This window comes from Pseudomonas sp. MM211 (genome assembly GCF_020386635.1).
Classification (GTDB): Bacteria; Pseudomonadota; Gammaproteobacteria; order Pseudomonadales; family Pseudomonadaceae; genus Aquipseudomonas.
Genome location: NZ_CP081942.1, coordinates 3,267,072 through 3,324,742, shown reverse-complemented (window position 1 = coordinate 3,324,742; position 57,671 = coordinate 3,267,072). Strand labels below are relative to the sequence as shown.

At 56.9% G+C, this 57,671-nt stretch carries 51 protein-coding genes and 6 pseudogenes (2 of these 57 cut by a window edge); 10 read left to right on the top strand and 47 right to left on the bottom strand.

Annotated features, from left to right (window positions below):
- The 6 genes and pseudogenes from mnmC to K5Q02_RS15215 all read left to right on the top strand — a co-directional run.
- On the top strand, positions 1-1,628 hold the 3' portion of the coding sequence (mnmC, locus tag K5Q02_RS15240) for a bifunctional tRNA (5-methylaminomethyl-2-thiouridine)(34)-methyltransferase MnmD/FAD-dependent 5-carboxymethylaminomethyl-2-thiouridine(34) oxidoreductase MnmC (RefSeq protein WP_225831884.1). 331 nt of this gene lie to the left of the window's left edge; 1,628 of the gene's 1,959 nt are visible here — the last part of the coding sequence; its start codon lies off the left edge, out of view; the stop codon is at positions 1,626-1,628.
- Positions 1,629-2,029: 401 nt separating this feature from the next.
- Positions 2,030-3,799 carry an N-acetylglutaminylglutamine amidotransferase gene (locus K5Q02_RS15235; RefSeq protein ID WP_225831883.1) on the top strand — a complete coding sequence of 590 codons (1,770 nt, stop codon included), beginning with the start codon at positions 2,030-2,032 and terminating at the stop codon, positions 3,797-3,799.
- 134 nt (positions 3,800-3,933) lie between these two features.
- A pseudogene (gene ngg / locus K5Q02_RS15230) lies at positions 3,934-5,677 on the top strand (N-acetylglutaminylglutamine synthetase).
- A 273-nt stretch (positions 5,678-5,950) separates the two neighbouring features.
- Positions 5,951-7,141 carry an osmoprotectant NAGGN system M42 family peptidase gene (locus K5Q02_RS15225; RefSeq protein ID WP_225831881.1) on the top strand — a complete coding sequence of 397 codons (1,191 nt, stop codon included), beginning with the start codon at positions 5,951-5,953 and terminating at the stop codon, positions 7,139-7,141.
- A 1,331-nt stretch (positions 7,142-8,472) separates the two neighbouring features.
- Positions 8,473-8,748 (top strand): hypothetical protein, encoded by a 276-nt coding sequence (locus tag K5Q02_RS15220; RefSeq protein WP_225831880.1) that lies wholly within the window; start codon positions 8,473-8,475, stop codon positions 8,746-8,748.
- Positions 8,741-9,013 carry a LasR-specific antiactivator QslA gene (locus K5Q02_RS15215; RefSeq protein WP_225831878.1) on the top strand — a complete coding sequence of 91 codons (273 nt, stop codon included), beginning with the start codon at positions 8,741-8,743 and terminating at the stop codon, positions 9,011-9,013. The genes K5Q02_RS15220 and K5Q02_RS15215 overlap by 8 nt, the downstream gene beginning before the upstream one ends.
- A gap of 81 nt (positions 9,014-9,094) precedes the next feature.
- Here K5Q02_RS15215 and K5Q02_RS15210 read toward each other — a convergent pair whose 3' ends face one another.
- The 25 genes and pseudogenes from K5Q02_RS15210 to ihfB all read right to left on the bottom strand — a co-directional run bounded on the left by K5Q02_RS15210 (position 9,095) and on the right by ihfB (position 36,224).
- On the bottom strand, positions 9,095-11,092 hold the full coding sequence (locus tag K5Q02_RS15210) for a polysaccharide biosynthesis protein (RefSeq protein WP_442964008.1): 1,998 nt from the start codon (positions 11,090-11,092) through the stop codon (positions 9,095-9,097).
- An 89-nt stretch (positions 11,093-11,181) separates the two neighbouring features.
- Positions 11,182-12,363, bottom strand: coding sequence for a DegT/DnrJ/EryC1/StrS family aminotransferase (locus K5Q02_RS15205; protein ID WP_225831875.1), 1,182 nt, complete (start codon positions 12,361-12,363; stop codon positions 11,182-11,184).
- An 8-nt stretch (positions 12,364-12,371) separates the two neighbouring features.
- Positions 12,372-12,992, bottom strand: a complete 621-nt coding sequence (locus K5Q02_RS15200) for an acetyltransferase (protein WP_225831873.1) — start codon at positions 12,990-12,992, stop codon at positions 12,372-12,374.
- Complete coding sequence (locus K5Q02_RS15195) at positions 12,989-13,582, bottom strand: sugar transferase (protein WP_225831871.1); 594 nt, start codon at positions 13,580-13,582, stop codon at positions 12,989-12,991. The genes K5Q02_RS15200 and K5Q02_RS15195 overlap by 4 nt, the downstream gene beginning before the upstream one ends.
- Positions 13,579-14,808, bottom strand: a complete 1,230-nt coding sequence (locus tag K5Q02_RS15190; protein WP_225831870.1) for a glycosyltransferase family 4 protein — start codon at positions 14,806-14,808, stop codon at positions 13,579-13,581. Before K5Q02_RS15190 ends, K5Q02_RS15195 begins: the two co-directional genes overlap by 4 nt.
- Positions 14,809-14,824: 16 nt before the next feature.
- Positions 14,825-16,648 carry a hypothetical protein gene (locus K5Q02_RS15185; protein WP_225831869.1) on the bottom strand — a complete coding sequence of 608 codons (1,824 nt, stop codon included), beginning with the start codon at positions 16,646-16,648 and terminating at the stop codon, positions 14,825-14,827.
- 69 nt (positions 16,649-16,717) lie between these two features.
- On the bottom strand, positions 16,718-17,800 hold the full coding sequence (gene wecB, locus K5Q02_RS15180; protein WP_225831867.1) for a non-hydrolyzing UDP-N-acetylglucosamine 2-epimerase: 1,083 nt from the start codon (positions 17,798-17,800) through the stop codon (positions 16,718-16,720).
- A 10-nt stretch (positions 17,801-17,810) separates the two neighbouring features.
- A complete protein-coding gene (locus tag K5Q02_RS15175; protein WP_225831866.1) occupies positions 17,811-18,938 on the bottom strand; it encodes a glycosyltransferase family 4 protein in 1,128 nt (375 codons plus the stop codon).
- Entirely contained in the window at positions 18,935-19,915 is a 981-nt protein-coding gene (locus K5Q02_RS15170) for a hypothetical protein (RefSeq protein WP_225831864.1), read from the bottom strand. The genes K5Q02_RS15175 and K5Q02_RS15170 overlap by 4 nt, the downstream gene beginning before the upstream one ends.
- A gap of 157 nt (positions 19,916-20,072) precedes the next feature.
- Entirely contained in the window at positions 20,073-20,585 is a 513-nt protein-coding gene (locus tag K5Q02_RS24625) for a hypothetical protein (RefSeq protein WP_442963927.1), read from the bottom strand.
- A gap of 247 nt (positions 20,586-20,832) precedes the next feature.
- The gene (locus K5Q02_RS15160; RefSeq protein WP_230411026.1) at positions 20,833-21,939 is read right to left on the bottom strand and encodes an N-acetyl sugar amidotransferase; all 1,107 of its coding nucleotides are present in this window, start codon (positions 21,937-21,939) and stop codon (positions 20,833-20,835) included.
- A 35-nt stretch (positions 21,940-21,974) separates the two neighbouring features.
- Positions 21,975-22,739, bottom strand: coding sequence for an AglZ/HisF2 family acetamidino modification protein (locus K5Q02_RS15155; protein ID WP_225831860.1), 765 nt, complete (start codon positions 22,737-22,739; stop codon positions 21,975-21,977).
- Positions 22,736-23,392, bottom strand: coding sequence for an imidazole glycerol phosphate synthase subunit HisH (gene hisH, locus K5Q02_RS15150; RefSeq protein ID WP_225831858.1), 657 nt, complete (start codon positions 23,390-23,392; stop codon positions 22,736-22,738). Before hisH ends, K5Q02_RS15155 begins: the two co-directional genes overlap by 4 nt.
- Positions 23,382-24,608, bottom strand: coding sequence for a hypothetical protein (locus K5Q02_RS15145; protein ID WP_225831856.1), 1,227 nt, complete (start codon positions 24,606-24,608; stop codon positions 23,382-23,384). Before K5Q02_RS15145 ends, hisH begins: the two co-directional genes overlap by 11 nt.
- Complete coding sequence (locus K5Q02_RS15140) at positions 24,605-25,093, bottom strand: hypothetical protein (RefSeq protein WP_225831854.1); 489 nt, start codon at positions 25,091-25,093, stop codon at positions 24,605-24,607. Before K5Q02_RS15140 ends, K5Q02_RS15145 begins: the two co-directional genes overlap by 4 nt.
- The gene (locus K5Q02_RS15135; protein ID WP_225831853.1) at positions 25,084-25,833 is read right to left on the bottom strand and encodes a lipopolysaccharide biosynthesis protein; all 750 of its coding nucleotides are present in this window, start codon (positions 25,831-25,833) and stop codon (positions 25,084-25,086) included. The genes K5Q02_RS15140 and K5Q02_RS15135 overlap by 10 nt, the downstream gene beginning before the upstream one ends.
- Positions 25,830-27,695 carry an acyltransferase family protein gene (locus K5Q02_RS15130; RefSeq protein WP_225831851.1) on the bottom strand — a complete coding sequence of 622 codons (1,866 nt, stop codon included), beginning with the start codon at positions 27,693-27,695 and terminating at the stop codon, positions 25,830-25,832. The genes K5Q02_RS15135 and K5Q02_RS15130 overlap by 4 nt, the downstream gene beginning before the upstream one ends.
- 275 nt (positions 27,696-27,970) lie before the next feature.
- Positions 27,971-29,108, bottom strand: a pseudogene (locus tag K5Q02_RS15125) (DegT/DnrJ/EryC1/StrS family aminotransferase).
- A pseudogene (gene wbpD / locus K5Q02_RS15120) lies at positions 29,105-29,688 on the bottom strand (UDP-2-acetamido-3-amino-2,3-dideoxy-D-glucuronate N-acetyltransferase). Before wbpD ends, K5Q02_RS15125 begins: the two co-directional pseudogenes overlap by 4 nt.
- Positions 29,689-29,695: 7 nt before the next feature.
- Positions 29,696-30,646, bottom strand: a complete 951-nt coding sequence (gene wbpB / locus K5Q02_RS15115) for a UDP-N-acetyl-2-amino-2-deoxy-D-glucuronate oxidase (protein ID WP_225831849.1) — start codon at positions 30,644-30,646, stop codon at positions 29,696-29,698.
- Positions 30,647-30,663: 17 nt separating this feature from the next.
- Positions 30,664-31,977: a UDP-N-acetyl-D-glucosamine 6-dehydrogenase gene (gene wbpA, locus K5Q02_RS15110; protein ID WP_225831847.1), complete on the bottom strand. Its 1,314-nt coding sequence runs from the start codon at positions 31,975-31,977 to the stop codon at positions 30,664-30,666.
- 308 nt (positions 31,978-32,285) lie between these two features.
- A complete protein-coding gene (locus tag K5Q02_RS15105; protein ID WP_225831845.1) occupies positions 32,286-33,791 on the bottom strand; it encodes an MBL fold metallo-hydrolase RNA specificity domain-containing protein in 1,506 nt (501 codons plus the stop codon).
- A gap of 256 nt (positions 33,792-34,047) precedes the next feature.
- Positions 34,048-34,647: pseudogene (locus K5Q02_RS24620) on the bottom strand (methyl-accepting chemotaxis protein); the annotation flags it as partial.
- 306 nt (positions 34,648-34,953) lie between these two features.
- Positions 34,954-35,688 (bottom strand): annotated as a pseudogene (locus tag K5Q02_RS24615) (MCP four helix bundle domain-containing protein); the annotation flags it as partial.
- 248 nt (positions 35,689-35,936) lie between these two features.
- Positions 35,937-36,224 (bottom strand): integration host factor subunit beta, encoded by a 288-nt coding sequence (gene ihfB, locus K5Q02_RS15095; protein WP_042553988.1) that lies wholly within the window; start codon positions 36,222-36,224, stop codon positions 35,937-35,939.
- Between the two features lie 318 nt (positions 36,225-36,542).
- Between ihfB and K5Q02_RS15090 the strand changes: the two genes are divergently transcribed.
- Positions 36,543-36,782, top strand: a complete 240-nt coding sequence (locus tag K5Q02_RS15090) for a YheU family protein (protein WP_225831841.1) — start codon at positions 36,543-36,545, stop codon at positions 36,780-36,782.
- Between the two features lie 59 nt (positions 36,783-36,841).
- On the opposite strand, the gene K5Q02_RS15085 is transcribed toward K5Q02_RS15090, so the two are convergent.
- From K5Q02_RS15085 to K5Q02_RS15070, 4 genes are all read right to left on the bottom strand, one after another.
- The gene (locus K5Q02_RS15085; protein ID WP_225831840.1) at positions 36,842-37,270 is read right to left on the bottom strand and encodes a hypothetical protein; all 429 of its coding nucleotides are present in this window, start codon (positions 37,268-37,270) and stop codon (positions 36,842-36,844) included.
- 231 nt (positions 37,271-37,501) lie between these two features.
- Positions 37,502-38,674 (bottom strand): MFS transporter, encoded by a 1,173-nt coding sequence (locus K5Q02_RS15080; protein WP_225831838.1) that lies wholly within the window; start codon positions 38,672-38,674, stop codon positions 37,502-37,504.
- Positions 38,675-38,962: 288 nt separating this feature from the next.
- Positions 38,963-39,775 carry an SDR family oxidoreductase gene (locus K5Q02_RS15075; protein ID WP_225831836.1) on the bottom strand — a complete coding sequence of 271 codons (813 nt, stop codon included), beginning with the start codon at positions 39,773-39,775 and terminating at the stop codon, positions 38,963-38,965.
- Positions 39,776-39,996: 221 nt separating this feature from the next.
- Entirely contained in the window at positions 39,997-40,836 is an 840-nt protein-coding gene (locus K5Q02_RS15070) for an IclR family transcriptional regulator domain-containing protein (RefSeq protein ID WP_225831834.1), read from the bottom strand.
- A 196-nt stretch (positions 40,837-41,032) separates the two neighbouring features.
- On the opposite strand from K5Q02_RS15070, the pseudogene K5Q02_RS15065 reads away from it, so the two are divergent.
- A pseudogene (locus K5Q02_RS15065) lies at positions 41,033-41,758 on the top strand (siderophore-interacting protein).
- A gap of 167 nt (positions 41,759-41,925) precedes the next feature.
- Here K5Q02_RS15065 and K5Q02_RS15060 read toward each other — a convergent pair.
- From K5Q02_RS15060 to ccmA, 10 genes are all read right to left on the bottom strand, one after another.
- Complete coding sequence (locus tag K5Q02_RS15060; protein WP_225831833.1) at positions 41,926-42,270, bottom strand: hypothetical protein; 345 nt, start codon at positions 42,268-42,270, stop codon at positions 41,926-41,928.
- Entirely contained in the window at positions 42,267-43,475 is a 1,209-nt protein-coding gene (gene ccmI / locus K5Q02_RS15055) for a c-type cytochrome biogenesis protein CcmI (protein WP_225831832.1), read from the bottom strand. The genes K5Q02_RS15060 and ccmI overlap by 4 nt, the downstream gene beginning before the upstream one ends.
- Positions 43,472-43,957, bottom strand: a complete 486-nt coding sequence (locus K5Q02_RS15050) for a cytochrome c-type biogenesis protein (protein ID WP_225831831.1) — start codon at positions 43,955-43,957, stop codon at positions 43,472-43,474. The genes ccmI and K5Q02_RS15050 overlap by 4 nt, the downstream gene beginning before the upstream one ends.
- Positions 43,954-44,490 (bottom strand): DsbE family thiol:disulfide interchange protein, encoded by a 537-nt coding sequence (locus K5Q02_RS15045; RefSeq protein WP_225831830.1) that lies wholly within the window; start codon positions 44,488-44,490, stop codon positions 43,954-43,956. The genes K5Q02_RS15050 and K5Q02_RS15045 overlap by 4 nt, the downstream gene beginning before the upstream one ends.
- Positions 44,487-46,460, bottom strand: coding sequence for a heme lyase CcmF/NrfE family subunit (locus K5Q02_RS15040; protein WP_225831829.1), 1,974 nt, complete (start codon positions 46,458-46,460; stop codon positions 44,487-44,489). The genes K5Q02_RS15045 and K5Q02_RS15040 overlap by 4 nt, the downstream gene beginning before the upstream one ends.
- Entirely contained in the window at positions 46,457-46,921 is a 465-nt protein-coding gene (gene ccmE, locus K5Q02_RS15035) for a cytochrome c maturation protein CcmE (RefSeq protein WP_225831828.1), read from the bottom strand. The genes K5Q02_RS15040 and ccmE overlap by 4 nt, the downstream gene beginning before the upstream one ends.
- Complete coding sequence (ccmD, locus tag K5Q02_RS15030; protein WP_225831827.1) at positions 46,918-47,094, bottom strand: heme exporter protein CcmD; 177 nt, start codon at positions 47,092-47,094, stop codon at positions 46,918-46,920. The genes ccmE and ccmD overlap by 4 nt, the downstream gene beginning before the upstream one ends.
- A complete protein-coding gene (locus tag K5Q02_RS15025) occupies positions 47,091-47,849 on the bottom strand; it encodes a heme ABC transporter permease (protein WP_225839699.1) in 759 nt (252 codons plus the stop codon). Before K5Q02_RS15025 ends, ccmD begins: the two co-directional genes overlap by 4 nt.
- Before the next feature lie 69 nt (positions 47,850-47,918).
- Entirely contained in the window at positions 47,919-48,590 is a 672-nt protein-coding gene (gene ccmB / locus K5Q02_RS15020) for a heme exporter protein CcmB (RefSeq protein ID WP_225831826.1), read from the bottom strand.
- Complete coding sequence (gene ccmA / locus K5Q02_RS15015) at positions 48,587-49,198, bottom strand: cytochrome c biogenesis heme-transporting ATPase CcmA (RefSeq protein WP_442964007.1); 612 nt, start codon at positions 49,196-49,198, stop codon at positions 48,587-48,589. Before ccmA ends, ccmB begins: the two co-directional genes overlap by 4 nt.
- 154 nt (positions 49,199-49,352) lie before the next feature.
- Here ccmA and fliK point away from each other — a divergent pair, with 154 nt between their 5' ends.
- Entirely contained in the window at positions 49,353-50,894 is a 1,542-nt protein-coding gene (fliK, locus tag K5Q02_RS15010) for a flagellar hook-length control protein FliK (protein ID WP_225831823.1), read from the top strand.
- A complete protein-coding gene (locus tag K5Q02_RS15005; RefSeq protein WP_225831821.1) occupies positions 50,891-51,232 on the top strand; it encodes an EscU/YscU/HrcU family type III secretion system export apparatus switch protein in 342 nt (113 codons plus the stop codon). The genes fliK and K5Q02_RS15005 overlap by 4 nt, the downstream gene beginning before the upstream one ends.
- Before the next feature lie 123 nt (positions 51,233-51,355).
- Here K5Q02_RS15005 and K5Q02_RS15000 read toward each other — a convergent pair whose 3' ends face one another.
- From K5Q02_RS15000 to K5Q02_RS14965, 8 genes are all read right to left on the bottom strand, one after another.
- On the bottom strand, positions 51,356-51,754 hold the full coding sequence (locus tag K5Q02_RS15000) for a DUF2802 domain-containing protein (RefSeq protein WP_225831819.1): 399 nt from the start codon (positions 51,752-51,754) through the stop codon (positions 51,356-51,358).
- Position 51,755: 1 nt separating this feature from the next.
- On the bottom strand, positions 51,756-52,235 hold the full coding sequence (locus tag K5Q02_RS14995; RefSeq protein ID WP_225831817.1) for a chemotaxis protein CheW: 480 nt from the start codon (positions 52,233-52,235) through the stop codon (positions 51,756-51,758).
- 90 nt (positions 52,236-52,325) lie between these two features.
- Entirely contained in the window at positions 52,326-53,153 is an 828-nt protein-coding gene (locus K5Q02_RS14990) for a CheW domain-containing protein (protein WP_225831814.1), read from the bottom strand.
- Positions 53,154-53,245: 92 nt separating this feature from the next.
- Complete coding sequence (locus K5Q02_RS14985) at positions 53,246-54,034, bottom strand: ParA family protein (RefSeq protein ID WP_225831812.1); 789 nt, start codon at positions 54,032-54,034, stop codon at positions 53,246-53,248.
- A gap of 52 nt (positions 54,035-54,086) precedes the next feature.
- Entirely contained in the window at positions 54,087-54,959 is an 873-nt protein-coding gene (motD, locus tag K5Q02_RS14980) for a flagellar motor protein MotD (RefSeq protein WP_225831809.1), read from the bottom strand.
- 2 nt (positions 54,960-54,961) lie between these two features.
- On the bottom strand, positions 54,962-55,702 hold the full coding sequence (locus K5Q02_RS14975) for a flagellar motor protein (protein WP_225831807.1): 741 nt from the start codon (positions 55,700-55,702) through the stop codon (positions 54,962-54,964).
- Positions 55,702-56,829 (bottom strand): protein-glutamate methylesterase/protein-glutamine glutaminase, encoded by a 1,128-nt coding sequence (locus K5Q02_RS14970; RefSeq protein WP_225831806.1) that lies wholly within the window; start codon positions 56,827-56,829, stop codon positions 55,702-55,704. The genes K5Q02_RS14975 and K5Q02_RS14970 overlap by 1 nt, the downstream gene beginning before the upstream one ends.
- A 42-nt stretch (positions 56,830-56,871) precedes the next feature.
- Positions 56,872-57,671, bottom strand: partial view of a chemotaxis protein CheA gene (locus K5Q02_RS14965; RefSeq protein ID WP_225831804.1) — the 3' portion only. Its footprint extends 1,420 nt past the window's final position; only the last 800 of its 2,220 coding nucleotides appear in the window; its start codon lies beyond the right edge, outside the window; its stop codon occupies positions 56,872-56,874.

Genomic DNA, 57,671 nt, shown 5'->3' with positions numbered 1-57,671 from the left:
CGTCATTACAGAGCTATAACGAGCAATTGCTGGCGAGCTATGTCGGTGTCAACGCAGGCTTCCAGCGCCTGGTTTTCGACGCTGGCCGCGTGGTGCTGACACTGATGATCGGTGACGCCTTGAGCATGCTGCCGCAGCTTAATGCGCGTATCGACGCCTGGTTTCTCGATGGCTTCGCTCCCGCCAAGAACCCCGAGATGTGGACGCCCGAGCTATTTGCCCAACTGGCCCGGCTCAGCACGCCGGACACCACGCTTGGCACCTTCACCTCCACCGGCTACGTTCGCCGAGCGCTTAAGGAAGCTGGGTTTCAGATCAAGCGCGTACCGGGCCTGGGCAAGAAGTGGGAAGTCATGCGCGGCACCTTTGGCGGTACAGCCAGCACCTTGAGCAAGCCCTGGTTCGCGCGCCCTGCGTATCGCCCCAGCGAGCGTCGTGCCCTGGTGATCGGCGCGGGGCTCGCTGGTTGCGCCACCGCAGCCAGCCTCTCCGCACGCGGCTGGCAGGTGGAAGTGCTGGAGCGTCACGCAGCCATCGCCCAGGAAGCCTCGGGGAACCCGCAGGGCGTGCTGTACCTCAAGCTTTCCGCTCACGGCACAGCGCTGTCGCGATTGATCGTCGATGGCTTCGGTTACACACGCCGCCTGCTTGAGAGCCTGCACAAAGGGCAGGACTGGGACAATTGCGGTGTGCTGCAACTGGCCTTCGACGACCGTGAAGCGCAGCGTCAAGCCAAGCTCGCTGCTGCCTTTCCCGAAACATTGCTGACCCAGGTGAGTCGTGACGAGGCCGAACGCCAGGCAGGCATCGGGCTGGCGAGCGGCGGGCTGTTCTATCCCGACGCCGGCTGGGTGCACCCGCCGGCCCTCTGCCAACTCCTGATCGATCATCCCAACGTGAGCCTGCATGTCTTTCAACACGCCTTGCAGCTCAAGCGCGTGAACGGTGAATGGCAAGCCTGGAGCGGTGAGCAAATGATCGCCAGTGCAGCGGTGGTCGTGCTCTGTGGGGCAGCAGATATCACCCACTTCGAGCAAACCGCGCAACTGCCGCTCAAACGCATCCGCGGGCAGATCAGCCGGCTGCCTGCATCGCCCGCAAGCACCATGCTGCGCACGGTCGTATGTGCGGAAGGTTATGTGGCGCCGGTTCGCCATGGCGAGCACACCCTGGGGGCCAGCTTCAACTTCGATAGCGATGACCTGACGCCGAGTAGCGCCGAACACGCCAGCAATCTGGATCTGCTCAGAGAGATATCCAGCGACCTGGCCGAACGCCTGCAGGTCGACACGCTCGAGCCGGATACGCTGCAAGGTCGCGCGGCCTTTCGCTGCACCAGCCCGGATTATCTGCCTATCGTCGGACCGCTGGCAGATGCCAGTGCCTTTGCCGAGGCTTACGCCGTATTGGCGCGCGATGCTCGCCAGGTGCCGCAACCCCCCTGCCCGTGGCATGAGGGTTTGTACATTAATAGTGGCCACGGCTCGCGCGGGCTGATCACAGCGCCCTTATCCGGTGAGTTGATCGCCGCCTGGCTGAATGACGAACCGCTGCCAGTCCCACAAGATGTAGCCGAAGCCTGCCACCCCAACCGCTTCATGCTTCGGCAACTGATCCGCAAGGGCTGACCCCTGCCACCCCAGTGATGCGTGACGATCCAGACCAGTAGGAGCCCGCTTGCGGGCGATGCGATTGCAGCCATCACGATAATCAGTGTCCTGCCCAAGATTCGCCCGCAAGCGGGCTCCTACAGCACCGAGGCGTCTACAAGCGGGACGTTCGACGCCAAACCGGTATGAGCGCTCCTGCCCAACACGCCATCGCCCCGTCATTTTATTGAACATTCCTACGCCGAGGTGACTCGAAAAAGCTCGGGACTGCTGTGCTGCCGTAGGCGTACATCAGTCTCAGATGCTCGATTGTCTCCGGTGCGCTCTGGAGCGTGCTGGAACTCAGAACCGGTACACAACTGGTACGGACTGACGTTAAGGAGGAACAGAGCCCAGGAAATACGCGGGCTTTATAGACTATGTGCGGAATAGCAGGCGAACTACGCTTCGATAACCAACCAGCCGACCTGGCTGCCGTTGAACGCATCACTCACCACCTCGCCCCACGTGGCCCCGACGCCCATGGCTTCCATAGCCGCGGCCCCGTCGCCTTCGGCCACCGCCGACTGAAGATCATGGATCTCGCCGAAGCCTCGGGCCAGCCGATGATCGATAACGATCTCGGCCTGTCGATGGTCTTCAACGGCGCCATCTACAACTACCCGGAACTGCGCGGCGAGCTGGAACAGCTTGGCTACCGCTTCTTTTCGGGCGGCGATACCGAAGTGTTGCTCAAGGGCTATCACGCCTGGGGCGAAAAACTGCTGCCCAAGCTCAACGGCATGTTCGCCTTCGCCATCTGGGAACGCGACAGCCAGCAGCTGTTCATCGCCCGTGATCGCCTCGGCGTGAAGCCGCTGTACCTCTCCAAGACCAAGGATCGCCTGCGTTTCGCCTCCAGCCTGCCAGCGCTGCTGAAAGGTGGCGATATCGGCAAGACCCTCGACCCCATCGCGCTCAACCACTACCTGAATTTCCACGCTGTGGTACCGGCTCCGCGCACCATTCTTGCCGGTGTCGAGAAGCTGCCACCCGCTACCTGGATGCGCGTTGACGTCAATGGCAAGGTCGAGCAGAAAGTCTGGTGGACGCTGAACTACGGCCCTAGCGCCGAAGAAGCCAACTACGGTTTCGACGAGTGGCGCGATGCAGTACTCGACGGCATGCGCGAGGCGGTTTCGATCCGTCAGCGTGCCGCAGTCGATGTCGGTGTGCTGCTCTCCGGCGGTGTCGACTCCAGCATGCTGGTCGGCCTGCTACGTGAGGCGGGCGTCGAGAACCTGTTGACCTTCTCCATCGGTTTCCAGGATGCCGGCGGCGAGCGCGGCGACGAGTTCCAGTACTCGGATCTGATCGCCAAACGCTTCGAAACCCAGCATCACCAGCTGCGCATCGGCGAGAACGAAATTCTCGATCAGTTGCCAGCGGCCTTCCGCGCCATGAGCGAGCCGATGGTCAGCCATGACTGCATCGCCTTTTACCTGCTCTCGCGGGAAGTGGCCAAGCACTGCAAGGTGGTGCAAAGCGGCCAGGGCGCTGACGAGCTGTTCGCCGGCTACCACTGGTATCCGCTGGTCGATGGTGCCGAAGACGCCTTTAGCGCCTATCGCAAAGCCTTCTTCGACCGTGAGCACGACGAATATGCAGCCTGCGTGCAACCCGCCTGGCTGACCGATGACGTGGCCGGTGAGTTCGTTCGCCAGCACTTCGCCCAGCCGGGTGCCGATGCCGCCGTGGACAAAGCGCTGCGTCTGGACAGCACGGTGATGCTGGTCGACGACCCGGTCAAGCGTGTCGACAACATGACCATGGCCTGGGGCCTCGAAGCCCGTACGCCGTTCTTGGATTACCGCCTGGCCGAATTGTCCGCGCGCATCCCGGGTCAGTACAAACTGCCCGAAGGCGGCAAGTACGTGCTCAAGGAAGCCGCGCGCAAGGTTATCCCTTCCGAGGTCATCGACCGCAAGAAGGGCTACTTTCCGGTTCCAGGCCTCAAGCACCTGGAAGGCGCGACGCTCGGTTGGGTTCGCGATCTGCTGGTCGACCCGGCTCATGACCGCGGCATCTTCAACCCACAGATGCTCGACCGCCTGCTGACCGACCCGCAAGGCCAACTGACGCCACTGCGCGGCTCGAAGCTATGGCAGATGGCAGCACTCAACCTGTGGTTAAGCGAACAGGGACTGTAACGACGAACCGGGGGAGCCATACGCTCCCCCGTCACTCAACAGGAATGGCCGAATCCGCCTCGATGCGGATCAGCAGACAGGTCAACCGATAGCCGGCACATGCCGGACATGCGAAAGCAAAGGAACACTCTCCAATGCGAGCCACTGCCCACAATCAACGCCTCCTCCGAGGCCAATCCCCCCTCCTACGAGCGCTTGCAGGCACGTTTTGCCGAGGAGCACGGTGATGGCATCAGCCAGCCGCAGATCGTGCATTGCGGATGGGGTCGACTGCTGATCGGGCACACCTTTCCGGATGCCTCGGTACTGGCCGAAGAGCTGCTCAGCGAGCAGCCCGGCGAGCGCGACATCGCCCTTTATGTAGCAGCACCGCAGCAGGTGTTGTCGTATGCGCCCCAACAACTGTTTCTCGACCCGTCAGACACGCTGCGCCTCTGGTTCAGTGACTACCGCCAGGCCCGCCGCGGTTTTCGTGGCTTCCGCGTGCGGCGCGCGCAGACGCCAGCCGACTGGCAGGCGATCAACTGCCTGTACCAGACCCGCGGCATGCTGCCCATCGACACGGAAAAACTGACCCCTCGTCACCAGGGTGGCCCGGTTTACTGGCTGGCCGAAGATGAAGACAGCGGCGCGGTAATCGGCAGCGTGATGGGCCTCAATCACCAGAAGGCCTACCACGACCCGGAACTCGGCAGCAGCCTGTGGTGCCTGGCGGTCGACCCTGCCTGCAGCCGCCCAGGCGTTGGCGAAGTACTGGTGCGCCATCTCGTCGAACACTTCATGAGCCGTGGCCTGAGCCACCTCGACCTGTCCGTGCTGCACGACAACGGCCAGGCCAAGAAGCTGTATGCCAAGCTGGGTTTCCGCGAACTGCAGACCTTCAGCGTCAAACGCAAGAACGGCATCAACCAGACGCTGTTCCTCGGCCCAGGCCCGGACGACAACCTCAACCCTTATGCGCGCATCATCGTCGACGAAGCACGGCGCCGCGGCATCGATGCCCATATCGATGACGCCGAAGCCGGTCTCTTCACCCTCAGCCAGGGTGGACGCCGCATCCGCTGCCGTGAATCGCTGACCGACCTGACCAGCGCCGTGACCATGACCCTGTGCCAGGACAAGCGCCTGACCCACCGCACCCTCAGCCGTGCCGGTCTGAGTCTGCCAGCACAGCGCCTGGCAGGCAGCGCGGAAGACAATGCGGCGTTTCTCGCCGAGCACGGCAGCCTGGTGGTCAAGCCGGTAGACGGCGAACAAGGCCAGGGCGTGGCCGTCGACCTGCGCACACCAGCCGACGTACAAGCCGCCATCGAACGCGCCCGCCCCTTCGACGAGCGTGTGCTGCTGGAGAGCTATCACGAAGGTTTCGACCTGCGCATCGTGGTGATCGGCTTCGAAGTGGTCGCCGCCGCGATTCGCCGCCCGGCAGAAGTGCTGGGCGATGGCCGCCACACCATCGGTGAGCTGATCGACGCACAAAGTCGTCGCCGTCAGGCCGCCACCGGTGGCGAAAGCCGCATTCCCAAGGACGCCGAAACCCTACGCACCCTTCATGCCGCTGGCTTCGACTACGACAGCGTGCTGCCCCAGGGCAAACGCATGGCCGTGCGCAAGACCGCCAACCTGCACACCGGCGGGATTCTCGAGGACGTCACCGGCATTCTCCATCCAACGCTAGCCGAAGCAGCGGTCAAGGCTGCCCGCGCGCTGGACATTCCGGTGGTGGGTCTCGACCTGCTGGTACCGGCAGCGGATCAGCCCGAACACGTGTTCATCGAGGCCAACGAGCGCGCAGGCCTCGCCAACCATGAGCCCCAGCCGACCGCCGAACGCTTCATAGACCTGCTGTTCCCACTGAGCCATGGCGTAGGTGATTGAGTCTTCTCATTACACGGATTGATGGGTTTCACCTGCGCGGCCCGATTCATCCTACGGAGCTGTACCGTGGATCACGCGGACGTAGGATGGGTCGAGGAGCGAAGCGACGATACCCATCAATCGACCCAACGCTAGCCCGGCAGGAAACCCTCATCGCCATCGCAGGTCAGCATGTAACACAGACCTGATTTTACCGTCCGTCGACAGGCGTCAAAGCATTCACCCAAGACTGACGCCGCTCGGCGGCCCATCCCCGTCATAGATGGAGATCCCATGTCGCAAATTCCTGAACCAGACCTCGAGTACATGCAGAAAGTACTGCTGGAAATGCTCGCCATTCCCAGCCCAACCGGCTTCACCGACACCATCGTGCGCTATGTCGCCGAGCGCCTGACGGAAATCGGTATTCCTTTCGAAATGACCCGACGCGGCACCATCCGCGGCACACTCAAAGGCCGCCGTTACAGCCCCGATCGTGCGGTGTCTGTACACCTCGACACCATCGGCGCCATGGTGCGCGAGATCAAGGACAACGGCCGCCTGTGCCTGACCGCCATTGGCTGCTGGTCGAGCCGCTTCGCCGAAGGCAGCCGTGTCAGCGTGTTCAGTGACCATGGTGTACTGCGCGGCAGCGTGCTGCCCCTGCTGGCCTCCGGGCACGCCTTCAACACCGAAGTGGATCAGATGCCAATCTCATGGGATCACGTCGAACTGCGCCTGGACGCTCTGGTCGCCAGCCGTGCCGACTGCGAAAGCCTAGGCGTATCCGTCGGCGACTTCGTGGCCTTCGACCCACTGCCCGAGTTCACCGAGAGCGGCCACATCAGCGCCCGCCACCTGGACGATAAAGCTGGCGTCGCAGCGCTGCTCGCCGCGCTCAAGGCGGTGGTGGAAAGCGGCCAGGAGCCGCATATCGACTGTCACCCGCTATTCACCATCACCGAAGAAGTCGGCTCTGGCGCCGCCGCAGCCTTGCCGTGGGACGTCAGCGAATTCGTCGGCATCGACATCGCCCCGGTCGCCGCGGGCCAACGCTCTACCGAGCACACCGTCAGCGTCGCCATGCACGACTCCGGTGGTCCCTACGACTATCACCTGTCCCGGCAACTGCTGCGTTTGGCGAGCGAGAACGAAATCCCGGTGCGCCGCGATCTGTTCCGCTACTACCACAGCGACGCGCAATCAGCGGTCACCGCGGGCCACGATATTCGTACCGCGCTGATCGCCTTCGGCTGCGACGCGACCCACGGCTACGAACGCACCCATATCGACAGTCTCGCCGCCCTCTCCCGCTTGCTCGGTGCCTACCTGCTAAGCCCACCGGTATTCGCCAGCGACGCCCAACCGGAAAACGGTTCTCTGGAGCGCTTCAGCCACCAACTGGAGCATGATGCACAGATGGAGCCGGACACCCGCGTGCCGACCGTCGATAGCCTGGTGGGTAATAGAGATAGAGAGAGCTAGCCCCGTTATAGGAGGCACGCACTTGCGGCGAATGAGATGGGCAACGCGATAATCGCGCCGAGGGCGACGCTCCTACAGAGGTGCTGCGACCACCTCTGTAGGAGCCGGCTTGCCGGCGAATGGCAACCATGCCGCTATTATGCAGACCGCCCACGATCGCATCGCCCGCAAGCGGGCTCCTACAGTAGTGAGGTGCTTGCGAGATGAGGGTTCAACGCCAATCCGGTAGGAGCGTCGACCCGGCGCGAATGCGGTAGTGGCCATTCTGAATATCTGCGGAGTGGCCAGCATTCGCCGCGGGGTCGCGGCTCCTACAATTCGATTGTGGCCATTGCGAAGACACGTGTCGTGCCTCTGATTCGCGCACAAGCGAGGCCTACTACAACCCTAAGCAAGGGGCCTCGTTGACATAGAATCTCCTACACGGTTTCTGGCATCTACGCGATCCTGTAGGAGCCGGCTTGCCGGCGATCCTCGTTCAGCCGAAGCCCCATAGCAGACCGAGGCTTACGGTTCCCGCAAGCACCTGCCACACGCTCAAGCCCATTACGCCAATAGCCAAACACGGTAACCTGCCTCTACGTTTCTAACGACAAATAGCTCACCTCCTCAAACAGGCATTCGGGCTGGGACAGCGTTTTCTTCGCGAATCGGGATCTACGGCGAACCGAAAACCAGCGCAACGACACTCGCTTTCACCGCCACATGAACTTCCCAGGTGGCCACGTGCGAGCTGACACATCCACCCTGCCCTTGGACATGGAAATCGGCTTGATTACGGAAGACGTTGCAGGTGCATACCAGAAAGCAATCGCCGCGGCTGCGACAGAACTGTCTGCACCCATTCAAAAAACCTGGGGCAAACCGTCGCCTATGTGCGCGCTCCGGGCGGCACGCTGATTGAGCTCTGCTCACCGTGGGGATCTAAGCCACACCATCACATCGCTTAACAATCACCCCTCTATCTGGCGACTCAACGGTTGCCATCACTTACCTTGCGAGCTAGAGTGCGGCGGTCACGGCTAATGCGGTGGCCGGGTGTAGCAACCTGAATGTTCGAGACGCGGTGCGTCCAAATTGCGTAGTCGGTGTTTATACCGTGCTACTGCATTTCTATGGCGGGCCGTACGGGGCAGGCTTCGGCCTGGCCGGTTCCCTCGGACGCCGGTTTGCTACCCCCGTATGGTCCGTCACCATAACCGCGTAGCAACGGCGGTGGCGGCTCCTTAATTGTTCGAGGAGCATAAGGAAAATGCGCTATCCAGCTTTTACGCAAGGGCACCACCTAGCCCATCAAGCAGTTTCAATAACCTCCACAAAGGAGGTGCGCCATGGCTAATTCACAAGGTCGAGTTTTGCCGTTTCCTCGGCGCCCAAGCCCCATTCCCCTCACCAATTACCAACCTCGCACCGCTCAGGCAGATGCCGAACTGCGTGCCGCAATGCTGAAAGAACTGCTCGATGATCTCACCATCCGAGCCGAACACAGTACTGATCGGCTGCGAATACGTTTGGTAACACTGGCAGCCAACGACCTGTTGGACGAATTGGTGGTGCTTTACCGCCGGGCGCTGTGCCAACTTCCGGGAGGAGACCGCCATGAATAAAGGCGTTATCACTGCACTGCCCAGCAACGACGGCCATCCAGGATTGAGCATCGTCTGGAGCCAAGACTGCCGCCCAGCGTTCAACCAAGGCGTGCGCGCAGCACAGACCTGGCTCAGCGGTAGGCGTTCTAACTGGTTATGGGCAGCATTGATTTTTGAACGAGAAGAGATGCCTGCCGAGATACACCGCCGAGCCTTCGAGGTGGGGTTCCTGAGCCGCTTGCATCAAGGCGTAAGCACGCCGCCAAACAACCCATTAGGATAGGTAGGCCGAGTAAAGCGACGATTTCTATCGATGCCGAACAGCACACCGATATAGTCGTCGCTCTCACTGAGCGAAGACGCCCTACTCCAGCGGTCGCTTGGCCGCACGGCGCAGATGCATCCAATCAACGATCTCGCCTTCCGGCGTATAGCCACACACGGTGTCACGCAGCAACTGGCGTACACGATCGTAATCGTCCTGCTCCACAGCCTTTATCAAGTCTGCCATGACCACCTTAAAGGCCTCCCAAGGCAGATGCTCTTCATTGGCGCGCATGATCATTGGGTGATCGGTGGGGCTCACGTTGTCGCCAATCAGCAACTCTTCATAGAGCTTCTCACCGGGACGCAGCCCAGTGAACTCGATGGCGATATCGCCAGCGGGGTTCTCATCCGACGCCACGCAGAGGCCGCTGAGGTGAATCATCTTCTCGGCCAGCTCAGCGATTTTCACTGGTTGCCCCATATCCAACACAAACACGTCACCGCCCTTACCCATGGAGCCCGCCTGGATCACCAGCTGTGCTGCCTCCGGAATGGTCATGAAGTAACGGGTGATATTGGGGTGCGTAACCGTCACCGGCCCACCCTTGCGGATCTGCTCATAGAAACGGGGAATAACCGAGCCCGACGAGCCCAGCACGTTACCGAAGCGCACCATGGTGAAACGAGTCTTGTTGACCTGGTGCAGCCTGTCCTTGTCGCCAAACAGTACCGGAGCCGTTTCCTGGCTCAGCGCCTGAAGCACCATCTCGGCCAAGCGCTTGGTACTGCCCATCACATTGGTGGGGCGCACCGCCTTGTCAGTCGAAATCAGCACGAAGTGCTCGACGCCAGCGCGTAACGCAGCCTGCGCCGTACACAGCGATCCAAACACGTTGTTCAGAACGCCCTCAGCTATGTTGTGCTCTACCATCGGCACGTGCTTGTAGGCTGCAGCGTGGTAAACCGTGTTCACATCCCAGGCACGCATTAGCTCGACCTGACGCTCCTGATTACGCACCGAGCCAAGAATGGGCATCAGGCGGACGGGCAAAGACTCACGGCGGATTCGCTGCTCGAGCTCGCTATGAATGGCGTACAGATTGAATTCGCTATGTTCAAGCAGCAGCAAGGTTCTCGGCCCAGAACCAAGGATCTGTCGGCACAGTTCAGAGCCAATCGAGCCACCAGCTCCAGTCACCATCACCACTTGGCCGCGGATACAGCGCTCGAACAATTCCCTTTGTGGCGGTACCGCGTCACGCCCCAACAGGTCGGCAATGTCCACTTCCTGGACATCCTCGACCTTCACCCGACCACTGGCCAGATCCATAAAGCCCGGCACAGAACGGACATGCAGAGGGTATTGCTCCAGCAACTGCAACACCGTTCGCCGGCGCGAGCGAGATACGGATGGCAGTGCAAGCAGGATCTCGACAACACCGGTATCCTCGATCATCTGCTGGATGTGTCTGGGTGAATACACTCGCAGGCCCGCGATAACGCGGTTGGCGATATTCGGTTCGTCATCAATGAATGCCACTGGCCTCATCGCGCGTCCCATACGCAAGGCTGCGGCCAATTGATTGCCTGCCGAACCCGCACCGTAGATAGCAACTGCCGGCAAGCCCGCTTCACGACTACTCAATTTGTAGGGTTGGTCAGCAGAAAACCAGTCGCCCATGAAAAATTGCCGCATGGCCAAGCGCAAGCCACCGATCAGCATGATACTCAGCCACCAGTAGTTGAACACCATAGAGCGTGGGATCACTGCACCGGTATCGTCACGCCAATAAATAACCAGGGCCAGAATCAGCGCGGAAAGCGAAACGGCCTTAGTGATAGCAATCAGCGCTTCGTTACCGAAGTAACGCAGCACGGCGCGGTACATGCCAAAGCGAATGAACAACGGAATGGAAACAAGCGGAGCCAGCGCAAAGAGCCACAGGTGACCGTCCAGCGGCTGGATCTGACGGAAGTCGCCCAACCGCACCACAAACGCAAGCCACAATGCGATCCAAACTAGCACAACATCGACGGTGACTTGAATCAACCGTTTCTGACGACGCTGCAACCGTACCAGTCGGGCTCGGAGCAACTCTGCAAACCTCAACACAACAACACCTCGTATACCTGCAACTGGATTTACATACGTGGGTAATGTACCCCTAAAAGTCTCTGAATCGGCTAAAGAGCCAGTGACGCCTCACGCAAAACGTTTTCAAACACCAGACAGGTCTTAGATATCTCATCGTTGGTAAGCGTCGGATGTACCAGAAACATCAAGCTGGTTTCGCCAAGCTCACGTGCAACATCCAATGGGAGCTCAGGTCTCCAACCTGTGTGATCGAATGCCTTCTCTAAGTAAACCTCTGAGCAGGATCCCGAGTAACACGGCACGCCGCCAGCATTCAATTCGTCGAGGATACGATCACGGCTCCAGCCTGATTTGAGCTTTGTTGGCTCAACAAATACATAACACTTGTAGGCAGCGTGATTGATATCGGCAGGTATCAGGGGAACACGCAAAGCAGGCAAAGTACTTGCAACATCCCATATACACCTGGCATTGGCCTGACGAGCGGCAGTCCAAGTGCTCATGCGACTCAGTTGGATTCGGCCAATAGCACCCTGAACCTCCGTCATCCGCCAGTTCGTGCCAAAGCTCTCGTGCACCCATCGGAAACCCGGTGCGTGTTGACGTTCGTAAACGGCCTCCCACGACTTGCCGTGGTCTTTGAAAGACCACATCTTCGACCATAGGTCTCGATCATTGGTAGTGACCATCCCACCCTCGCCCCCGGTGGTCATGATCTTGTCCTGGCAGAAAGACCAAGCCCCAATATGACCGATCGACCCAACCGCACGCCCCTTGTAACGCGCACCGTGGGCTTGGGCACAGTCTTCGATAACCTTGAACCCATGCTCTTCGGCCAACGCCATGATGGGATCCATATCGCAGGGCCAGCCAGCGAGGTGCACACAGATCACGCCACGGGTGCGAGGACTAATTACGGCGCGGATGGATTCTGCAGTTATATTCTGCGTATCGCGATCCACCTCAGCGAATACCGGAATAGCACCCGCATTAACGATGCTAGAAACGGATGCTAAAAAAGTACGAGGCGTGACGATTACTTCATCGCCGACACCTATCTCCAAAGCCTGCAACGCGAGGTCAAGTGCGACAGTGCCATTGGTCAATGCGATCGCGTACTCGACCCCAACCCACGCGGCAAACTCGCTTTCGAACTGGCGACATTCCTGCCCGGTCCAGTAGTTGACCTTATTGGACAGCACTACGGCACGAACAGCATCAGCCTCCTGCTCAGTGAAGCTAGGCCAGGGGGAAAAAGGCGTATTGAGCATCGAAACCTCTATTTGATTCTCTTGGCTGGCACGCCAGCTACAACGAAACCATCGGGCACATCGCCAACAACAGCCGCACCAGCTCCAACAATAACGTTTTCACCAAGGGTGACAAGCTGCCGGACGCTGGCTCCGATACCAACCCAACTACAGCTTCCGACTTTAACGCCCCCAGCCAAGTGGGCGCCTGGGCTAATATGGACGGCGTCTGCCAGCAGACAGTCGTGGTCAACGCTGCAGCCAGTATTGATGATGGCACCGACCCCGACCGAAGCACCTGCGTTAATCTGTGCCCCAGAAAACACAACCGTCCCCTCGGCAATCTGCGCATGGCGACTCACTACAGCGCTTGGGTGCACCAACGTGACGAGGTTCGCGCCCACGGCACGCAACTCGTCCAGCTTCAACTGTCGGATCCTGTTATTGCCGATAGCCACGACGATGGCGTTGTAATCGTCAAGACGTGCAAGTAATTCGGTCGTAGCACCGATCACCGACCAGCAGCCATTGATGGTCATATCAGGCCAAGCGTCGTCGAAAAAATCGATCTGCTGCCAACCACAACACTCTGCTGTGTCAGCTACGACCTTGCCGTGCCCACTCGCACCTAGAATGGCCAAGCGCTTCACTTCTTGCTGCCTGTGAATTTGGACATAGTCACCTCGCCTTCGGCGCTTATACCGTCACGCCAAAGCACCTTCTTGACCGTCAAAAACAGAATTTTCATATCCAGTCGAAACGAGCGATTGTCCACATACCAAACATCAAGCTCAAACTTCTTTTCCCAGTTCAATGCATTTCGTCCGTTGATCTGAGCCCAACCAGTAATACCAGGCCTTACTTCATGGCGGCGATACTGGCATGAGTCGTAAAGTGACAGGTACTCCATAAGCAGCGGCCGAGGCCCCACTAGGCTCATGTCGCCCTTGAGGACATTCCACAACTCAGGCAACTCATCCAGACTGCTAGACCGCAAGAAACTACCGAAGCGAGTCATTCGTTGAGAATCCGGTAATAGCTTTCCATCAGTATCGAATGCGTCAAGCATGGTACGGAACTTCACCATCTTGAACGGCCTGCCGCCCAACCCCGGACGAATTTGAGAAAAAAAGATCGGAGCGCCTAACCTCCGACGAATGCTTATGGCAACAAGCAAAATGACAGGTGAGAGCGCGATTAAACCAATCAGCGCGAGTGCAATGTCAACGAGTCGCTTCAACTGACATCATCCTCAAACAGGATCGACAGATAATCGCTGGCCAGCTTGGAATAACTTCGGTTTTGGAGTAACCATTCACGTCCGCGTGCGCCCATAAGAGCACGCTGCTCCACGCCTCTCGACTTCATATCAAGGATCGCAGCCACCACGGCGCCCACATCATTCGCGGGTACAAACAGACCACAGCCCGATTCATTGATCATGGAAGGGTAGCCGTTATAGGAAGCTACAACAGGTTTGGCAGCCAGCATGTAGTCGATGACCTTGTTCAATGACTGACCATAATCCCAGACCTTCGAATCATGTACAGAGAAGTACAGGAGATCTCCTTCAGCGAGCACCGTCTGCACCATATTGCGTGGAACCTTTGGCGCGAAGACGAGGTTGGGAAGGCCGCCATATCGGCTCTCATAACTCTGCTTCAGTGCACCGTCACCGACGATTATGAATTCGATATCTGTATTTTCACGCATGGTTTCGGCTGCAGCGAAAAACACATCCAGAGCATTAGTGATACCGATGGTACCGGCGTGCACCACCTTAAACTTGCCGCTGGAGAGATAGCGCTCTGCATACCCCCCAGGAAGATCCGCAACATCACTTAGGTGCTCTTGGCTAACCCCCATTGGGATGCAATGAACTGGTCGGTCATACCCTAGCTCTGCACGTACGTGCGCCGCTAGATTAGGCATGGTTCCAACAATCGCATTCGACTTCCTGTAGGCGAGCCGTTCCAGCCATGCCAACCCTTTGACAAACAGGTTTTTTTCGCTGAACCCGCCCTCCTCGACGATGGTGAGCGGCCAAATGTCCCGAACCTCAAACACGAGGCGGCAACCGTACTTACGTCGCAGTACCAGCCCATTGACGATAGTTAGCAACGACAAGCTCGAAACGATCACGACGTCAGGCCGCTCGATCGTGCTCTTGTTGAGCCAAAACAGGTTCCATTCGAAATGGAACCAGCTCAGAACCCTGCGCAGTGACTTGGCGACCGAGTACTTCATCGTTTTCAGCCAAACGATTTTCACCCCGTCGTTTTCCAATACGGTGACGCTGTCCCGCAGGACAGGAAGATCCACCAAATTATTGGAATCCGAACTAACAACAACGACTCGATGGCCTGCGCGGTTCATCTCATCTACCAAGAACCAGCCCCGCCCTCCTGGGCTGCTGCTAGTTTTAGGTGAAAAGTATTTGGTGACGTACCAGATCGTCTTGTTCATCTTGTCAGACTTACCGTCAATCTTTATAGAGCCGTGGAATGGCATTCACGACTTTGATCACCTCGGTGAAGTCCATCCCGAGTGCGTCCAAATACCAGCGAATATTCTGATAGCGCGGGCGATTTTCCTCGCGCACCAACTCAAGCGCACGTTCGCGAGTGATCTCACCCTCGCGCACCTGATTGCTGCGGAAAGTATCGTGTTCAGAGAAGCCGGCAACGAGGTAATAGATGTAGTTGTACAGCCCCGCAGTACCATCACCAATCCGCCAAGTGGTGCTGGTGTCAGGCGCTAGCTCCCAACCGTAATCATTGATCAGCGTGTCATCAATGGCCTTCTCATCCCAGCGCCAGTAATCGAAGATATGGTAGTAGTCCGTTTTCTCCGTGAAGCTGCGGTAGTACTCGCCTGATAGAGTGTCCCACAAGGAACTATTGAAATAGCCAGGGCTTTTCAACATGGCCTTGAAGCGCAGACTCTGATATTCCATCTGTTTGCGCCAGCCATGCATATATACGCGCTTCTCTTCAAAAGCTGGAGGCACACCTAAAAATCCTGCTTTGAAGTGTGTTACCTCTAGAGGGTTCACACCCCACAGGTTCAGACTTACGCCGGTTTGCTGTTTGACCGTTTCGATATGCCGAAAAAAGTGCTTATCCCCAGCAGTCAGGATACTGATCATCCCCAAGTGCGGGGCTTTAAGCCAAGCCCGGAGGTTAACGTTGATGTTCTGGCGTTTCTTGGCGATATCATCAGCGATGATAATATTTTCCACGCCCAACGCGGCACTCATTCGACTGATATTACGTCGCCCAAGATCGGTCACCATGCCCCAGTCGTAGGTATAAGTGACCGGATTCATTTTCAACTCTTTAGCAACCAAGTGTAAGCCGTAGCAGCTATCACGGCCACCGGAGAACGGCACGATACAATCAGTCATACCAGCGCGGCGATATCCCTCTACAAGGTTAAAGAGCTCTTCCTTGGGCTTGGGAATATTGCGAGGTGTATAGGCGTGACAGTAGTTGCACACCCCATCCGTATCAAACTCGATGAACGGCATTGTCTCTGGAAGAATGCATTTAGTGCAGCGACGCAGGTTCGGCTGAGGATAAAGCAATTGCTTTTCTTCAGATGAGATAAACTGAAAGGGTGGAATCAGGTTGTGAACACGTTGATTGTTGTCGGAAACATTGATTTCTGTAGCAACAGGGAGATCCAAGATAAAGGCATCCTGCTTTACCTGCTTGATATCAGAACAGCCGATCTGACTAAGCGGATGCATTTCTGAGGAGAAGCAAACTCCATTCTCAGCCAAACCTATATACAGGCTGCCGTTATTAGAGAACAGCAGCGCCTTGCCCAGGCGAGGTATCACGATGGCACATGCAATGACCCCTACGCAGAGCTCGAGTATCTTCTGTGCTAACCCGTCAAGCTGTCCCCCAAATTCCTCCAAATGTTGCTCGGTGATGGCTGCAATGACCTCGCTATCTATCTCGAGATTACGAGTAGGCTTGATTTCATTCCATACATCATCGTCATTCACGATGATGCCGTTGTGAATGACACAAACTCCATTGCGAACGACCGGCTGATTGTCGGAAAGGCCATTGGTGATTAAACGGCTGTGCCCGAAGACAAAGGCAGAATCAAAAGGCTTGACCTGAGATATCAGTTTTTTGATGTCATAGTCGGCCCGCTTAACCTGATAGCCCGAGCGATCTGCATAAATAAGCCCACTGGAATCACGCCCACGCTGCCTGGCGTGCAAGGCCAGCGTCATCAGTTTTTCTTGGTTAACCATTCCCTTGGCGATGAAGCCAAAAATTCCACACATAAGATAGCTCTTTTAAGTTGGCAGCCACACCGCCTAAACAGTGAAATTTTGCTCTGATAATAAAACCAGCTAAGAGATTGACGCAGCAACCCGTAGCGCTGCGTCCCCTGTGCCATAAGGCCGCACATCTTGACCCCGACTACCCAGCGCAGCATTAATAGCCGACTGTACTGCCTCGGAATCTACCGGCGGCGCCAGCCGGTTCCATCCTGCCTCTACAAGCTCTACCCATTCGGTTTCATCACGAAGGGTTACACAAGGCACTTGGTAGAAAAACGCTTCTTTTTGTACACCACCGCTGTCGGTGGCAATCAGGGACGCAAATTTTTCCAACTGCACCATGTCCAGATAGCCCAGTGGGCCTATCAGTTTGACGTGCTTTGCCAAGGTATCCAGCAGCCCGGCCTTTTGCAGTTCGGCGCGAGTGCGTGGGTGCAGGGGCCAGACTACAGGCAGTGTGTGGGCGGTAGCAGTAAGTGCTCGCACAATAGTAGCCAGGCGCTCAGGGTGGTCAGTGTTTTCCTGCCGGTGGATCGTGGCCAGCACATAGCCCTTTTCCTCCAAACCTAGCGCGGCCATCAAACCAGTGCCCGCCTGCACGCGACCGCCGTGGTGCAGGGCGACGTCATACATCACGTCGCCCACCTCGGTTATACTGCTCTGCCGGTAGCCTTCACGCAGCAAGTTCGCGCTAGCAGTACGAGTGGGGGTGAATAGCCAGTGGGAGATGCGATCCGTGAGAATGCGATTGATCTCTTCGGGCATCTTCATGTTGAAGCTGCGCAGCCCAGCCTCAACATGCGCCACCGGGATGTCTAACTTAGCAGCGGCCAAAGCGCCGGCCAATGTAGAGTTGGTATCTCCATACACCAGCACGACGTCAGGTCGCTCTCGCAGTAACACCTTTTCCACCATTTCCAGCATACGCCCGGTCATAGCACCGTGAGTACCGCCATGAATGTCGAGGAAGTGATCCGGTTTTCTCATGCCTAGCTCGGCGAAGAACACTTCAGACATATTGGCATCATAGTGCTGGCCAGTATGAAGCATTACCTCAGCCAAACCCGGCATACTGGCAATGGCATGACTGACTACGCTGGCCTTGATGAACTGTGGGCGCGCACCTAAAACAGTAAAAATTTTTTTCACCACGACAGACCTCTCATGCTTCGCTTACCGGCGCAACATTTGAGGTCAAAATTCCCTGATAAAGCTGAATCAGTTTTTTTTCCTCATTTGACCAGTTGTACTGTTCCAGAACTGCTCTACGGCCATTTTCCCCCATCCGTCTGCATGCTTCCGGATCGTTTATCATCTGCGAAATTGCTTGGCGGATATCCTCAGGACTGGACGGATCCACACAGATTCCACATTGGGCACCATCGACAATATCTCGCCAGAGCGGGAAATCAGAAGCAACTACAGGCAGTCCGGCCGCCATATACTCAAACAACTTATTAGGAAAAGCGTTCACGTGGTTAGGTTCGGGCAAATAACAAATCATACCCACCATCGACTCCCTCATAGCCTCAACAGCAGCCTTACGCTCAATGTTTCCCTTGTAGTCAACATTGCGCCATCCTTGGAGCTGCGTTAACTCCTCTCTTGTCTCATCACTGTCAAAAGGGCCCGCTAGCACCATTCTCGTCTGTAGCGGCCCCAAGGCCATGATGATCTCACGCACTCCACGCACACGACTGATACCTCCCAGGAAACAGATAACTGGCATCGGGCGTCTAGAAGCCGATACATCAGCAATCTCAGATGCAAGAGGGAAGTTATTGATAGCGATTGCCCGACACCCTACATCAGAAAATCTCTTGGCGATGAAAGGAGTTGCGCCAACCACATAAGCTATTCGACGAGCAACAAAATTCTCGAAAAACTCAAAGCACATAGAAACGATACGACGTACCGGAAATGGAATCCAATCGCGGCTCATAATAGATCTAGGTACATCTTCGTGGCTATCATAGATAACCTTGGCACCGCTTTTCTTCAGTGCAATCGCTATTGTCAACAACTCTGGATCATGGAAGTGATAGATACTCGCATTTATCTGTCTGGCTCGACGCAGCAAACGCCATGGAAAAACCAACATACGCTGAAATCGTCCGTGCGGAACGCCGACATCTAGAACTTGGACACCACCAATCTTTGCATCTCCCCCACCATCAGCCACAATAAAGTTAACAGAATAGCCGGCAGCTGCAAGGCTATTACACTGCTTAAGATGAACGCGCAACTCGTTCCTGTGGTGACCAGAACTAATATGAACAACCTTAATCAAATTAACTCCTTAACTTCAATCTTTTCCTTCAGCCCCATGTAATACAGTGAGCCAAAGACTTCATATCCTGCCGCTTGATGTTGACTTGGGTGCGAGAGATAGCCGATTGTGTCATTCGTACATGAAACGATAAAATTAGCCGTATCGAGACTGGGCATTTCGAGGTGGTAAAGATGTGAAACCTCGAATGGAAAAAAATGAAATCCAATAGCATCAAATAAATTAATAGAAAAAGTGTCTACCGCCTCTCCACTCAAAATTTTCAATTTCCGGATATTGAAACCAACCTTCCCTCCCTCCAAAGAAACGTCCTGGTATTTAACCGCCCCCATAACCGCGTCGAAGTATTTTTCATTAAGCCGGAGAACACTATCGACCTTTGGGAGCCAGTTAAACTTCCAATTCAATCGAAAGCGAGGGAGCCAAGAAACTCGCTTTCTTGCTAAATTAGGGCGAATGTCTCCCGCACAACCCTGCAAAAAAACCACAACATTAACAGCAAAGCGCTTTCTTACAGCTTGCCGAATCGCTCCAATGTAGTCAGAAGATAGTTCACAGCTAACACCGCGACTTGTCGGGTGACAAGCATGATAAACCATAACAAAATGGGCACGATGCTCATCACCAAATTCAAAGAGATAAATCGACTTATCAATGACTTTAGCTTCATTCGGATAAAATCCGAAGCGGCTAGATAAAAACCGATTCAAGCTATTATCTGGATAGTCAAATCTACGATATATAGGAACATCAACTTCGGCCCGATAGAGCCGGCATAGCGTTGAATCGACCTCCTCGAATTCTGACTGTTTCAAAGCACTAACATATGCTTCAAAACCAGCAGAGCTAAATTGACCAATATGAGGTTTTCGGTCATCAAGCATCGGAGCGTAATGAGTATGAGTAGCCGCAAAAATATGACTTACTTCACTATTTTTGAAATACTCAACTAGGCGCCCCGCATAGAGAGCATCCACAGAGCATACTCGATAAGCACAACCGTCTTCAGCTACAAGCTCAAATCCATTCCACTCAAGCGTCTCATTTGATTCTAACGACAGCCGCGTTGGATCACTCCCCCCAAAGGTTCTCCTGCCGACACGTCAATTTTAGATGAAAATACTTTCACTCTCATCAGTACAGCCTCAAGCTACAAGTGGGGCACAACGTTTTCCCACACTTAACGAACCGCGGCTTTTGCCCAAGAATAGATAAATCCACCTGCAGTGCTTTTAGGGCCGATGGAACAAATATCCATGGCACCCCCGCCCACTCACCCCGAAGTAAATTATCATCCTGCTCATAGTACCGATAAAACTTATCAAAGGATGCGCTGCATCCAGGCGCCTCTGGCGCTATTTTCGAGATAATCCTTCCATCGCATATTGCATCCCAACGGAGGATATAGCGAATTAAATGGCGTTGACTCAGGCCTAATATATTTTGCGCAACATGAACAGTTGAAAACCCCGGACTTTCGTCCAAGCATCCAACAAGTAGCATCGAGAAATCATATTGCTCAGCTAACTCCCTTATCGGCAAAAAACAAGGAGAATCCGCCGTATGATGATCTAAAACCCGGGTAACACGATCGCCGTACCCAGTAAAAGCGTGGCTCGGGTGACTACTAATAATTGCACCTGGCATACCTGAAACTAATCGACCTAGTGCTCCTGAGTTGGTCTTATGCTCCCCCCTATATCTGCAGGGGATCTCCAGAACGGTCGAGCCCCCTGAAAATATGGAACCAGGAGTTCATCGAATTCTAATTTTTTATGCAAAAAATTTAATACTCCCTTATCTGCGCGAATCTGTCTCGCAAGGGGCGCCAAGCCAGCACGAACATAAACAATTCCTGACTTGCAAATCATCATCTCAATTACCTACACGAATGTTAGGAGTATACATTCATGCGCTTCCGCAACACTCGTTCGACCACAGCTTGTGCTTTTTTGAGAAGCCTATAGCGCCCATCCCAATTAGGGAATTTTGTATAATGATTATTTGGCTCAAGCATAATCGCATTAAACTCTGCGCGCGATATACGTAGTTTTTTGCACAAATATGTAATATCAACCTCAAGTTCCTGCAAGTCATAGAGTGGCTCAGCCAAGCTCTCAAGCGCTTCATTGCGAGTCATCTGCCCTGAAACAATCAGACTTGAAAGATGAGGCCGCCGCTTATCCATACCAAATTTTTTAGGCAAGTAATAATTTTGAAAAAGCTTTGTAAAAACAGACTCGCCATGTTTACGAGGGTATGGTTTGTAACCAACCGTTTGCTGCAACTCTTTCAAGGCTTCCGCCTTGTCATAGACCATATAATTCAAGGGACGAACTGTTCGCATTTTTTTAACAAATGGATACCATAGATAGTAATCTAGAAAACTAATAGTTTTGTAGTTTTTCAGTTTTACCGAACCATATTTTCGATGTATGGCTTTCAGGTTGATAGCATCCATTGCGCTTCCATGCCAAGCAGATGGAGACACTCCCTCTGTCGCCAGGTTGCCACCTGAAAGGATATAACGGATATTATTCTTTGTCGCAAAATGGTAAAGGCTGGCGAAGAAGATATGATCTTGCGGTACATCTTGATTAGACACTGCTGCGCGTAAATAAGCCAGTTGCAGATCCCGCATTTCCTCCCAGTCGACAACATGGGTATGCAGGTCGTAGCCGCAGTGTTTAATAATAGATTCGATATTTGCCACCGCCAGCTCACTGTTCCAACCGGCATCGACATGCATGACCAAAGGGCGTAGACCCCACTCCTGAATCTTAATCGCCAGGTAGGAGCTGTCCACACCGCCGCTCAGCCCCAGAATACAGTCATACTCCTGCCCCTCACCACTGGCCTTGATCTGCTGCACCAAAGCTTCCCAACGTCGGCGGCCTTCTTCGTTAGGAAACCATTCCCGGCATGCTCGCTCATCGAACTGGTGGCAATGGTTGCAAATACCCTGCTCGTCAAAGTTGATTTCCGGGTCACTCGTATCCATGACACACCGGGTACAGCATTGATAATTCATCACTATTATGCCTTTTTAAAAATCGCTTCCAGTTCAACGGCCTTGGGGTAATTGATCAGCACCGCACGGTGCTTTCCGTGGAACAAAAACATACTACCCGCTGCAACGGCAGATACACCCCCTTCGTGCACGGCTTGACGTAAATGCTCTTTCGAACCAGCGCCACCACAGATAACTACAGGCACAGGAGCCTGAGCGACACTGCGCACCAAAGCCATGTCGTAGCCCAGCATAGTGCCATCTCGCTCCACATCGTTGATAAATAATTCACCTACTCCAGCCTGCACCAAGCTTTGGATGTGCTGTTGCAAATTTAGTTTTGTTTCCACTGTGGCAGATTTAGCCATTACCGCATATCCACCGAACAGCTTACGTCGCACATCCACTGCACCTACTATGGCTTGACTTCCAAACACCTCAACCGCGGCGCGAATAGTGTCAGTAGACTCGGTAGCCATCGTATTAATAACGACCTTTTCCACACCAGAGCGAATCAAACGCCGAATTTGTTCCAGCGTTCGCACCCCGCCCCCATAAGCTACGGGCATGAACGCTTCGCCCGCGATCTCGGCAATCAGCTCGTATTGCGGTTCGCGACCTTCACGTGACGCCTCGATATCAAGAATGACAATCTCGTCCGCTTCTTTATCACTGAGGATGCGAACGGCGTTTACCGGATCACCGACATACACAGCATCTTTGAATTTTTTAGTTTTGACTAAGCCACTGCCGCGTAGCAGCAGGCAGGGGATCACGCGCGCCTGAATCATGGCTCCCACCTCGAGAATGAAGTCAGCAAATTCTTGCCAAAGCGGTGGCTCTTCTCTGGGTGAAATTGCACGCCAGCGATATTGCCACGTACCACCCCGGCGGCAAAACGCATGCCATATTCAGCCTCTAATAGCACATCGGCTGATTCCTGTGGCACCATGCAATAGCTATGCACAAAATAAAATCGCGTCTCAGCTGTCATACCCTGAAGCAGCGGATGATCTGGCTGCGTCGGGCGCACATGATTCCAGCCCATATGCGGGATGCGCAAATCCGGCAAATTCGGAAGGCGTTCTACCTGCATATCAATCCAGCCCAGACCGCACTCACTCCCTTCCGCACTACTATGGCCTAGCATCTGCGCCCCCACGCAAATTCCAAGTAGCGGCACACCGCATTGTACAACCTGCTGTTCCAGAACGGGAATTAGGCCAGTTTCCCGCAAGTTCCGCATGCAGGCATCAAATGAGCCGTTGCCAGGTAGAATAATGCGCTCAGCCTGTAACACCTCCTCCGGTCGCGCCACCACTTTGCAAGGCACACCAAGGCGTTGCAGCATGTTGACGACTGCAAAAACATTACCAATGTCATAATCAATAATTGCAATCATTTTTAAATAGCCGCCAAAAAATTCAATTCGATTATTTTTCAAATTTTTGAGTAAAACAGAAAAGCACTAATAAAGCACCAATACCGGAAGATACCAACACAGTCGTCGCCGACTGCTCAAGAACAAGAACGCCAAACATTAAGGAAATAAATAAAAAAACCTCACTCCTGTGAGACAAGACATTTAGAAAAACCAACACCATACCGACAAGCATGATAGCAAATAGATATCCAAACACTCCATACTGAAGAAACAAATACAAAAATGTATTTGTATTGGCATTTAACCCCGGCTGCCCCAAAAACTCTTCTCCAGCATATATACTCGCAGGCGTCGAAACCAGAAGCCCGCCCATAAAATAAAAATCTTCGCTACTCAGCATCTGAAGATAAGCACCAACCAAATAGCTACCAACATAAAAAACCCGCCTAATTATATAATCCTCAACGTAAGAATAATCTAATAGCAAAAACTCCACCCACGCCAAAAAAAACATTGAAAAAAACATATAGTAAATAGCATTAAAGAATTTGGCCGCCCCCCCATGCCAGTTCAGACAACAAGCGAAGCCCCCAGCAAAAAACATATACATCACAGGAGCTTTAACTCCGTAAATATAATAAATGCAAATATAGAGAAATGCTGACACAACGACAAAGCCAGCTCGACCTCGCAACACCCCCCAAAAAACCATAAGGGGCAGCATAGCGTTCGTAACAATAGACGACACATAGGCGATAAAAGTCCTAGTCCCATAGAGAGTCCTACTTTCCAATCGTCTAATGTGACTATCTACAAGAGAAAATGACGCACTGACAGGAGGATTTAAGAACAAAAGGAAAACAGCAAGCACAGAAAATAGCAGAAGAATTTCCACCAAAACTTTCTCTGGCATTACAGCCACTGGAGAAAGCTTCAAACTTAATCGACATAAAAACATGATACAAAAAAATGGCATCACAACTACGGTAAGCGTTACCGCCGAAAGCCCTCCCCAAATATCATGTAAAAGCGCATATGGAATTACAACGATCATCCCATAAAGCAGCAAAAAATAATCAGACGGCTTTTCGTATGCTTTATGAAATAAATACGCACCAAACGCAACGGCAGAGAAAATCATCAAAACATATACAGCACTCAAATGAACCTGGCCATATCCGTAACGCTCATTATGCGAATATCCATAAAAATAATAAGTAGCCGAAATCATTAACACATACACAAACGACTTCAATAATGACCAAGCTGCACTCACTTTTGACCACCACTAAGTCGATAAGATATAGATATATATATAATATACATTACTGCATAACCCACCCCATATCCGATCAAGGTGGATTTAGATGATGAGAACCCATAAAGAGCCAAGATCGCTACAATCATCAAACTCACTTGCCACAGCAAGTCGACATATTGCTTCTCCACAAGATAAACGATATAACTTAAGGGGCTAGCAATCAAACCCAAAGCAAACATAGGTAGCAGCCAAATAGCCATGACCCCCGACTGAGTCCAGTTAGGCCCAAATGCTGTTTGGAATATATCTTCTGCCAGGAAAACAGTGCAAGCAACCATGACAGTTGACGCAAGCATGAGCACCACAAAAGTTTTTACGTATATATCGCGGCAGTTTCCAACCTCCCTAATGCTTTTCATCGCATGACGTTTGAAAACATCCAGAACAGCTTTTCCCACAAGCCCAGCTGGAGCCCCAAGGACACGCATAGTCAGTGCCAAATACCCCGCTGCTTCGCCACCAAATCGGTGATACACAACAAACACCGGTAATTGCGCCACAGCTGTATTGATGGAATCAGCAGGCAATGCATACAGAGGAAACTTTTTATATCTAACAAAAAAATCCCGAAACCCATCAAGATAAAAAAAAAATTATGAAAAAATCGAGGCATCAGCATCACGGCTGACACGAAGGAAATACCGCTGGCCAGCACAAAACCTAAGACTAGGCTGGCAGCCGTTGGATATTTCAAACCAGCACCGATTTGAATCAACACTATCACCAGCGCTTGAGCCAGTCGCATGACGTTAAGCTTCCCATAGGCTCCATCAACCGCTGCCCAGGTTTGCCAAACTTGATTCAATGCCACTAATAAAGCTGCCGGAACAATGAGCACCATCAAGATCGCCTGCTCAGGCAGATAATTCCTGGGTATGCTGAAAGAACTCAGAATATAGAGAAGCATTGCAAGGATAAAAGCCACCAACAACGTTGTAACCAGTACAATGCAAACCGCATGCGTCCTAGCTCTTCCATCCTCCACAATGGCCAGCACTGTTTCTAACCTCAAAGTAACGGCAACGGCCAAAAACGAAACTAGCGCAAGCCACGTCGAAAACTCACCGAATTCACTGGGAGCAAAAATTCTTGTGATGGCTAAAGACCCGATGATTGGTATCGATTGCGCAAGCAGGCTACCAGTAAAAACCGATGATACGTTTTTCCAAAATGTGCTCATCTAGCAATCTCGGATTGTATCTTCTGCTCCAACAAGGACTTAAATACTCCCTTCGCCTGCCTCGCATATTCGGAAATACCTTTTTCGTTCATATGGTTCTCATCGTAATACGTCAAAGACCCGTCATAAACCGGAGCGGTATCGAACAATCGGAGATGATTTAGCTTGACATAAGTCACCCCGCTGTATTTTTTAGCAATATCTTCTAAAATATAATTTGCCAACAAATAGCTTTCATCATGCTCGGCAGTATGGTTCAAGCTCATAGCATCGAGACGGCGGCCTCGCATTGGATTTCGATTTAGCAAAGGAACCTGGCTCAGGATATATTTCTTCGCATGCGGCGCACCGCTGCTCAAAAAACTCTCAATTGAGCTCTGGAATTTTTCGCCTTGAAACTGCCAGCTCCACATTCCGGCAATATATATTATTTCCGCTTGACCAATATAACTACTTGCCTCTTTTATCTGGTGGCGACAATCAGCTTGCGCCCATTCCGCAATACGCTGATAGTCAAACCCTGGAATAGTCACGCAACTGCTAGCAGTGATGATACGGGCTTTGAAACCCAGCTCCTTACCCAGTTGATCAAAGAACAGGTTGAGCATGGCAGCGTGAGAGTCGCCCAGCACGAGTACTTCTTTATCACTGTTTAGATCACCTTTCAGGCAGTCATCTACGATCTGGCCGTGGCAGATCAAAGCCGAATCTGCGTAGCGGGTGTACTCCGGTGGCAAGGCCTCAGGCGTAGCGTAGACGTTCACTTTTTTTATTCCGATTGCCGTGGCTATTGCCACCAGTGCAAGGCAGGCGCAGCCTTTAAGTTGTGCACGGCTACGCTTGAGGCGAAGAGGGGTCTCTATCCAGTAGTAGCTGGCCATGGCTAGGCCGATGGTGAGCACGATACAACCTAGAATAAACGTCCAAGGCAATATTTCTGCGCCGCTGTAATAACGCATAAAAGCCAGTACCGGCCAATGCCATAAATATAATGAGTAGGATAGCGCCCCTATCCAGACCATACTTTTGCAAGAAAACCAAGCGTTTACACGGTTCTTGGCATCGAGCCAAATTATCAAGGACGCTCCCAGAACAGGCACCAACCCGGCTACACCGGGAAAGTGTCCTTCGGGCTTGGGATTGATGAATGCAACGGCAATCAGAGCAATTGCCAGAATGCTTAATAGCATCTTTAAGTTATCTCCAAACCTGAGCCGATTTGGACTACTCATTAAAACTGTTACATAAGCACCAGCCAAAAATGCTGGAATACGAGCAGCAAGACTGTAGTAAGTGGCTTGTTGGATGCCAGCCTGCAGGCGGTATTCCGCGTAGGCTGTCAGTAAGATGATGGCTGCTGGAAGCAGTACATATAGCCATTTCTTGGGTAGTAGCAAAAAAATTAAAGGGGCAACCAGGTAGAACTGGACTTCAACCGCCAACGACCAAGTGTGTAATAACGGCTGTTCATAGCTGGAAGGAGCAAAATAGTTGCCAAAATTGGCAAAGTAAGTATTGCTATTAAAGTAGAGGGCTTTTTTCAAGCCCTCCAGATATATTGAGAAATCAGTCGGTATGAAAAAAATCGCCGCAAAAAAACTGACTAGAACTAGGGTGCTTAAGTAAGCTGGGACAATACGCTTCAGCCGGCTGCTATAAAAATAGATCAGGGTTGACGGTGCACTGTAAGCTGGAGAGCTCTTTCTATGCAGCAGGATGCTGCTGATCAGAAACCCAGAAATGACTAGAAAGATATCAACACCAACAAACCCACCAGGCAACCAAGCAGGATTAATGTGAAAAATTATAACCGAGAGGACTGCAATGGCACGTAGGCCCTGAATGTCTGGGCGGAAACTCATCGAATATTTTTCTTCATGCCAAATAACACTGCGAATAAGATCGCCCAAAGCGGTAATATTCGGATTAACTGGATCATTAATGTAGTCCTTCGCCAGATTACATATTGGCTCGAAGAAAAATTCGAACGCTTATTCAAGATCGCTGTGCTTGCGGCTTGCGCCCCCACCCGGCGACTGATACTAGCTTTGATGACCACGCTGATAACTGGTGAGCCGCCAAATCCAGTAGATCAATGCTCATAATACTCTCTGATTTCGTATATTGAGTATGGCTGCTAGTGGATTGCCTCCACTACTGCCAGAACATCAGTGCCTGTCATGTATGGATGCATGGGTAGACTCATGACGCGCTCAGCAATGGCATCACCGATAGGTAGTTGGGCATGAAGATCGGCCACCGCAGGCTGTTTGTTGAGTGGTCGTGGATAGTGAACTGCAGTGGGAATACCTTGCTCCTTAAGCACCATTTGCAATGCATCGCGGCTTTCAACCTGAATGGTAAATTGAGCCCAGGCGCTGCGATTGTGATCTTCGACGAAGGGCATAATCATTTTTCGACCACGCAACGACACGGAAAGATCATTCCGAGAACCATCTGTCGCTTCTGTGTTTTCCGTGGCCGACATAAGCTCGCGATAGCGACGGGCTACAGCCTGGCGCTCCTCTAGCTCACGTGGAAAAATCTCCAGCTTGGGCAGAAGAATTGCTGCCTGAAGCGTATCCAGCCTACTGTTCACACCAACTCGAATATGATGATAGCGGCGATCCTGGCCGTGCCTGGCAATCTGACGCATAACAACGGCCAACTCGTCATCGCTAGTGAAGATCGCACCGCCATCTCCATAGCAGCCTAGTGGCTTACTCGGGAAAAAACTTGTGCACGCGATAGTCGTCAGGTTGCAGGAGCGCCTCCCTTTGTAAGTCGCGCCAAAGCTCTGTGCAGCATCTTCGATAACCGGAATGCCGTGCTTGGCTGCAATCGCATTGATCGCATCATAGTCCGCACACTGGCCGTATAAGGAAACCGGAATGATGGCTTTGGTACGAGGCGTAATCGCGGCCTCCAGCAAAGCTGGATCTAGATTATAGGTACGCGGGTCGACGTCGACGTAAACGGGCTTGGCACCTAATAATGCTACGGTTTCAGCCGTCGCAATATAGGTAAAGCCAGGCGTAATTACCTCATCACCAGGGACCTATCCCCAGAGCCATCTGAGCAATCTGCAACGCGTCGGTGCCGTTAGCTACGGTGATGCAGTACTTCGCCCCTACGAACGCAGCAAGCTTTTCTTCAAGCTCGGAGACTTCAGGCCCAAGGATATATTGACCATGAGCGAGCACGCGCTGGATACCAGCATCAATCTTATCCTTGATCAGTGCTTGTTGCGTTTTGAGGTCTATAAATTCGATCACGCCGCACTCTCCTTGCTTAGTAAATTGCCGCGCAGCACGTAACAAGCGGCGGTATGGATGCATGGAGCACTACCGTCCCCCGTCAAAGGTAAATCCAACTGTTCACCAAACTCGCTCATCCAACCGATCTGCCGCGCAGGCACGCCCACCATCAATGCGTATGCTGGCACATCCTTGTTGATGACCGCACCGGCGCCGACGAAAGCGAACTCACCCACTGTCACACCACAAACGATGGTGCAGTTGGCTCCCAATGTGGCGCCCTTCCTCACCAGAGTGTCACGGTATTCATTCTTGCGCTCGATAAGCGAACGCGGGTTATAGACGTTGGTGAAGACCATGCTCGACCACAAAACACGCCCTCCTCCAAGGTAACGTTGTCGTAGACCGAGACATTGTTCTGGATCTTGCAGTTATCTCCTATTAGCACTTTGTTGCCAACGAAGACGTTCTGCCCGAGGGATACACCTTTGCCAATACGCGCACCCGCGCACACATGTACGAAATGCCAAACTCGCGAACCATCGCCGATCTGCGCACCGTCATCGACGATTGCCGAGGGATGAACCTGATAATTCATACCTGCCTCAACGATGCAGAGCTGCAAGGAATGGGTGGCCTTCGTTATTCTGGGGGGCAACAATTTCTGCGGAGCGGATGGTATTCACTGTTTCCACACAATGGCGCGCATCCTCGATGCCATAGCCGCGACCCGCGAGAATTTCCTTGTAGCTGGTGGTGTGCAGGTCGGTGAAGCCTTCTGAGAACTCAATCTCGGCGCCATCGACTGTGATCGAACGGTAGGTTGGTTTTTTGCCCTTGACCGAATCCGGCAAATCACCTGCATCGATGGACAGGAACCAGCGCACACGCGCTTTCTCGTACTCCAGGTAACCAGCAGCTTTGTAATCGTTGGCGAAATGCACGACGTTGCGCTGAAGCTTGCCAAAGATGAAGTGCAACATGTCGTAGAAATGCACGCCAATATTAGTGGCCACGCCATAGGATTTGCGCGGGTCGCCCTTCCAGCTTTCCATGTACCACTTGCCACGCGACGTGATATAGGTCAGTTCGACTTCATGCTTGCCGTCGCGATTTTCACCCGCAACCTTTTCCTTCAGGTCGAGAATTGCTTGGTGATGACGCAGTTGTAGGATGTTGTAAACGCGTTTGCCGGTCTCTTTTTCAATCAGAGCCAACTCATCCAGAACTTCGGGAGTCGGCACCAACGGTTTTTCACAAATCACATCGCAACCCAGGCGCAGGCCTGCTGCGATATGTGAGTGGTGCAGGTAGTTCGGCGAGCAAACGGCCACATAATCCAGAGCAGTGGCTGGGTCACGCTTGATGCGGTTGGCGTGCTCCGCGAAACGCTCAAACTCGGTGAAGAATTCGCTCTGCGGTGAAAGGCTATCGATGATGCCAACCGAGTCATTGATATCGTAGGCGGAGACCAGCTCGTTGCCGGTGTCTTTGATAGCGCGCATATGGCGTGGGGCGATATAACCGGCTGCGCCGATAAGAGCAAAACGTTTCAAGAGAGCACTCCGAGCAATCAGGCTTTGATGATGTGGGCTTCAGGGCCGCGATATTTACCGCGGCTGTCAACAAGCAGTCGGGCATGCTGCCGGATTAGCTCATAGTCAAATTTGTCGTGATCGGTAGCCAAAATCACAGCATCGAAAATTGCCAAATTCTCGGCTGTCAGAGGCTCGCTGGACAAATCAAAATGGTGCTCACGCATTTTCGGGAACACCGGTACATGCGGATCGCTATAGGCTACTTTGCAACCTTTAGCCTCAAGCAGCTCCATGATTTCAACAGAAGGGGATTCACGCATGTCGTCTACGTTTTTCTTGTAAGCGATACCGAGAACTAGCACGCGGCTACCCTTCAAGGCCTTGGAATTTTCGTTAAGGCCATCCATCAATTTCCCAACGACATACTCCGGCATCGCCTGATTCACTTCACCAGAAAGCTCGATAAAGCGAGTATGTAGGCCGTACTCACGGGCTTTCCACGTCAGGTAGAAGGGATCAATAGGAATGCAATGCCCTCCCAGGCCCGGCCCTGGGTAATACGCAGTGAAGCCGAAAGGTTTGGTCGCAGCTGCATCCACTACTTCGAAGATATCGATACCCATACGGTCAGCAACGACCTTCATCTCATTGACCAAGCCAATGTTCACAGCGCGGTGAATATTTTCCAGCAGCTTGGTCATCTCGGCAGCTTTTGTGGAGCTGACCTGAACGACTTGGTCAATAGCATGCTCATACAAAGCAACGCCGACTTCGAGGCAAGCAGGTGTATGGCCACCAATGACTTTGGGGATAGTGCGCGTTTCAAAATTTGGATTGCCCGGATCTTCACGCTCCGGCGAGTAAACCAAGAAAATATTCTCACCGACCTTAAGCCCACCCTCTTGCACGCGAGGCAAGAGTTCTTCTTCGGTAGTACCTGGATAGGTAGTGCTTTCTAACGAAACGATCTGACCAGGCCGCAGGTATGGTTTCAGGCTGTCGGTGGTACTAATCACGTAGCTCATGTCAGGCTCGCGATACTTATTCAGCGGTGTCGGCACGCACAGAATCAAGGCATCACATTCGCCGACGCGACTAAAATCAGTAGTGGCCTCGAAACCGCTTTGACGAGCACGAGAAACTTTTTCAGAGTGGATATGCTCAATGTAGCTTTCACCCGCATTGAGCTGCGTGACCTTTTCCACATCCACATCCAAACCAAGAACACGGTAGCCAATATCGTTGTAGCGCAACATGAGCGGAAGGCCCACGTACCCCAGCCCAACGATCCCAATCAACGCATCCTTACTGCGAAAGGCCTGAATCGCCGTATCCTTCAAACTGTTCATATCTACTCTCAAACACCAACAAATAGCGCTGGCTAGTTAAGTCAAAATAAATATCAGCGGAGAAGCTGAAGCCTATATAGGTAAAGCGGTCAATATCGAGTGAGCAATCATGCAAATACGAACTCATCTCAAGCGATCTCGGGAGACATTGCCTGGTGTCCGTGCAGCAGGGCACATTTCATCGGGCAATTCTCTCATGCTAGCCACCGCCCCAAGCAACCCTTTTTGATAGACAAGTATTGTCGCTCCTGACACCTGGCTCCCAAAGCCTCATCATCCAAATCCGTCACACCAGCCTTGCTCCCCACTCAGAGAGCGGCTCCAGCCATGTTGAATTTCACATCCACACTCAGACGTCGCCTCACGTAGCGCTCCTCCAGCGCCCTAGCCAGATCAGCCTTAGCCCCCGCCTCCCCATGCACCAACCGAATCTCTCCCGGCCACTCCTCCATCCCTGTCACAAAGCTCACCAATCCCGCCTGATCAGCATGCGCCGAATACCCGCCAATGCTGTGCACACCGGCACGAATTTCATAGCGCTGGCCGTCGAATTCCACGTAGCCGTTGCGCGGGCCAAAGCGCTGAATCACATGGCCAGGTGTTCCCCTGGCCTGGTAACCGACGAACAGCACGTCGTGCCGGGGGTCACCCAGCATGGCTTTTAGGTAATTGACGATGCGACCGCTGGAGCACATGCCGTTGCCGGCGATGACGATGGATGGCCTGGCGCTGCTTACCAAGTGGTTGAGGATCTTCTGATGGTCGGCGTGGCTGTCGATAGTAATCAGCTGATCAAACGCCAGCGGCCTTCTGCCGGACTGCACACGGGCCTGGGCTTCGTCGTTCCAATGGTCTTTCAGTTCGCGGTAGGCCTGAGTGAAGCGGCTGGCCAGGGGGGAATCCAGGATGATGGGCAGGCTTGGCCAGGCGATTTCAGCAGGGTCATTTGGTGCAGTTTTGAAAGCTTCGCGGGCATGGCCCGCTCCCACAGGTGTCTGTGAAACGGCTGGATTGTCCAGTTTCTTGCTGTGGATGATGTCTTCCAGCTCGTAGAGCAGTTCTTGCGTGCGCCCAACGCTGAAAGCAGGAATCAGCACGGTGCCTTTATTGGCCAGGGCATGTTCGATGACCTGTTCCAGGCGTTGACGGCGTGTACTGCGGTCTTCGTGCAAGCGATCGCCGTAGGTGCTCTCCAATAGCAGGATGTCGGCACGGCGTGGCGGTATACAGGGCTTGAGGATCGGGGCGCCGGGGGCACCGAGATCGCCGGAGAAGACGATGCGCTTGCTGGGCTCGCCCGGGTCGTACTGCAGATCGACCTCGACATAGGCGGAACCAAGCATATGGGCGGCGCGCTGCAGGCGTACCTTGCTAGCCAGCCCATCGCTATCGTGCAGAGTGAACCAGTGGTTGTAGGGCAGTGCGATGATTCGCTGCTGCACTTCCTTTATATAGCGCTCGACCTGCTTCTGATCACGGCTGAAAGTCAGCTTGAATGCGTCTTCGAGCACGATGGGCAGCAGTTTCGCCGAAGGCTCGCTACAGAGGATCGGCCCCTTGAAGCCGGCGGCGAGCAGATAGGGAATGCGCCCTACGTGGTCGGCGTGCACATGGGTAACGATCAGTGCGCGAATGCCATCCAGAGGGAAGTCGATTATCTGATGATCGGCTCGAGCGCCGTCGGCAGACGCGTCAGCACCCTGGAAAAGGCCGCAGTCGATGAGAACGCTGCTGTTCGCCGCCATATGCAACTGATGGCAGGAACCAGTGACGCCGTCTTGGGCGCCATGGTGGGTGATGTGCGGATAGTCCATCAGTTAATCCTTTAACTTTTGGTGGGTGAATTCCTGGAAAGCAGAATGATGCGATATGAAGCGCGCTATAGGAAGTGCTGCGAAACATCTGCTGATGGGTGTATCTGGAGCGCGGATGGATATCGTCTCAGCACCTATGTACTGAGTTGCCGCAGAAAGCGTTCCTGGGTATCGCTACGCTCAACCCAGGCTACGAAGGCGAGTGCCAGGACGATCGGCAGCCTCCTGCTCCCAATCGCCCTGGTTTGTGAAGGCCTTATAGTTTGAAGGTGCTCACCAGGTTGTTGAACGAGATGGCCAGGCGCGACAGCTCCTGGCTGGAGGCGCTGGTCTGGTGGGCCCCTGCAGAAGTCTGGGTCGACAAATCCTGGATGTTTACCAGGTTGCGATCCACTTCCCGCGCGACATTGGCCTGCTCTTCGGATGCCGTGGCGATCAGCATGTTGCGGTCGTTGATCTCGGCAATGTTGTGGGCGATTCGCTCCAAGGACTCACCGGTGGCCTTGGCCAGCTCCTGGGTGCTGTTGGCCAGGGTTCTACTGTTGCCCATGGCCTTGACGGCATCATCGGCGCGCGCCTGTACGCTGGTGATCATCGATTCGATTTCACCGGTGGACGCCTGAGTGCGGGCAGCCAGTGCCCTCACTTCGTCAGCCACCACCGCAAAGCCGCGTCCCTGCTCGCCTGCACGGGCGGCTTCGATAGCTGCGTTGAGGGCCAGCAGGTTGGTCTGTTCGGCAATACCGCGGATGACATCGAGCACCTTGGCGATATCACGCACGCTACCAGCCAGCTCGTCGACGATAACGGTCGAATGGCCAATCTCGCTGTTTACGCTGGTGATCGCCTTGACCGCCTCGCGCGCCTGATCGCGACCGCTCGCGGCCTCCTGGCTGGTCTGCCTGGACGCTTCGGAGGTCGAGGTGGCATTGCGCGCCACTTCCTCGACCGCCGCGCTCATTTCGGTCACTGCTGTGGCGGCAAGCTGGATTTCATCGTTCTGGCGAACCAACCCACGGCTGCTTTCCTCGGTCACCACGTTGAGCTCTTCCGCAGCAGAAGCCAGCTGATCGGCTGCGCTGGCGATCTGCTGAATGGTGCCTTTGAGGCCGCCCTGCATGGCACCGAGCGCTGTCAGCAACTGGCCGACCTCGTCTCGATGACCGCTGGCGATGGTGTGGGTCAGATCGCCACCGGCGATATGCTCGGCGTTGCGCACCGCCAAGGTGATAGGCGCACTGATCACCCGGCTGATGAACATTCCCAGCAGGAAGGCGGCAAGAAACGCCAGGCCGATACCAATGTACAGATTGAGCTTGGCGGCCGCTTCCCTCTGCCGAGCATCTTCGGCACCCTCACCGATCTGACGGTTATTGGACTCCACCATGATGCCCATTTCGTCGATGACCGTGCGATAGGCCTGATGGACTTCGCCAGCAATCAGCAGCCTGGCCGCATCGAAATCCCCCCGTTCGATGAGGCCCAGCGAGCGCTCGATGAGTGCCTGATAGGCTGGCCAGTCCTTTTCCATCTGGTCGCCAGCGGCGCGTTCATCGTCTGCCAGAGGCGTGGCGCGGTATGTAGCAAAGGCACGCTCGCTGGTTTGTTGATTCTCCTTCATGGAGCTGAGGATGGCGGCGCGCTCCGATTGCGGCGCACCCGCCGTGGCCGCATCGAGCAAGCGATACAGGTCACGGTTCTGGGCTACGGCGTTGGAACGAGCCTCGGCGGTCTTGGCGACGGACACGAGGTTATTGGAGAAAACCAGCTGCAGGCTGGAGGACAGTGAGCCGATCCCCTGACTGCCTACCGCGCCAACAACCAGAGTGATGGTGGCGCAGAGGGCGAATGCCAGGTACAGCTTGGACGCGAGCTTGGCGTCGTAGAACCAGTTCATATGCAAACCTGTAGATAGGAAGGGTGAGCTGCGATCGCAAGTTACGCGCTGGCATCGTCACCAGTATCGGCTAAGCCACAGGCGACTGTAGGGCGGTATGGCGCTTTATTATTGGGGAGTTAGATCTGAGGCGCCTTGGCTCATTGCGAGCTAACGGCGTAGCCAATCCAAGCACAGGATGGCTTTGAGGCGGGATGATATGCGGGATACGCTGAAAGAGCCGGGCTAGAGCGATACCGGGTAAATCGTCATTCCTCTTCTTCGTTCACTCGGTCGCGCAGTTCCTTGCCAGGCTTGAAGTGCGGAACGAACTTGCCATCCAGACGAACGGATTGGCCGGTTTTCGGGTTACGACCTACACGTGGCGCCCGATAGTGAAGAGAGAAACTACCAAAGCCACGGATCTCGATGCGATCGCCAGTCGCCAGCGCCTGGGACATCTGTTCCAGCATGGTTTTGATGGCTAACTCGACATCTTTGTTTGAAAGTTGTCCTTGGTGGGTGACGATTCTTTCGATCAGCTCCGACTTGGTCATACTTTTCCCTTCGTTTTCAAGCGGCTATGTCACTCGATGGAACGGTTTTAGCACGCTGATCAGCTTTTGAACAGTCTAAAAAACCACCAATCCGGAAAATGTGCTTGGGTTCCTGAAATAGCCAGGACGGATTCCGGCAGATGAGCGTAAGTCGTTGTCTGGGTTGGAATGTTGCTTTGTCGGGTAGTTTGTTGAGGATATGCGTACCCTGCCCGGCTTACGAACGCGCGAAAGAGGTGATCAAAACCTCAGAAGCGCCGTCCAAAACAGCTAACGCATATGCTGGTCAAAGGCCCGAGAGCGCCTCAGGAGAAAACCGTGCTGATTCCCGCCCACCTGCTCGAGGCAGAGACCCTAACCCGCCTGATCGAGGACTTCGTCACGCGCGATGGCACTGACAATGGCGACGAAACACCGCTGGAAACACGTATTGCCCGCGTTCGTCGTGCGCTGGATAAAGGCGAAGCGGTGATCGTTTTCGACCCGGAGAGCCAACAATGCCAGTTGGCACTTAAACGCGATGTGCCAAAGGAATGGCTGATAGAAGATGAGGAATAGCCACGGTTGTGGAATAGCTACAATCGTTTTCGCGCCGGGAGCTACGCGCTACAAGGCGGTTAGCCGCGCAGGCCACCTTCTCTTTCCCAGGCGCAACGCACGCGCAAGCCGCCATCGTGAGGGCTGTGCAAACCGGTGTCCGACTCCCAGCGAAAGGTGTGGGTACCGTTCAGCTCGGTCTCCAGGTGCACCACGGCACTGGCCCAGTAAAGGCGTTTGAGTAGGCCTTCGAACTCGGCGACCCAGAGTTTCCATTCGTACTCGATGGTCTGGTAGCTCGCGCCAAAGTGGATGACCTGGGTCTGGTACAAGCCGCTGCCCGGCCGCTGGCAGCAGGAAAACATCTCGCGACCGAGGAATGGCCAGGCATCGCCAACAGGCAAGGCTTCGAGCACCTGATGGTTGAGCAGTCGCCGCAAGCGGCTCTCTGATGGGCTGTCCGACGGCCAGTCACGAATGCTGCCATAGACGATGGATTCCGATTCCACGGGGTCACTCCGCAAAAAACTGGCTGCCTTCTATCATACCGGGCAGTTCAGGGAAACTCTGAGAGCCAGTAAGCGCGCTGTAATCGGTCTTAGCGGTAAGTGCGAGGCTTCTGTAGCTGTGCGCCACGACGATTGCTGGTAGCACCATGGATGCTGCGAGATGGCCGCTATCGCATCGCAAAAGGGTCGACGCTCCTGCCACACCTGATTCCGAGCGCGCTCAAACAGTTTCTACGTGCTGGCGCGGCGTGGCCCTTTGCGCATCAACCAGGCCAACAGCACCATCACCACTGCCATGCTGGTCAGTACCATGAAAGGCACCTTGTAGGTGCCGGCCATGTCCCGCGCCAGGCCAGTGAGCAACGGCGTCAGGCACGCCACGCTATAGCCCATGCCCTGCATCATGGCCGTCCAGCGGCTTACCGCCATGGGCGAGCCGGCCTCGTAGATTGGCAACAGCAGCGACAGGGCGAAGGAACCACTCATGCCAAAACCCAATGTCAACGCCCAGAGCTCAGGCACAAAGGTGGGCTGGAAGGTGATCATGCTCAAGCTGACCAGTGTCATCGAGCCACAAGCAACCATCAGCAGATAGTGATTGCTCACCCGCTGTACCAGCCACGGCAACAGAAAGGAGCTTGGCAAGCCCATCAACATTGCCAGGCTGAATAGCGTGTTGCTATGAGCGGCTGACAGGCCTGCTTCCTGATAGCGCGCCACTGTCCAGGTCGCAATCGCATAAAACAAACCGGCCTGCAGGGCGAAGTAGGCACTGATCAACCATGCCCGCGGTTCGCGCCAGGGCAAGCCGGCAGAGGCATCTTCACGGCTCAGCGGTTCGGCCTGTTGTTTGGGCAGGTAGCACCAGATCGCCACAGCCAGAGCGGCAGGTAACGCCCAGATAGCCAAGCCGTAACTCCAGTCATCGGCGAACAACTGCGTGGCCGGCGTGGTCAGCACAACACCGACCGCACCGCCGATAGCCATGCTCAGTGAGTACCAGGCAAGCACCTGCCCCATGCGCCCAACGAAATGGCGCTTGATGAACCCCGACAGCAGTGGCCCGGCAATCGCAATAGCGGCGCCCAGTAGCACGGCGCTGCCGATCAGCATCACACTGGAGTGACCGATCAGGCGCAGCACCAGCGCCAGGGTGATCGCGCCAAGACACAGCGTAAGGGTGCGCTCCAACCCTAGCCTGACCGCCAGACGTGGAGCAAGCGGTGCCAGCAGGCCCATACACAATACCGGTAATGCGGTGGTGAGGCTGATAAAGCCTCGGCTCAGGGACAGCTCCTGGGCGATGCGTTCGATAAGGGGCGCCAGCGAGGTAATGCCAGGGCGCAAATTCACCGCTGCAGCCACTAGAGCCAACAGCAACAAAGCGCGAGAGACGGGTTTCACGAGATTTCCTGATCAGGTGGCCAGGTTAGCCAAGGCGGCAACCCTACCGGCAGACCTGGATTTGAGCAAGCCTGGCAGCGGGCTCTCTCTTCTAAGAACAATGCAGTAATCAGTAGGCAGGAGCAGCTATTTCCCGGCGAAAGGCTGCCCGGTTCACCCAATAATGTCGGAGCCGGCTTGCCGGCGATTGGCGGCCATGACACACGATCGCATACCGGCTACGACCGTATCGCCCGCAAGCGGGCTCCTACAGGATTGTGGGCAGTACGATTGAGTGGGGCTTCAGGACTATCGGTGACTGGTTGCCTTGGCGCGCATCTTCTCGCACATCACGGTCATTTCGTCATACAGCAGCTGCGGGTTTCTCTGCTTGAGCGCCCAGGCTTGGCGGCCCTGCTCGTGGGGCAGAATCATGAACTGCCCGTCGGCCAACGCCTGGAAGATGTAATCGGCGATGAATTCGGCGCTGATGGGAGAGCTCTCCAGCAACTTGCCGACCTGCGCCTTCATGGCGGGCGTGGGGCCGCGGAAGGAATCGAGCAGATTGGTCTGGAAGAACGATGGGCACACCACGTGCACGCCGACCTGTAATGGCTTGAGCTCGACCAGCAGGCTCTCCGACAGTGCCACCACGCCGGCCTTGGCCACGTTGTAGTTGCTCATGCCCGGGCCCTGCATCAAGGCCGCCATCGAGGCGATGTTGACGATGCGACCCTGGCTGCGTTCGAGCAGCGGCAGAAACGCCTTGCAGCCCTTCACGACGCCCATCAGGTTGATCGACAGCTGCCAATCCCAATCCTCCAGCGACAGCTCGGCGAAGAACCCGCCCGAAGCGACACCGGCGTTATTGACGATGATATCGATGCCACCGAGCTTCTCTTCGCAAGCCTGAGCGAACGCGGTGAGCTGGCTGTAATCTCGCACGTCACAGCGCAGGGTGAAACCTTCCCCGCCGGCGTCACGTACCAGGCGCAGCGTTTCGGCAAGGCCCGCATCGTTGACGTCCGACAACGCCAGGCGCCAGCCCTCACGCGCCCAGCGCAGCGCGATCTCACGCCCCAAACCAGATCCGGCCCCCGTAATCATCATACGATTGTGCATACACTACCTGCCCTGCTGGCCAATGAAAGACAGGCCGAGTGTAGCGAAGCAACAGGCTTAGCCCTGCCATCATCAGGTTGTTGAATGGGCAAGCCGTGGGCTGGGTATGGCAAAGGGATCGTATCGCGCTCATTCCTGGGTATCGCTGCGCTCAACCCAAGCTACGGATCTCACAATCACTCCCGAGTAGCCGGGTCGAGCAAAGCGACACCCGGGGAGCGCTATTGGAACAACCGCGTGCTCAATTCGTGGCTGGCTTCCAGCAGGATCGGCAAGAAGCGATTTTCCAGATCCTGCCTCGAGACGCGCCCTACATGGGTGCCAACGTTGAGCGCCGCCAATACCTGGCCAGCAGAGTCCTTGAGCGGTACAGCGATGGAACGCAGGCTGACTTCCAATTCCTGATCGATGATCACCCAGCCCTGGCGACGGATTTCTTCGATAGAAGCACGCAAGTCTTCAGCTGTGTGCAATGTGCGGCTGGTCTTTACCTGCAGTTCGGCGTGGCTCAGGTAGTCATCCACCGCCGCATCATCCAATGCAGCCAACAGGATTCGGCCCATGGAGGTGCAGTAGGCCGGCAACCGGCTGCCCACACTCAAATCAACGGAAATGAGCCGCTGCGGTGTCGCTGAGCGAGCGATGTAGAGAATCTCGTCGCCCTCCAGCGTGGCCATGGAGCAGGCCTCGTGGAGTTGCTCGCTGAGGCGATCCAGGATCGGCTGAGCGGTTACTGCCATCGGCGTCGATGACAAGTAGGCATGGCCCAGCGTCAGCACCTTGGGCAGCAGTGAATAAACGCGCCCATCGGTGGTGACGTAACCCAGCTTCATCAACGTGTGCAGGCACCGCCGCACGGCGGCGCGGGGGATTTCAGTACGATGGCTGATCTGCGCGATGGTCAGGTGGCGCTTGCGCTCCTGGAAGGCATGAATGACCGCCAGCCCTCGCGCCAGCGACGTCATGAAATTCGGATCACCGGTGAGGGCCTCGATACGCTTCGCCGGCGAGGCAATGATAGGCGGCGCCATTGGGCTTGGCAGAGAACGGGATTCGGTCATGGGCTATCAACTCGTCCTGGCGATTGTGATCGATTATCGAACTATGGTTCGATAATCGCAAGATAATCGGCAGCGACCCAAGCCATAACCTTGTGTCAGCGGCACAAAGCTGGCGATCAGTGATCGGAGCAAGGTGTATCTAGTGGAGGAAGGCGTGAGACGAGTGACTTCGACGACCGAGACCATCGAGCGCGTGATGCACCCCACTGCTCGCCGCTGCCTGACGGTAGTGCGGGTGGCGGATGTCACACCGCGCATGCGCCGGGTGACCTTTGCTGGCGAGGCGCTCGAGGGTTTCGTTTCCGCCGCTGCGGATGACCATATCAAGCTGTTGTTCGCCCGCGACGAGGGTGAACAACGCCGCCTCGACGACTTTCTGGCCGGCCGCGATGGCGAGCGCCCGGTAACGCGGGACTACACGCCGCGCCGCCATGACCCGCAGGCAGGTGAACTGGACGTGGACTTCGTGCTGCATGGCGACGGCCCTGCTTCAACCTGGGCGAGTCAGGTGCAACCCGGCCAACGGTTGTATATCGCCGGGCCTCGAAGCTCTCTGGTGGTACCGGATATTTTCGACGCCTACCTGCTGATTGGCGACGAAACCGCCCTGCCCGCCATTGGCCGATGGCTGGAGGGACTTACGCCAGGACGTAAGGCTACGGTGCTGGTGGAGATTTAGAACGAGCCGGAAAAGCAGCGCTTACCCAGCGCGGCCGAGGTGGAGCTGCTGTGGTTGATTCGTGGCGAGCGCAGCCTGGTCGAGGCCGTGCACGCGTTGCGCACGCCTGAGGGAGAGGTTTATGCCTGGGTCGCCTGCGAGGCCAATCAGTCTCGCAAGGTTCGTCGTGTGCTGATCGACGAGCATGGTATCGATGAAGACCGCATCAAAGCCGCCGGTTACTGGCGGCGGGATGACGACTGATACGAAACGCCATTATTGGTGGGCTAAAGCCCACCCTACGCCGCTGGATACCTACCATTGCATCGCCCGCAAGCGGGCTCCTACGCACCGCAGACCTCACCAGGCCATTCAACGCGGTGGTGGCTGATGTTGGCTCTGCGTTTTTATACCTGCATCGAAGGCAACACTTACTGGGCGTGGTGGCGGTAGAGGGCTGGCGGCACGCCGCTGCTGTCCACGGGTTGCCATGGGCCTTGCAGGGTGCCGGCCCAGCTCCAGCCGTCGCTCCAGCGATAGAAGGTACGTTCGCGGTAGTAGGTGTCATGCTCGGAGTCGACGACATAGACCCCCAGCCCGCCGTCCCAGTGGCTGGAAACGCCCGGTGGCGGTGCGAAGCGCGGGTGAGATTTGCTGGCTGGCGGTGAGCCAGCGGGTGCCGAGGAGCCATCGGTGCCGGGCGCGGGGCTGTGCAAGGTACAGCCGGCGAGACTCAACAGGGTGGCCGCAAGGGCAGCCGACATCAGTTTATTCATGGTTGTTTGCCGTCAGCACTATCGATGATCAGGCGTTGCACGGTCTGGGTGGTGCTGGACAATGGTTGCCCCTGACCAATCCACTCGCCGCTTTTCGCATCGCCGGCGCGCGAAATGCGCGCTACCAGTTGAACCTGGTCGAACGCGGAAAGTTTCAGTTCTGGCATCATCGCATCGCTGTCCGAGAGACTGACCTGCGCTGGTAGATCAGCCACGCTCAAGCGCTTGACCGCCAACGGCATGGGCGGCCCGGATGCGGCGCGGGCGAAGACGAACACCGTGTCGCCCGGCTGCACCTTGTCACGCAGCGCATCCGCCAGCTCGACCCGCACCTGCAAGCTGCCGATTTCCTGCGTCTGCGCGGCGGCGCCAGCCCCGGCCTGCGGATCGATTTCCTGACGGGCCCGAGAGATGCCGCCCGCGATTGCCTGACGGGACGGATCGCCCTCCGGCAAAATCGCGACGAGCCGTTCCCAGTAGCCGATGGCATCCTGGAAACGATGCTCCTCGTAGGCGGCTATACCTAGCAGCCCCAGGCTGGTGACTTCCTCCGGATCGGCCTGCAGCGCCTCGCCGGTCAGCGAATCCAGTTGCGCGGTCCACTGTTTGTCACCGGCAAAGTACAGGGCCTGGGCCCACTGCCCGAGCAGCTCGGGCTCGCGGCCAGCCACCTTTACCGCCTGCTCGAACGCTCGCGCTGCATCCGCCGGGCGCTCCTGCGCCATGTAGCTGCGGCCCAGGAAATACCAGCCCTCGGGGGACTCCGGGTTGCTTTGCACGGCCTGTTCCAGGCGTGCGGTCATTTCCTCGATGCTGCGTGGCTCGCCGGTGAAGGTTCGCGCCCGCTCGACCTCGCCGATAGCGCCCCACTGCGCATAGAGCAACACGCCAAGCAGCGGAATCAGCACGGCGGCGATCAGCGGCACGGTGCGCCCCAGACGCCCGACCTTCACTTGACCGCTGCCTTCGGTATCGGCCAGCAGCTCGCGCGCGGCTTCGTCACGGGCCGTCTGCAACCGGGCGCTATCCAACGTGCCGGCCTGGTGCTGTTGCTCCAGCTCGCGCAGGCGCTCCTGATAGAGGGTGACGTTCAGGGCGGTGCGATCTTCCTCGGCCTGAACCTTGCGACCGCGCAACAGCGGTATCAACAGAAAACTCACGGCGACCAGACACAACAGGCCGGCGGACAACCAGAATTCGATCATGGCTCTTTCTTATCCAGAGGCGCCTGCTCGAGCAGTTGCGCCAGACGTTGCTGTTCATCGTTCGACAAGCCCGTGGAGACCTCTCCGCCAGCCTTGCGGCGGCGCAGCACGATCACCCCGAGCAGCACGAAACCACCGACCAGAAGTGCTGCCGGGCCATACCAGAGCAACAAGGTGCGGCGGGTAACCGGCGGTTTGTAGAGCACGAAGTCGCCATAACGGGCGACCAGGTAATCAATGATCTGCGCGTTGCTGTCGCCAGCCTCGAGCATGCGATAGATCTCGGCGCGCAGGTCCATGGCGATCGGCGCGTCGGAGTCGGCGATGTTCTGGTTCTGGCATTTCGGGCAGCGCAGTTCTTCAGTGAGCTGGCGGTAGCGGGCGCGTTCGGCCTCGCTGGCGAATTCGTAGGTGTCGATGGCTGCATGGGCCACACCGACCAGCACCAGCAACAGGCTCAGCCCGATCAAAAGACGCTTCATTGCCCCGCCTCGTCGACCATCTGCTGGTACAGCGGCGCGAGCTTTTCACGCCAGATCGCCTCGTCGATCACGCCGACGAACTTGTGGCGGATGATGCCCTTGGCGTCGACGAAGAAGGTTTCAGGCGCGCCGTACACGCCCAGATCCAGGCCAAGGGTGCCCTTAGGATCGCTGATATTGAGCTGATAAGGATCGTGGAAATCGCTCAACCATTTCTGCGCGGCAGCGTTGTCGTCCTTGTAGTTGACGCCATGGATAGTCACGCCCAGGGAGGCCAGCTTGTTGAGCACCGGGTGTTCGACCTTGCAGGCAACGCACCAAGTGGCCCAGACGTTGACCAACGAAGGCTTGCCGAGGAGGTTTTCCCGGGTGATCAGTTGATCGCCCTCCACTGCCGGCAGGGAGAATGCCGGGAAGGGCTTGTCGATCAGCGCCGACGGCAACTCGGCGGGGTCGAGAAACAGACCGCGATAGAGAAACACCGCCACGCCAAGAAAGATCACCAGCGGTAACAACAGAATCAGCCGTCTCATGCTTGTGCCTCCTGCAGGCCAAGCGCGTCACGCACGCGCGTCTTGACCTTCATCCGGTAGCGCTTGTCGGCTGCGGCGAGGAAGCCGCCGAAACCCATCATCAAGGCGCCCAGCCAAATCCAACGTACGAAGGGCTTGATGTGCACGCGCACGGCCCAGGCGCCCTGCTCCAGCGGCTCGCCAAGAGCAACGAACAGGTCGCGGGTCAGGCCAGCGTCGATGCCGGCTTCGGTCATCACCGATTGCTGCACGGTGTACAGGCGTTTTTCCGGGTGCAGCAGAGCGATCTGCCGCTCGCCTTCGAAGACCCGTACCGTACCGCGGTCGGAGATGAAGTTCGGCCCCTCGTGATGCGCCGCCCCTTCGAACACGAACCGATAACCGCCCAGTTCCACGGCATCACCCGGCGCCATGCGCATGTCGCGCTCGAAGCTGCCGAGGCTGGTGAGGATCACCCCCAGTGCGCAGACCGCCAGGCCCAGGTGAGCCAGCTGCATGCCCCAGTAACTGCGGCCAAGGCTGGCCATGCCTTTGAACAAGCCCTTGTGGCGGGTTTTGTCCTGAATATCACGCAACCCGGCCAGAACCACCCACGCGGCCAGCATGCAAACACCGAGCACCGCCCAGTGGAAATCGCCCCACAGCCAACTGGCCAGCAACGCCAATATCACGCTGGCCACCAACACCGGCGCGAGCATGCCGAGCAGCCAGCGCACGGGCGTGTCCTTCCAGCGCACCAGCACGCCAACCGCGAGTACCGCCATCAGCAAGCCCATCAGAGGTACGAACAACGCATTGAAATACGGCGGGCCGACCGACAGTTTGGCGCCGCTCAGGGCATCCAGCACCAGCGGATAAAGGGTGCCAAGCAGGATCATCGAGGCCGCCACCACCAGAATCAAGTTGTTGGCCAGCAGCAGGGTTTCCCGCGACCACAGGCTGAAGCCGACCTGGCTGCGCACCACGGGGGCACGCAGGGCGAACAGGGTCAGCGAACCGCCGACCACCAGCAACAGGAAGGCGAGAATGAATACGCCCCGCTCCGGATCACTGGCGAACGCATGCACCGAGGTCAGCACCCCGGAGCGAACCAGAAAAGTCCCCAGCAGGCTCAGGGAGAACGCGGCGATGGCGAGCAGCACTGTCCAGCTCTTGAACACACCGCGCTTCTCGGTCACAGCCAGGGAGTGGATCAGCGCGGTGCCGACCAGCCAGGGCATGAACGAAGCGTTTTCCACCGGATCCCAGAACCACCAGCCGCCCCAGCCGAGTTCGTAGTAGGCCCACCATGAGCCCAAGGCGATGCCGATGCCTAGAAAGGCCCAGGCAACGATGGTCCAGGGCCGCGACCAGCGGGCCCAGGCGGCGTCCAGCTTGCCGCCGAGCAGAGCAGCAATGGCGAAGGCGAAGGCCACCGAGAAACCCACGTAGCCCATGTAGAGCATCGGCGGGTGAATGATCAGGCCGAAATCCTGCAGCAGCGGATTGAGGTCGCGGCCATCGGACGGCACGTTCGGCAGTAAGCGAGTGAACGGATTCGAGGTGATGATCAGAAACAGTAGGAAGCCGACGCTGATGATGCCCATCACGCCCAGCACACGGGCGAGCATCTCCTCGGGCAACTGTCGGGAAAAGATCGCCACGGCGAAAGTCCAACCGCCGAGAATCAGCGCCCAAAGCAACAGCGAGCCCTCGTGGGCGCCCCATACGGCGCTGAATTTGTAATACCAGGGCAGCGCGGTGTTGGAATTCTGCGCCACGTAGGCTACGGAAAAATCGTCGGCCATAAAGGAATACGTAAGGCAGGCGAAGGAAAACACCAGAAAGGCAAACTGCCCCCAGGCGGCAGGCTGCGCCAGGCTCATCCACTGCCGATCGCCGCGCCAGGCGCCAATCAGCGGCAGCGTGGACTGCACCAGGGCCAGGCACAGCGCGAGGATCATTGCCAGATGGCCGAGTTCGGGAATCATTGCGTGGCCTCCCCGGCCTTCTCGTATTGCTTGCTCATGCCACTCTGCTCCAAAGCCTGCTTGACCTCGGGCGGCATGTAGTTCTCATCGTGCTTGGCCAGCACTTCGTCGGCGAGCAGCATGCCGCTGTCATCGACCTTGCCCATGGCGACGATGCCCTGCCCCTCGCGAAACAGGTCCGGCAGGATGCCGTGAAAGCGGATGGTCACCTGTGCGACGCCGTCGGAGACCACGAAGTCGGTCTGCAGCGAGTCACTCGAGCGTTTCACCGAGCCCTTTTCCACCATGCCTCCAGCGCGGATTCGGGTATCCAATGGCGCTTCGCCGTTGACTATCTGGCTTGGGCTGTAGAACAGGTTGATGTTCTGCTGCAATGCGCTCAAGGCCAGCGCTACGGCGATACCGACCCCGGCGACGATGGCCAGAACGATAAACAGGCGCTTCTTGCGAACAGCGTTCAACGTGATTCCTCCCGGCGCATACGACGCGCCTCATCCTGCAGATGGCGGCGCCGCGCATGCAGCGGCAACAGCACATTTAGCACCAGCACGGCAAAGCAGATGCCGTAGGCTGACCAGACATAAGCACCGTGGTTGCCCATGGCGAGGAAGTCGGCGAATGACGAAAAACTCATCGTTTACCCTCCACCTGCGCGCGGATCTCGGCCTTCACCCAGCTGCTGCGTGCTTCGCGGCGTAACACTTCGAGGCGCATGCGCATCAGCAGCACGGCGGCGAAGAAGCAGTAGAAGCCCAGCACCATGATCAGCAGCGGCAGCCACATCTGCATGGGCATCGCCGGCTTGTCGATAACGCTGAAAGTGGCTGGCTGGTGCAGGGTGTTCCACCACTCCACCGAATACTTGATGATCGGGATGTTGATCACCCCGACCACCGCCAGTACTGCGCAGGCCTTGGCGGCGCTGTCGCGGTTGCTGATCGCCTGGCCGAGGGCGATCACGCCGAAATACAGAAACAGCAGGATCAGCATCGAGGTCAGGCGCGCATCCCAAATCCAGTAAGTCCCCCAGGTCGGCTTGCCCCACACCGCGCCGGTGATCAGCGCGATGGCGGTCATCCAGGCGCCGACGGGCGCAGCCTGCTGCAGGGCGACATCAGCCAGTTTCATCTTCCATACCAGACCGACGAGCCCAGCCACGGCCAGCATCACGTAGATCGACTGCGCCAGGAAAGCCGCCGGCACGTGGATGTAGATGATTCGGAAACTGTTGCCCTGCTGGTAGTCCGGTGGCGCGAATGCCAGCCCCCAGACAGTACCCACGACCAGCAGCACGGCAGCGGCGATGGCCAGCCCGGGCAGCCAGCGGCCACTGATTTCATAGAACCATTTGGGCGAGCCCAACTTGTGAAACCATGTCCAATTCATCAGGTCACTCATCATTCTCCGAGGTAGGGGCCAGAACCGAAATCGGCGGCCATCCTCGGTAGCACGGTTGAATCATTCGCCGACACTGATGGTCAGGCCGGCGGCAATGGCGAATGGCGTCAGGGTCACTGTCAGCGCGGTGAGGCTGGCCAGCCATAACAGATGGCCTGCCACTGGCAGCCCCTGCAGGCTCGCCTGCAAGGCTCCGCTGCCAAGAATCAGCACCGGGATGTACAAGGGTAAAATCAGCAGTGCCAGCAGCAACCCGCCGCGCTTGAGCCCCACGGTAAGGGCGGCGCCCACGGCACCAAGCAGGCTGAGAATGGGCGTGCCGAGCAGTAACGTGGCGAGCAGTACCGGCAGGCAGCGCACCGGCAACCCGAGCATCAAGGCCAGCAAAGGTGACAGCAATACCAGCGCCAGGCCGGAAAACAGCCAGTGCGCGCTGACCTTGGCCAGCACCAGCAGCGGCAATGGATGCGAGGAAAGCACCCACTGTTCCAGCGAGCCATCTTCGAAGTCGCTGCGGAACAGGCCGTCGAGAGACAGCAGCACCGCCAGCAAGGCTGCTACCCACACCAGGCCAGGTGAGAGGCTTTGCAGCAGTTGCGTTTGTGGCCCGACGGCCAGCGGAAACAGTGCGATGACGATAGCGAAAAACACCAGTGGGTTAGCCAGTTCTGCAGGGCGCCTACACAACAGACGCGCCTCGCGCACGACCAGCAGCATAAATACGCTATTCATGCGGCGTGCTGTCCCAGATCAAGATCGCGGTAACTCACCGGCATGCGGCTCAACGTATGGTGGGTGGTCAGAATCACCAGGCCGCCCTGCTGGCAATGCGCAGCCAGATGCTCTTCCAACTGGCTCACGGCATATTTGTCCAGGGCAGTGAACGGCTCGTCGAGAATCCACAGCGGCGGGCCATCGAGATAAAGCCGCGCCAGTGCCACGCGGCGTTGCTGGCCGGCCGAGAGGGTGTGACAGGGCACATCTTCAAAACCTCGGAGCCCCACCGCCTCCAGCGCCTGCCAGATCTGCTCGCGGCTCGCGGGGCGATGTAGAGCGCAGAGCCAGGCGAGATTTTCCTCGGCACTGAGCAAGCCCTTGATGCCAGCAGCATGACCAATCCACAGTAAGTCACTGGCCAGATCACCGCTGCGGCTGGCCAGTGGCTGGCCCTTGAGGCGAATTTGCCCGGAGGTGGGTTGCCTCAATCCGGCGAGTACACGCAGCAGGCTGGTCTTGCCGCTGCCGTTGGGGCCGGATACCTGTAGCATCTGCCCGGCGTCCAGCTGAATATCGAGATTCTCGAACAGCAGGCGCCAATCCCGTTCGCAGGAAAGTGCCATGGCTTCGAGAAAGGGACTGCTCACAGCGCGGACACCTGGTTCAAGTCGAGACGAATGTGGCCGCTATAATGATGCGGACATTGAAGTGGCCGGAATTATACATGCCCAATAGGCCCACTCGCAGTGCGCTTTTGGCTACAGAGTATGAGACTTAATGACCGAGATCAGTGGATCGCGTCCTATCGCCGCAGCACCTCCTGCCAGCCGGCCGCAAGTCAATGCCGCCGACCTGGCGGTCAAGCTTTTGCAGCCCCTCGATGGCCTGATGGGCAAAGGCGAGAGTGCCAAGGCAGAAGTGGTGGGCCTCAAGGAGGTGGCGCAGAATTTTCAGCTGATGCTGCGCGTGACGCTGGAAGGCGGCCGTCAGGCTACGCTGCAGGCCAGCAGCCCACAGCCCTTGGCCCAGGGCACGGCGCTGGCGATCACGGCCCTGTCCGACACGCGCCTGGCCCTGGCGGTACTCGCCGGTGGCAAACCGCTGACCAGTATCGACCTCGAGCAATTGCCCGTCGGCACGCTACTGCAGGGCAAGGTCATCGCTCGCGAAGCAATGCCGGCGCAGGCCGCACAAACCGTCTACAAGGTGCTGGTGAACCTGCTCAACACGCCTCTGGCAGGCAGCAAGCTGAGCCTGGAAACTCACCTCGACCTGCCCTTGGGCAGTCTGCTCAGCGCACGCGTGCAGGGCGACCAATCCCTGTCCTTCTTGCCATTGAGCGGCAGGCTCGATCAATTGGCGCTGCTGCAGCAACTCGGTAATCAGCAGAGTCGCCAGGGCTCACTGGAAGGCCTGATGGCAGCGTTGAAGGGAATGGGCGGTCAGAGTGGCATGCCCGATGGCCTGCGCGGCAGCATCGACAAGCTGCTTGGTGGGCTGCCGAGTGGCGAGCAGATGAGCAGCGGCAAGGGCCTCATGCAGGCGCTGGAAAACAGCGGTCTGTTTCTCGAAAGTAAACTGCTGGCAGGCCAGCCTGGCGCACTGAGTACCGACATGAAGGCCAACCTGCTGCGCCTGGTCAGCCAGTTGCTGCCGCTGCTGCCTGGCTCCGCGCCCCTGGCTGCCGCCACCGCATCGGCCACTGCCATGACCCAGGCACTGCCGGCCTTCGCCCGTAACATTCTCGGCAATATCGGCCAGAGCAGCGGGCGCCAACAGGCCATGAGCTTCCCCCTGCCCAGCCGCCTGCTGCAGGCAATGGACGGGGAGTCCGACCTAGAGGCACTGCTCAAGCTCGCCGCCGCAGCCATCTCTCGCTTACAGACCCACCAGCTTTCCAGCCTGGCTCAGAGCCAGACCGGGCCCGACGGCGCACTGGTTACGACCTGGCAGATAGAAGTGCCCATGCGCAATCAGCATGAGCTAGTGCCCCTGCAGGTAAAAATTCAGCATGAGGAACCGGCCCCCTCCGATAAACAGGAAACCAAGGAAACGCTCTGGCGCATCGACCTGGCTTTCGATCTCGATCCACTCGGGCCGCTCCAGGTGCAGGCGCAATTGGCCCATGGCAGCCTGTCCAGCCAACTCTGGGCAGAGCGTGCCAGTACTGCAGGGATGATTGATCGAGAGCTGGGCAACCTGCGCGAACGCTTGGTCGCGGCAGGCCTTACGGTCGGTGATCTGGCCTGTAGTCAGGGCACACCACCGCAAGGCCCGAAAACCTCACTGGAACAGCGCTGGGTCGACGAAACCGCATGAGCCCAAAAGCCCCACGCCAGGCCATCGCCCTCACCTACGATGGCCAGAACGCTCCCAACCTCAGCGCCAAGGGCGATGACGAACTGGCCGAGGCGATCCTCGCCATCGCCCGGGCTCACGATGTGCCGATCTACGAGAACGCCGAACTGGTACGCCTACTCGCACGTCTGGAGCTGGGCGAAGCGATTCCCGAGCAGTTGTACCGCTGCATCGCCGAAATCATCGCATTCGCCTGGTACCTGAAGGGCAAATACCCGCCTGGCTTCGACCCGCGCGGCAAGACGAAGGACGGCCCGCTGCTGCTTGATGGGCCTGATCGCAAGGGCAGCCAGCGTTAGGCTGTCGACGCGGAATCTGCCCCGAGTGTCGCTTCGCTCAGAAGGACGCGCCAGGTGCGCCAGCCGTAGCCTGGCGTTGAGCGAAGCGATACCCAGGATTAAGACGTAACAGACTTAGAAGAATCAGGAGCGGCGGGACTGGTGCAGCTTGGCAACCAGTTCGGCCTCGGCCTTGCTCAGGCCGCAGGAATGCGTCAGATCGTCGGCGCTCGCCCCCATGCCCACCAAGCGCGCGGCTTGGGTAAATGACAGGCTGGAGGGGTCACGCTGTTCGATCTGGGTCAGCTTATCCGGTAGTGGCGCGACAGTGCGACGCAGCTCGTGGAGCTCTTCGCCCATGCGAATACTGCCGGTCAGGTAGGTATCCAGGCGCTTGCCGAGCTCGCGGATACGCTGGTCACGCTGGGCATCGCGCTCAGCCTGCAGCTGACTGGCCAGACGCAGCCGCCCTGCCAGCCAGACACAAGTGCCCACTAGCCCGGCGCAGACCAAGGCGAGAACGATGAGCGCGGCTTCAAGCACGTCAGATGCTCTCCAGCTCCGACCACTCTTCCTCGGTCATCATCTTGTCCAGCTCGACCAGAATCAGCAGCTCGCCGTTCTTGTTGCACACGCCCTGGATGAACTTGGCCGACTCGTCATTGCCGACGTTCGGTGCTGTTTCCACTTCGGACTGACGCAGGTAAACCACTTCGGCCACGCTGTCGACCATGATGCCAACAACCTGCTTGTCCGCCTCGATGATGACGATACGGGTGTTGTCGGTGACATCGGAGGAATCCAGACCGAAACGCTGGCGCGTGTCGATCACGGTGACCACGTTGCCGCGCAGGTTGATGATCCCCAGCACGTAGCTAGGCGCACCCGGTACCGGGGCGATTTCCGTGTAGCGCAGGACTTCCTGCACCTGCATCACGTTGATGCCGTAGGTTTCGTTGTCCAGACGGAACGTGACCCACTGCAGGATCGGATCTTCAGCGCCTTGTGCAGAGCTTTTCTTCATGGCCTAGCCTCGTCATTGACCGCGCATGGCGGTGTGCGGGAGTCCCGCTATTCAATCGGCCGCACGTGCAAGAGCCCGTGCGCCCAGTAATCAGTGTATCTGTCCGTTGGTCATGCGCTTGGCTGCGCCGCTGGCAATCAATTCAGCCAATGCGGCCACATCCAGCAGTGCGCACATGTGTTCGATCACCGTGCCGGCCAGCCAAGGCCGTTGTGTACGCTGGCTACGCCACTTGATCTCGTCCGGGCTCAGGCGAATCGAGCGGCTGACCTGATGAACCGCCAGCCCCCACTCGTAGCCCTGAACGGAAATCACGTACTGCAGCCCCTGACGAAAATCTTCCCGGTAGCGATCTGGCATGACCCAGCGCGCCGTATCGAGCACTTTCAGGTTACCCGACTGTGATGGCAGTATGCCCAAAAACCAATCCGGCTGGCCAAACAAAGGTGTCAGATCCTGCCCGGCCAGCGGGTAAATCGACCCGAGACACACCAGCGGCACAGCCAGCGTCAGGCCGGCGACATCGAACAGCAGGCATTCGAACGGCTCTTCAGCCCACTCGGGACGACCGTCGGCGAGTACCGAGGCGATCTGTGGCGCCGGACGATGCACCTCTGCCACAGGTTCGACCACTGTCGGCATGGCAATCGGCTCGACGAACACCGGAGCCAAAGCCTCGACGACCGGCTCGATAATTACCTCGGCAACCGGCTGCACCAACGTCAGGGGCGCTGCTTCGACGCGCGGCACCGTCTGGGCATCACGAATCTGCTCCTCAAGCACAGCAGCCTCGAACTCATCGAGGCTGTTCTCGGCAAGCTCCAGTTCAAGCTCGACCGCCGCGTCTTGCAGCAAACCATCGAGGTAGGACTGCAGTGCCAGCTGGGGCCGTGTGGCAGTGGCAGTTGAACGACTCATGAATGCAACCCGCAATGGAGACCTGTATGAGCTATCGGCCGCAGTGGCGGCAGACTTGAGCCAGTTTTCGCAGAATAACCAGCCATCATGGATCAGGCCACCTGAGACGCAGGTTGTTGTGCCAACAAATGCTTGAGCAGCGCACGGTAGGCAATAGTGCCGCGGCTGTTACCATCGAACTGCGAAGGCGTCAGCCCTGCCCGGCTGGCATCACGCAGGCGAGTATCAATCGGAATGTAGCCTTGCCAGAGCGTCTCCGGATAGCTGCTCTTGAGCAACCGCAAGGTGGACATCGACGCCTGGGTACGACGGTCGAACAGGGTCGGTACGATGGTGTAAGGCAAAGCATGCTTACGCGAGCGATTGATCATTGCCAACGTGCTAACCATACGCTCCAGGCCTTTCACCGCGAGAAACTCGGTCTGCACCGGGATCACCAGTTGCTGGCAAGCAGCCAGGGCATTGACCATCAATATGCCGAGCAGCGGTGGGCTGTCGATCACTGCGTGGTCGAAGTCTTGCCACAGCTGCGCCAGGCTCTTGGCAACCACCAGGCCAAGACCGCTCTGCCCAGGAGACTGGCGCTCCAACGTAGCCAGAACGGTGCTCGATGGCAGCAGGGAAATTCGTTCGTGACTGGTTGGTAGCAATAACTGCTTCGGTAGCTCCTGAGGCACGTTGCCCTGATGCTGGAACAGGTCGAAGACGCTGTGCTCCAGGCTATCGGGATCGTGACCGAAATAGCTGGTCATCGAGCCATGCGGGTCGAGATCGACCACCACCACACGTTTGCCAGCATCAGCCAGTAAACCTGCCAGGGCGATGGACGAGGTGGTTTTACCCACACCGCCTTTCTGATTGGCTACAGCCCAAACTCTCATACTCTTCATCCTCCCGGAACAGGCTGCGCCTGGCCGAGACTGAGTGCCCACTTCATTGGGCAGGCGACGGGGAATTGACGGCCCCATTGGCTGGAGCCTGTACTGCAGGCGCTGAAGCAGGTTGCGTGCCAGCCCGCTGCAGAGCCGTATCAGGCTGGGCATTGGCACTGCCCACGCCACTTACACTACGCCGCACATCGAGATTGCGCGAGACCACCAGAACCACCCGACGGTTGCGCGCCCTGCCCTCTGCCGTGGCGTTGTCGGCTACTGGCTGGAACTCGCCATAGCCTACGGCGGCCATACGTGACGGATCGACGCCATCCATGGCCAGCATCCGCACGATACTGGCAGCGCGCGCGGTAGACAGCTCCCAGTTGGTCGGGAACTGCGCAGTTCTGATCGGCTGGTTATCGGTAAACCCTTCCACATGCACCGGGTTGCCATAGGGCGCCAGGATTTTGGCAATCTTCTCGATGATCTCGAAAGCCATATCGTTCGGCAGCGCATCGCCACTGGGAAACAGCAGACCGGAGCTCAACTCGATCTCGATCCACAGCTCATTGCCGCGCACCTTCAGTTGATCGCTCTGCAGCAATCCGCCGAAGGCATCACGAATGCTGTCAGCGATATTCTCCAGTGTAGAAGCGGCGATCTGCTGCGCCGTTTCCTCATCCACCATGGAGCGATCCGGCTCGGTGGTGCGCGGTCGCTCGTCCCCCACCGGGATGGGTTTGATGGAGCGATCCGGCTGATTGAAGACCCCCGTCAGGGTTTCCGAAAGGATCTTGTACTTGCCTTCGTTGATCGAGGAAATCGAGTACATCACCACGAAGAAGGCGAACAGCAGCGTGATGAAGTCCGCGTAGGACACCAGCCAGCGCTCGTGATTCTCATGTTCTTCGTGGCGGCGTCGGCGAGCCATGATTAGTTCATGAAGCCTTGCAGCTTCAACTCGATAGAGCGTGGGTTCTCACCCTCGCCGATGGACAGAATGCCTTCGAGGAGCATTTCCCGATACGCCGACTGGCGCATGGCCACGGACTTGAGCTTGGCACCGATGGGCAACAGCAGCAGGTTGGCGATAGCCACACCGTAGATGGTAGCGACGAAGGCGACGGCGATCCCGCCACCGAGCAGGCTCGGGTCGGCCAGGTTGCCCATCACGTGGATCAGCCCCATGACTGCGCCGATGATGCCGATGGTCGGCGCGTAGCCGCCCATGCACTCGAAGAACTTGGCGGCCTGTATGTCACGGCTTTCCTGGGTGTAGAGATCGACCTCGAGAATACTGCGGATGGCCTCAGGCTCGGCGCCATCGACCAGCAGTTGCAGGCCCTTGCGTGCGTAGGGATCGGCTTCGCCGTCAGCGACCGCCTCGAGGCCAAGCAGACCTTCCTTGCGCGCGGTCATGCTCCAGTTCACTACCCGGTCGATACCGCCAGGCAGATCGATCTGCGGCGGGAAGAAGATCCAGCGCAGGATGCTCATGGCGCGCTTGAATACGGTGACCGGCGTTTGCAGCAACGCCGCACCCAGCGTGCCGCCGATCACGATCAGCGCCGCCGGGCCGTTGAGCAGTGCCGAGACATGACCGCCTTCCAGGTAATTGCCGCCAAGAATGGCGACGAATGCCAGGATGACGCCGATCAGGCTCAGCACATCCATCAGAGGCAGGCCTCGACCAGATGCCGGCCGATGTCATCCAACGGGTACACCGCATCCGCCAGGTTGGCCTTCACGATCGCCATGGGCATGCCATAGATCACGCAACTGGCTTCGTCCTGTGCCCATACCTGGCTGCCCCCCTGCTTGAGCAGGCGAGCGCCTTCGCGACCATCCGCGCCCATGCCGGTCAGCACCACGGCCAGCACCTTGTCGTTGTACGACTTGGAGGCCGAGCCAAAGGTGATATCCACGCACGGCTTGTAGTTCAGACGCTCGTCGCCGGGCAGGATGCGGATGGTGCCGCGCCCATCGATCATCATTTGCTTGCCGCCCGGCGCCAGAATGGCCAGCCCGGGACGCAGGATGTCGCCATCCTCGGCTTCCTTGACGTTGATCTTGCAGAGCTTGTCCAGACGTTCGGCGAAGGCCTTGGTGAAGGCTGCGGGCATGTGCTGGATCAACACGATCGGCGTCGGAAAATTGGCCGGCAACTGCGTCAGCACCCGCTGCAGGGCAACCGGGCCACCCGTCGAGGTGCCGATCGCCACCAGCTTGTAGGCCTTGCGCTTGGGCGCAGCACTGGTGCTGGACGAATGACGTTCGGCCGGCGGGTGACTCACGCTTGGCTGTGGCCGCGCAGCAGGTGCAGGTGTGATCGAAGTGCTGGCAGGTCGGCTCAGGCTACCGCCGGCAGGCGGCGTCAGGGACGCCGCGCCGATCCCCCGGCGGTTGCTGCGCGAAATGCTGTGCACCTTCTCGCACAGCAGTTGCTTGACCTTCTCCGGGTTGCGCGAGATGTCCTCAAAATTCTTCGGCAGGAAATCCACCGCCCCGGCATCCAGCGCATCCAGGGTGACCCGGGCGCCTTCGTGAGTGAGTGAGGAGAACATCAACACCGGTGTCGGGCAGCGCTGCATGATACTGCGTACCGCAGTGATGCCGTCCATCAACGGCATCTCGTAGTCCATGGTGATCACGTCCGGCTTGAGTGCCAGCGCCTGATCGATGGCCTCACGTCCGTTGGTGGCCGTGCCGACCACGGTGATGTTGGGATCGGACGAGAGGATCTCCGAAACCCTGCGGCGGAAGAAGCCGGAGTCGTCGACCACCAGTACCTTGACAACCATAAACACTCCTAAGCGGCACGACGGAGGCCGTGCCGCGGACGATCAGATACGCCGTGCGTAGCGTTTGAGCATGCTTGGCACGTCGAGAATCAGGGCGATGCGCCCGTCGCCGGTGATGGTCGCACCCGACATGCCAGGCGTGCCTTGCAGCATCTTGCCCAACGGCTTGATCACCACCTCTTCCTGGCCGACCAGCTGATCGACGACGAAGCCGATACGCTGATTGCCGACGGTGAGAATCACCACATGGCCTTCGCCTTGTTCTTCGTGGGCAGCCTTGCTGACCAGCCAACGCTTGAGATAGAACAGCGGCAATGCCTTGTCGCGCACGATCACCACTTCCTGGCCGTCGACCACGTTGGTGCGCGACAGGTCGAGGTGGAAGATCTCGTTGACGTTGACCAGCGGGAAGGCAAACGCCTGGTTGCCGAGCATCACCATCAGCGTCGGCATGATCGCCAGGGTCAGTGGCACCTTGATGACGATCTTCGAGCCCTGGCCTTTCTGCGAGAACACGTTGACCGTGCCGTTGAGCTGGGAAATCTTGGTCTTCACCACGTCCATGCCGACGCCACGGCCGGACACGTCGGAAATCTCGGTCTTGGTCGAAAAACCGGGGGCGAAGATCAGGTTGTAGCATTCCAGATCGGTCAGGCGATCGGCGGCGTCCTTGTCCAGCAGGCCCTTTTCCACGGCCTTGCTGCGCAGCACGTCGGCATCCATACCCTTGCCGTCATCGGTGATCATCAGCAGGATGTGGTCGCCTTCCTGCTCGGCGGACAGCACCACACGACCAGTGCGCGACTTGCCGGCTGCTTCACGCTCTTCCGGGCTTTCCACAC

Bases quoted from the DNA above. Each gene is read 5' to 3' on its own strand.
- K5Q02_RS15235 (WP_225831883.1), top strand. From the start codon at position 2,030: ATGTGCGGAATAGCAGGCGAACTACGCTTCGATAACCAACCAGCCGAC.
- K5Q02_RS15225 (WP_225831881.1), top strand. From the start codon at position 5,951: ATGTCGCAAATTCCTGAACCAGACCTCGAGTACATGCAGAAAGTACTG.
- K5Q02_RS15220 (WP_225831880.1), top strand. From the start codon at position 8,473: ATGGCTAATTCACAAGGTCGAGTTTTGCCGTTTCCTCGGCGCCCAAGC.
- K5Q02_RS15215 (WP_225831878.1), top strand. From the start codon at position 8,741: ATGAATAAAGGCGTTATCACTGCACTGCCCAGCAACGACGGCCATCCA.
- K5Q02_RS15205 (WP_225831875.1), bottom strand. From the start codon at position 12,363: ATGCTCAATACGCCTTTTTCCCCCTGGCCTAGCTTCACTGAGCAGGAG.
- K5Q02_RS15190 (WP_225831870.1), bottom strand. From the start codon at position 14,808: ATGAACAAGACGATCTGGTACGTCACCAAATACTTTTCACCTAAAACT.
- K5Q02_RS15185 (WP_225831869.1), bottom strand. From the start codon at position 16,648: ATGTGTGGAATTTTTGGCTTCATCGCCAAGGGAATGGTTAACCAAGAA.
- K5Q02_RS24625 (WP_442963927.1), bottom strand. From the start codon at position 20,585: ATGCCAGGTGCAATTATTAGTAGTCACCCGAGCCACGCTTTTACTGGG.
- K5Q02_RS15160 (WP_230411026.1), bottom strand. From the start codon at position 21,939: ATGGATACGAGTGACCCGGAAATCAACTTTGACGAGCAGGGTATTTGC.
- K5Q02_RS15155 (WP_225831860.1), bottom strand. From the start codon at position 22,739: ATGATTCAGGCGCGCGTGATCCCCTGCCTGCTGCTACGCGGCAGTGGC.
- K5Q02_RS15135 (WP_225831853.1), bottom strand. From the start codon at position 25,833: ATGAGCACATTTTGGAAAAACGTATCATCGGTTTTTACTGGTAGCCTG.
- K5Q02_RS15130 (WP_225831851.1), bottom strand. From the start codon at position 27,695: ATGAGTTTCCGCCCAGACATTCAGGGCCTACGTGCCATTGCAGTCCTC.
- wbpA (WP_225831847.1), bottom strand. From the start codon at position 31,977: ATGAACAGTTTGAAGGATACGGCGATTCAGGCCTTTCGCAGTAAGGAT.
- K5Q02_RS15105 (WP_225831845.1), bottom strand. From the start codon at position 33,791: ATGGACTATCCGCACATCACCCACCATGGCGCCCAAGACGGCGTCACT.
- ihfB (WP_042553988.1), bottom strand. From the start codon at position 36,224: ATGACCAAGTCGGAGCTGATCGAAAGAATCGTCACCCACCAAGGACAA.
- K5Q02_RS15075 (WP_225831836.1), bottom strand. From the start codon at position 39,775: ATGCACAATCGTATGATGATTACGGGGGCCGGATCTGGTTTGGGGCGT.
- K5Q02_RS15070 (WP_225831834.1), bottom strand. From the start codon at position 40,836: ATGACCGAATCCCGTTCTCTGCCAAGCCCAATGGCGCCGCCTATCATT.
- K5Q02_RS15060 (WP_225831833.1), bottom strand. From the start codon at position 42,270: ATGAATAAACTGATGTCGGCTGCCCTTGCGGCCACCCTGTTGAGTCTC.
- ccmI (WP_225831832.1), bottom strand. From the start codon at position 43,475: ATGATCGAATTCTGGTTGTCCGCCGGCCTGTTGTGTCTGGTCGCCGTG.
- K5Q02_RS15050 (WP_225831831.1), bottom strand. From the start codon at position 43,957: ATGAAGCGTCTTTTGATCGGGCTGAGCCTGTTGCTGGTGCTGGTCGGT.
- K5Q02_RS15045 (WP_225831830.1), bottom strand. From the start codon at position 44,490: ATGAGACGGCTGATTCTGTTGTTACCGCTGGTGATCTTTCTTGGCGTG.
- K5Q02_RS15040 (WP_225831829.1), bottom strand. From the start codon at position 46,460: ATGATTCCCGAACTCGGCCATCTGGCAATGATCCTCGCGCTGTGCCTG.
- ccmD (WP_225831827.1), bottom strand. From the start codon at position 47,094: ATGAGTTTTTCGTCATTCGCCGACTTCCTCGCCATGGGCAACCACGGT.
- ccmB (WP_225831826.1), bottom strand. From the start codon at position 48,590: ATGAATAGCGTATTTATGCTGCTGGTCGTGCGCGAGGCGCGTCTGTTG.
- ccmA (WP_442964007.1), bottom strand. From the start codon at position 49,198: ATGGCACTTTCCTGCGAACGGGATTGGCGCCTGCTGTTCGAGAATCTC.
- fliK (WP_225831823.1), top strand. From the start codon at position 49,353: ATGACCGAGATCAGTGGATCGCGTCCTATCGCCGCAGCACCTCCTGCC.
- K5Q02_RS15005 (WP_225831821.1), top strand. From the start codon at position 50,891: ATGAGCCCAAAAGCCCCACGCCAGGCCATCGCCCTCACCTACGATGGC.
- K5Q02_RS14995 (WP_225831817.1), bottom strand. From the start codon at position 52,235: ATGAAGAAAAGCTCTGCACAAGGCGCTGAAGATCCGATCCTGCAGTGG.
- K5Q02_RS14990 (WP_225831814.1), bottom strand. From the start codon at position 53,153: ATGAGTCGTTCAACTGCCACTGCCACACGGCCCCAGCTGGCACTGCAG.
- K5Q02_RS14985 (WP_225831812.1), bottom strand. From the start codon at position 54,034: ATGAGAGTTTGGGCTGTAGCCAATCAGAAAGGCGGTGTGGGTAAAACC.
- motD (WP_225831809.1), bottom strand. From the start codon at position 54,959: ATGGCTCGCCGACGCCGCCACGAAGAACATGAGAATCACGAGCGCTGG.
- K5Q02_RS14975 (WP_225831807.1), bottom strand. From the start codon at position 55,702: ATGGATGTGCTGAGCCTGATCGGCGTCATCCTGGCATTCGTCGCCATT.
- K5Q02_RS14970 (WP_225831806.1), bottom strand. From the start codon at position 56,829: ATGGTTGTCAAGGTACTGGTGGTCGACGACTCCGGCTTCTTCCGCCGC.